The organism is Pseudomonas citronellolis (assembly GCF_900112375.1).
In the GTDB taxonomy this organism is placed as follows: domain Bacteria; phylum Pseudomonadota; class Gammaproteobacteria; order Pseudomonadales; family Pseudomonadaceae; genus Pseudomonas; species Pseudomonas citronellolis.
Window position 1 is genome coordinate 59,155 of the sequence record NZ_FOLS01000007.1, and the last position, 55,801, is coordinate 114,955.

Annotated in this window: 50 protein-coding genes (2 of these 50 running past the window's edge); 27 read left to right on the top strand and 23 right to left on the bottom strand. The window is 70.1% G+C overall.

Annotated elements, in window-relative coordinates:
* Both BM060_RS08590 and BM060_RS08595 read right to left on the bottom strand, forming a co-directional pair.
* Positions 1-1,446: the 5' portion of an ABC transporter ATP-binding protein gene (locus BM060_RS08590; protein WP_074979211.1), read on the bottom strand. Its footprint begins 285 nt before the window's first position; the window shows 1,446 of its 1,731 coding nt (coding positions 1-1,446); its start codon is at positions 1,444-1,446; its stop codon lies beyond the left edge, outside the window.
* Positions 1,439-3,082 carry a (2,3-dihydroxybenzoyl)adenylate synthase gene (locus tag BM060_RS08595; protein WP_074979213.1) on the bottom strand — a complete coding sequence of 548 codons (1,644 nt, stop codon included), beginning with the start codon at positions 3,080-3,082 and terminating at the stop codon, positions 1,439-1,441. Before BM060_RS08595 ends, BM060_RS08590 begins: the two co-directional genes overlap by 8 nt.
* 386 nt (positions 3,083-3,468) lie before the next feature.
* Between BM060_RS08595 and BM060_RS08600 the strand changes: the two genes are divergently transcribed.
* The 7 genes from BM060_RS08600 (at position 3,469) to BM060_RS08630 (ending at position 11,861) form a co-directional block, all read left to right on the top strand.
* Complete coding sequence (locus BM060_RS08600; protein ID WP_082936770.1) at positions 3,469-4,374, top strand: helix-turn-helix domain-containing protein; 906 nt, start codon at positions 3,469-3,471, stop codon at positions 4,372-4,374.
* Positions 4,375-4,518: 144 nt separating this feature from the next.
* A complete protein-coding gene (locus tag BM060_RS08605) occupies positions 4,519-6,741 on the top strand; it encodes a TonB-dependent siderophore receptor (protein WP_245323001.1) in 2,223 nt (740 codons plus the stop codon).
* A 7-nt stretch (positions 6,742-6,748) separates the two neighbouring features.
* The gene (locus BM060_RS08610) at positions 6,749-7,642 is read left to right on the top strand and encodes a PepSY-associated TM helix domain-containing protein (RefSeq protein WP_074979215.1); all 894 of its coding nucleotides are present in this window, start codon (positions 6,749-6,751) and stop codon (positions 7,640-7,642) included.
* A complete protein-coding gene (locus tag BM060_RS08615; RefSeq protein WP_069865107.1) occupies positions 7,635-8,753 on the top strand; it encodes an ABC transporter substrate-binding protein in 1,119 nt (372 codons plus the stop codon). Before BM060_RS08610 ends, BM060_RS08615 begins: the two co-directional genes overlap by 8 nt.
* Complete coding sequence (locus BM060_RS08620; protein WP_069865109.1) at positions 8,750-9,808, top strand: FecCD family ABC transporter permease; 1,059 nt, start codon at positions 8,750-8,752, stop codon at positions 9,806-9,808. The genes BM060_RS08615 and BM060_RS08620 overlap by 4 nt, the downstream gene beginning before the upstream one ends.
* Positions 9,805-10,614 carry an ABC transporter ATP-binding protein gene (locus BM060_RS08625; protein ID WP_245323000.1) on the top strand — a complete coding sequence of 270 codons (810 nt, stop codon included), beginning with the start codon at positions 9,805-9,807 and terminating at the stop codon, positions 10,612-10,614. Before BM060_RS08620 ends, BM060_RS08625 begins: the two co-directional genes overlap by 4 nt.
* 32 nt (positions 10,615-10,646) lie before the next feature.
* Positions 10,647-11,861, top strand: coding sequence for an MFS transporter (locus BM060_RS08630; protein ID WP_074979217.1), 1,215 nt, complete (start codon positions 10,647-10,649; stop codon positions 11,859-11,861).
* On the opposite strand, the gene BM060_RS08635 is transcribed toward BM060_RS08630, so the two are convergent.
* The gene (locus tag BM060_RS08635; protein WP_058489577.1) at positions 11,849-12,808 is read right to left on the bottom strand and encodes an alpha/beta fold hydrolase; all 960 of its coding nucleotides are present in this window, start codon (positions 12,806-12,808) and stop codon (positions 11,849-11,851) included. The two genes, BM060_RS08630 and BM060_RS08635, sit on opposite strands and share 13 nt — an antisense overlap.
* Positions 12,809-13,137: 329 nt before the next feature.
* On the opposite strand from BM060_RS08635, the gene BM060_RS08640 reads away from it, so the two are divergent.
* The 8 genes from BM060_RS08640 (at position 13,138) to BM060_RS08675 (ending at position 20,699) form a co-directional block, all read left to right on the top strand.
* Positions 13,138-13,887: a GntR family transcriptional regulator gene (locus tag BM060_RS08640; RefSeq protein WP_074979219.1), complete on the top strand. Its 750-nt coding sequence runs from the start codon at positions 13,138-13,140 to the stop codon at positions 13,885-13,887.
* On the top strand, positions 13,884-15,626 hold the full coding sequence (locus BM060_RS08645) for a fumarate reductase/succinate dehydrogenase flavoprotein subunit (protein WP_074979221.1): 1,743 nt from the start codon (positions 13,884-13,886) through the stop codon (positions 15,624-15,626). The genes BM060_RS08640 and BM060_RS08645 overlap by 4 nt, the downstream gene beginning before the upstream one ends.
* 227 nt (positions 15,627-15,853) lie before the next feature.
* The gene (locus BM060_RS08650; protein WP_074979223.1) at positions 15,854-16,099 is read left to right on the top strand and encodes a 4Fe-4S dicluster domain-containing protein; all 246 of its coding nucleotides are present in this window, start codon (positions 15,854-15,856) and stop codon (positions 16,097-16,099) included.
* A gap of 268 nt (positions 16,100-16,367) precedes the next feature.
* Positions 16,368-17,774: an ABC transporter substrate-binding protein gene (locus tag BM060_RS08655; RefSeq protein WP_074979225.1), complete on the top strand. Its 1,407-nt coding sequence runs from the start codon at positions 16,368-16,370 to the stop codon at positions 17,772-17,774.
* A 48-nt stretch (positions 17,775-17,822) separates the two neighbouring features.
* On the top strand, positions 17,823-18,611 hold the full coding sequence (locus BM060_RS08660) for an ABC transporter permease (protein ID WP_058489574.1): 789 nt from the start codon (positions 17,823-17,825) through the stop codon (positions 18,609-18,611).
* Positions 18,608-19,462 (top strand): ABC transporter ATP-binding protein, encoded by an 855-nt coding sequence (locus tag BM060_RS08665; RefSeq protein WP_074979227.1) that lies wholly within the window; start codon positions 18,608-18,610, stop codon positions 19,460-19,462. Before BM060_RS08660 ends, BM060_RS08665 begins: the two co-directional genes overlap by 4 nt.
* Entirely contained in the window at positions 19,459-20,424 is a 966-nt protein-coding gene (locus BM060_RS08670; protein ID WP_074979229.1) for a HEAT repeat domain-containing protein, read from the top strand. The genes BM060_RS08665 and BM060_RS08670 overlap by 4 nt, the downstream gene beginning before the upstream one ends.
* The gene (locus tag BM060_RS08675) at positions 20,421-20,699 is read left to right on the top strand and encodes a DUF971 domain-containing protein (protein ID WP_074979231.1); all 279 of its coding nucleotides are present in this window, start codon (positions 20,421-20,423) and stop codon (positions 20,697-20,699) included. Before BM060_RS08670 ends, BM060_RS08675 begins: the two co-directional genes overlap by 4 nt.
* A gap of 4 nt (positions 20,700-20,703) precedes the next feature.
* Here BM060_RS08675 and BM060_RS08680 read toward each other — a convergent pair whose 3' ends face one another.
* Together BM060_RS08680 and BM060_RS08685 are read right to left on the bottom strand one after the other, a co-directional pair.
* Positions 20,704-22,320: an alkaline phosphatase family protein gene (locus tag BM060_RS08680; protein WP_074979233.1), complete on the bottom strand. Its 1,617-nt coding sequence runs from the start codon at positions 22,318-22,320 to the stop codon at positions 20,704-20,706.
* Positions 22,321-22,761: 441 nt separating this feature from the next.
* Positions 22,762-23,667 (bottom strand): LysR family transcriptional regulator, encoded by a 906-nt coding sequence (locus BM060_RS08685; protein WP_074979235.1) that lies wholly within the window; start codon positions 23,665-23,667, stop codon positions 22,762-22,764.
* Between the two features lie 177 nt (positions 23,668-23,844).
* On the opposite strand from BM060_RS08685, the gene BM060_RS08690 reads away from it, so the two are divergent.
* The gene (locus BM060_RS08690) at positions 23,845-26,193 is read left to right on the top strand and encodes a TonB-dependent receptor (protein ID WP_074979237.1); all 2,349 of its coding nucleotides are present in this window, start codon (positions 23,845-23,847) and stop codon (positions 26,191-26,193) included.
* 16 nt (positions 26,194-26,209) lie between these two features.
* Positions 26,210-27,556: an aryl-sulfate sulfotransferase gene (locus BM060_RS08695; RefSeq protein WP_074979239.1), complete on the top strand. Its 1,347-nt coding sequence runs from the start codon at positions 26,210-26,212 to the stop codon at positions 27,554-27,556.
* Between the two features lie 211 nt (positions 27,557-27,767).
* Here the strand turns inward: BM060_RS08695 and BM060_RS08700 are convergent, their stop codons facing one another.
* Entirely contained in the window at positions 27,768-28,559 is a 792-nt protein-coding gene (locus BM060_RS08700; protein ID WP_074979397.1) for an AraC family transcriptional regulator, read from the bottom strand.
* A 94-nt stretch (positions 28,560-28,653) separates the two neighbouring features.
* On the opposite strand from BM060_RS08700, the gene BM060_RS08705 reads away from it, so the two are divergent.
* On the top strand, positions 28,654-29,547 hold the full coding sequence (locus BM060_RS08705) for a DMT family transporter (protein WP_074979241.1): 894 nt from the start codon (positions 28,654-28,656) through the stop codon (positions 29,545-29,547).
* A gap of 153 nt (positions 29,548-29,700) precedes the next feature.
* On the opposite strand, the gene BM060_RS08710 is transcribed toward BM060_RS08705, so the two are convergent.
* Positions 29,701-30,744 carry an NAD(P)H-dependent flavin oxidoreductase gene (locus BM060_RS08710; protein ID WP_074979243.1) on the bottom strand — a complete coding sequence of 348 codons (1,044 nt, stop codon included), beginning with the start codon at positions 30,742-30,744 and terminating at the stop codon, positions 29,701-29,703.
* Between the two features lie 89 nt (positions 30,745-30,833).
* Here BM060_RS08710 and BM060_RS08715 point away from each other — a divergent pair, with 89 nt between their 5' ends.
* Positions 30,834-31,712 carry a LysR family transcriptional regulator gene (locus BM060_RS08715; RefSeq protein ID WP_074979245.1) on the top strand — a complete coding sequence of 293 codons (879 nt, stop codon included), beginning with the start codon at positions 30,834-30,836 and terminating at the stop codon, positions 31,710-31,712.
* Positions 31,709-32,854, top strand: a complete 1,146-nt coding sequence (locus BM060_RS08720; RefSeq protein WP_135499932.1) for a YbfB/YjiJ family MFS transporter — start codon at positions 31,709-31,711, stop codon at positions 32,852-32,854. The genes BM060_RS08715 and BM060_RS08720 overlap by 4 nt, the downstream gene beginning before the upstream one ends.
* Positions 32,855-32,857: 3 nt before the next feature.
* Here BM060_RS08720 and BM060_RS08725 read toward each other — a convergent pair whose 3' ends face one another.
* Positions 32,858-33,445: a CGNR zinc finger domain-containing protein gene (locus BM060_RS08725; protein ID WP_074979247.1), complete on the bottom strand. Its 588-nt coding sequence runs from the start codon at positions 33,443-33,445 to the stop codon at positions 32,858-32,860.
* Between the two features lie 138 nt (positions 33,446-33,583).
* On the opposite strand from BM060_RS08725, the gene BM060_RS08730 reads away from it, so the two are divergent.
* Positions 33,584-34,012: an organic hydroperoxide resistance protein gene (locus BM060_RS08730; RefSeq protein ID WP_009622165.1), complete on the top strand. Its 429-nt coding sequence runs from the start codon at positions 33,584-33,586 to the stop codon at positions 34,010-34,012.
* A 199-nt stretch (positions 34,013-34,211) separates the two neighbouring features.
* Positions 34,212-34,379, top strand: a complete 168-nt coding sequence (locus tag BM060_RS32910) for a hypothetical protein (protein WP_009622166.1) — start codon at positions 34,212-34,214, stop codon at positions 34,377-34,379.
* Here the strand turns inward: BM060_RS32910 and BM060_RS08735 are convergent.
* Positions 34,376-34,816, bottom strand: a complete 441-nt coding sequence (locus BM060_RS08735) for a carboxymuconolactone decarboxylase family protein (protein ID WP_074979250.1) — start codon at positions 34,814-34,816, stop codon at positions 34,376-34,378. The two genes, BM060_RS32910 and BM060_RS08735, sit on opposite strands and share 4 nt — an antisense overlap.
* A 154-nt stretch (positions 34,817-34,970) precedes the next feature.
* Here BM060_RS08735 and pdxR point away from each other — a divergent pair, with 154 nt between their 5' ends.
* Entirely contained in the window at positions 34,971-36,404 is a 1,434-nt protein-coding gene (gene pdxR, locus BM060_RS08740; protein ID WP_074979252.1) for a MocR-like pyridoxine biosynthesis transcription factor PdxR, read from the top strand.
* A gap of 19 nt (positions 36,405-36,423) precedes the next feature.
* On the opposite strand, the gene BM060_RS08745 is transcribed toward pdxR, so the two are convergent.
* Positions 36,424-37,212, bottom strand: a complete 789-nt coding sequence (locus BM060_RS08745; protein ID WP_074979254.1) for an SDR family NAD(P)-dependent oxidoreductase — start codon at positions 37,210-37,212, stop codon at positions 36,424-36,426.
* 262 nt (positions 37,213-37,474) lie between these two features.
* Between BM060_RS08745 and BM060_RS08750 the strand changes: the two genes are divergently transcribed.
* Positions 37,475-38,680: an NAD(P)/FAD-dependent oxidoreductase gene (locus tag BM060_RS08750; RefSeq protein WP_074979256.1), complete on the top strand. Its 1,206-nt coding sequence runs from the start codon at positions 37,475-37,477 to the stop codon at positions 38,678-38,680.
* Between the two features lie 381 nt (positions 38,681-39,061).
* Here the strand turns inward: BM060_RS08750 and BM060_RS08755 are convergent, their stop codons facing one another.
* The 4 genes from BM060_RS08755 to BM060_RS08770 all read right to left on the bottom strand — a co-directional run bounded on the left by BM060_RS08755 (position 39,062) and on the right by BM060_RS08770 (position 43,336).
* Positions 39,062-40,486, bottom strand: coding sequence for a short-chain fatty acid transporter (locus BM060_RS08755; RefSeq protein ID WP_074979259.1), 1,425 nt, complete (start codon positions 40,484-40,486; stop codon positions 39,062-39,064).
* A gap of 98 nt (positions 40,487-40,584) precedes the next feature.
* A complete protein-coding gene (locus tag BM060_RS08760; RefSeq protein WP_074979261.1) occupies positions 40,585-41,766 on the bottom strand; it encodes an acetyl-CoA C-acetyltransferase in 1,182 nt (393 codons plus the stop codon).
* A gap of 188 nt (positions 41,767-41,954) precedes the next feature.
* Positions 41,955-42,611 carry a CoA transferase subunit B gene (locus BM060_RS08765; RefSeq protein ID WP_074979263.1) on the bottom strand — a complete coding sequence of 219 codons (657 nt, stop codon included), beginning with the start codon at positions 42,609-42,611 and terminating at the stop codon, positions 41,955-41,957.
* Positions 42,612-42,637: 26 nt separating this feature from the next.
* The gene (locus tag BM060_RS08770) at positions 42,638-43,336 is read right to left on the bottom strand and encodes a CoA transferase subunit A (protein WP_009622180.1); all 699 of its coding nucleotides are present in this window, start codon (positions 43,334-43,336) and stop codon (positions 42,638-42,640) included.
* 124 nt (positions 43,337-43,460) lie between these two features.
* Here BM060_RS08770 and BM060_RS08775 point away from each other — a divergent pair, with 124 nt between their 5' ends.
* A complete protein-coding gene (locus BM060_RS08775; RefSeq protein WP_043272683.1) occupies positions 43,461-44,387 on the top strand; it encodes a LysR family transcriptional regulator in 927 nt (308 codons plus the stop codon).
* A gap of 55 nt (positions 44,388-44,442) precedes the next feature.
* Here the strand turns inward: BM060_RS08775 and BM060_RS08780 are convergent, their stop codons facing one another.
* On the bottom strand, positions 44,443-44,691 hold the full coding sequence (locus tag BM060_RS08780) for a DUF2790 domain-containing protein (protein WP_009622183.1): 249 nt from the start codon (positions 44,689-44,691) through the stop codon (positions 44,443-44,445).
* Between the two features lie 274 nt (positions 44,692-44,965).
* Between BM060_RS08780 and BM060_RS08785 the strand changes: the two genes are divergently transcribed.
* A complete protein-coding gene (locus BM060_RS08785; protein ID WP_074979265.1) occupies positions 44,966-45,928 on the top strand; it encodes a GlxA family transcriptional regulator in 963 nt (320 codons plus the stop codon).
* A 339-nt stretch (positions 45,929-46,267) separates the two neighbouring features.
* Here the strand turns inward: BM060_RS08785 and BM060_RS08790 are convergent, their stop codons facing one another.
* The 6 genes from BM060_RS08790 to hpaC all read right to left on the bottom strand — a co-directional run bounded on the left by BM060_RS08790 (position 46,268) and on the right by hpaC (position 53,062).
* Positions 46,268-47,395, bottom strand: a complete 1,128-nt coding sequence (locus BM060_RS08790; protein WP_009622187.1) for an acyl-CoA dehydrogenase family protein — start codon at positions 47,393-47,395, stop codon at positions 46,268-46,270.
* Between the two features lie 10 nt (positions 47,396-47,405).
* Complete coding sequence (locus BM060_RS08795; RefSeq protein WP_074979267.1) at positions 47,406-48,587, bottom strand: acetyl-CoA C-acyltransferase; 1,182 nt, start codon at positions 48,585-48,587, stop codon at positions 47,406-47,408.
* 14 nt (positions 48,588-48,601) lie between these two features.
* Positions 48,602-49,372, bottom strand: a complete 771-nt coding sequence (locus BM060_RS08800) for a 3-hydroxyacyl-CoA dehydrogenase (RefSeq protein WP_043314884.1) — start codon at positions 49,370-49,372, stop codon at positions 48,602-48,604.
* Between the two features lie 14 nt (positions 49,373-49,386).
* Positions 49,387-51,048, bottom strand: coding sequence for an acyl-CoA synthetase (locus BM060_RS08805; RefSeq protein WP_074979270.1), 1,662 nt, complete (start codon positions 51,046-51,048; stop codon positions 49,387-49,389).
* 361 nt (positions 51,049-51,409) lie between these two features.
* Positions 51,410-52,408, bottom strand: a complete 999-nt coding sequence (locus tag BM060_RS08810; protein ID WP_074979272.1) for an LLM class flavin-dependent oxidoreductase — start codon at positions 52,406-52,408, stop codon at positions 51,410-51,412.
* A gap of 141 nt (positions 52,409-52,549) precedes the next feature.
* Positions 52,550-53,062 (bottom strand): 4-hydroxyphenylacetate 3-monooxygenase, reductase component, encoded by a 513-nt coding sequence (hpaC, locus tag BM060_RS08815; protein WP_043314882.1) that lies wholly within the window; start codon positions 53,060-53,062, stop codon positions 52,550-52,552.
* A 238-nt stretch (positions 53,063-53,300) separates the two neighbouring features.
* Between hpaC and BM060_RS08820 the strand changes: the two genes are divergently transcribed.
* Positions 53,301-53,915: a response regulator transcription factor gene (locus BM060_RS08820; RefSeq protein ID WP_058489551.1), complete on the top strand. Its 615-nt coding sequence runs from the start codon at positions 53,301-53,303 to the stop codon at positions 53,913-53,915.
* 322 nt (positions 53,916-54,237) lie between these two features.
* Here the strand turns inward: BM060_RS08820 and BM060_RS08825 are convergent, their stop codons facing one another.
* Together BM060_RS08825 and BM060_RS08830 are read right to left on the bottom strand one after the other, a co-directional pair.
* On the bottom strand, positions 54,238-55,191 hold the full coding sequence (locus BM060_RS08825) for a PDR/VanB family oxidoreductase (protein WP_074979273.1): 954 nt from the start codon (positions 55,189-55,191) through the stop codon (positions 54,238-54,240).
* 138 nt (positions 55,192-55,329) lie between these two features.
* Positions 55,330-55,801: the 3' portion of an SDR family NAD(P)-dependent oxidoreductase gene (locus tag BM060_RS08830; protein ID WP_074979275.1), read on the bottom strand. Its footprint extends 269 nt past the window's final position; the window shows 472 of its 741 coding nt (coding positions 270-741); its start codon lies off the right edge, out of view; it ends in the stop codon at positions 55,330-55,332.

Consider the following 55,801-nt stretch of genomic DNA (forward strand, 5'->3'; position numbering starts at 1 on the left):
GGCCAGGCGCTGCCGCTCGCCGCCGGACAACGCCTGGCTGCCGTCCAGCACGGTGGCGTAGCCCTGGGGCAATTGTTCGATGCGCGCGTCGATCTGCGCGGCCCGCGCCGCGGCCCTGACCTCGTCGAGGGTGGCCTCGGGCCGCGCCAGGCGCAGGTTGTCCAGCACGCTGGCGCGCAGCAGGCGGACTTCCTGGAAAACGAAGGCGACCTGCCGGTACAGGGTGGCGGCGTCTATCTCGCGCAGGTCCACGCCGCCGATGCGGATGGCGCCGCCGCTGACGTCGGCGAAGCGCGGCAGCAGGCTGGCCAGCGTCGACTTGCCGGCGCCGGACTCGCCCACCAGGGCGGTCAGCGTGCCCGGCGCCAGCACCAGGTCGATGCCGTCCAGGGCCAGGCTGCCGTCGGCGCGCCTCAGGCTCACCGCATCGAAGCGCACTTCGCTGCCCTCGGGCTGGCGCGGCCGCGCCGGTTGCGGCAAGGGCGCGGTGGCCAGCAATTCGCCAATGCGCCGCGCGGCCTCGCGGCCCTGGACGATGGCGTCGCCGCCGTGCCCCAGCGCCGCCACGGGCGCGGCCAGCGCCGGGCCGAGCAAGGCGAAGGGCAGCAGCTGCACCGGTTGCAGTTCGCCGGCCAGCACCAGGCCGCTGCCGGCCAGCAGCACCAGGGCGATCATCAGCAGCGGCGAGAGCAGTACCTCGACGCTGGCGCCCAGCCCGGCCCAGCGTCCGACCCAGGCGGAGAAGAAGCGGGCGAAGTCTTCCACGGCGGCGAAGAAGGCGCCCTGCACCTGCCCGGAACGGCCGAAGGACTTGACCATGGCGATGCCCTGGACGAAGCCCAGGGTCGCCTGGGACAGGCCGCCGATGGCGGCCCCCAGGGCCTGGCGGTCGGCACGGTAGGCGGCCGAGCGCAGCGCGGCGAGGCGCCACAGCGCCAGCAGCGGCGGCAGCAACACCACCAGGGTCATGCGCCAGTCCTTCAGCGCCAGGTAGGCCAGGCAGGCAGCCGGCGCCACCAGCGCCGCGGCCAGGTTGTTGGGCAGGTGCGCCACCAGGTGATGCAGGGCGCCGACGTCGTCCACCAGCACCCGGTTCAGCCGCGCCAGATTGCGCCCGGCGTACCAGCCCAGGGGCAGGCGCCCGAGATGGGCGGCCAGGCGGCGGCGCAGGTGCAGCTGCAGGTCGCTGTCGGCCAGGTGGGTCATGTGCAGCGCGCAGCTCAGGCCCAGCAGGCGCAGCAGCAGCGCGGCGGCGCCGGCCAGGGCCAGGAGCGGCGCCCGGTCGTCATCGAGGTGCCCGGCGAGCAGCGCCGGCGCCAGTTCGGCCAAGGCCACGAAGGGCAGGATGCCGGCCAGCGCCGACACGGCCTGCAACGCCACCGCCAGCAGCAGGCGGCCGCGCACGGGGCGCAGCAGCGCCGCCAGGGAGAAGCCCGCCTCAGCCACGCGCGCTCGCCTCCCGCGGGGTGAAGTACTGCCGCTGGAGGGTCTCGCGCAGGTGCCGGCGGCTGACCTTGCCGACGCCGGTCTGCGGGAAGGCCTCGAGGAACTCGAAGCGGTCCGGCAGCTTGAACGCCGCCAGCCCGCAGCCGCGCAGGTAGGCCTTGAGTTCGGCGGCGGCGGCCGCCGAGCGGCGGATCACGAAGGCGCAGCTGCGTTCGCCGAGGAAACCGTCGGGCATCGCCACCAGCGCCGCGTCCAGCACCGCGGGGTGCGCCAGCAGCAGGTTCTCCACCTCCTCCGCGGCGATCTTCTCGCCGCCGCGGTTGATCAGGTCCTTGTCGCGCCCTTCCACCACCAGGTAGCCGTCGGCGGTCAGCGCCACGCGGTCGCCGGAGCGGTAGAAGCCGTCGGCCGTGAAGCACTCGGCGTCCTGCCCGGGGTTCCGGTAGTAGCCGCGGATGGTGTAGGGCCCGCGGGTCAGCAGCAGGCCCACCTGCCCGGGCGGCAGGTCGTTGCCCTGCTCGTCCACCACCCGCACCTCGTCCGCCGGCGACAACGGCCGGCCCTGGGTGCGCAGCAGGTGCTCGGCGTCGTCGTCCGGGCGGGTGTAGCAGATCAGCCCTTCGGCCATGCCGAACACCTGCTGCAGGCGGCAGCCCAGGGTCGGCCCGACGCGCCGCGCCGCCGCCTCGCTCAGCCGCGCGCCGCCCACCTGCAGCAGCAGGCCGGGCAGGCCGCGCCCGCGAAGCTCGGCGGCCTCCATCCACACCAGGGCCAGCGGCGGCACCAGGGCGGTATGGCTCACGCCCTCGGCCTCGACCAGCGGGAAGCAGCATTCCGGCGTCGGCTGCGCGGCGGTCACCACCCGCCCGCCGCTGTACAGGGTGCCCATGAACCCCGGGCAGCACATGGGGAAGTTGTGCGCCATGGGCAGCGCCGCCAGGTAGGTGCTGTCCGGCCCCAGGCCGCACAGCTCGGCGCTGGCGCGCAGGTTGTAGAGGTATTCCCGGTGCCGCCGCGGAATCAGCTTGGGCACGCCGGTGGAGCCGCCGGACAGCTGGAAGCAGGCCACCGCCTCCGGCGCCGGCTCGGGCAACGCCAGGGGCTCGGCGCGGTAGAGGTCGGCCAGGGCGACGAACTCCTGCGCCTCGCCGGCCACCAGCACGTGGCGCAGCTGCGGCTGCTCCGCCTGCAGCCGCCGGGCCAGCGCGCGGAAGTCGAAGTCAGCGGCGCGGTCGGCGCAGATGTAGGCGCGGGCCCCGGCGAAGCGGCAGAAGCTGGAAAGCTCCAGCTCGCGGTGCGCCGGCAGGGCGAAGATCGGCCGCGCGCCAAGTCGGTACAGGGCGAAGCAGGCCTCGACGAAGGCGATGCCGTTGGGCAATTGCAGCAGCACGTTGTCCCCGGCGCGCAGGCCCAGGCCGTGCAGGCCGGCGGCCAGGCGGTCGACCCGCGCGTCCAGCTCGCGGTAGCTCAGGCGCCGCGCCCCTTCCACCAGCGCTTCGCGTTCGGCGAAACGCCGGGCGGCCTCGCGCAGCAGGCCGGAGAAGGTCTCCTCGCGCCAGTAGCCGGCATCCCGGTAGCGCTGGACATAGGCCTCGGGCCAATCGGGGCAGTCGATGCGGTCGTCGCGGGTGGTCATCTTGCTTCCTCGCTGGTTGCGGGCATGAGCGGGCCTGCGGCCTTGCGGGGAAGGCCGTACAGGGCGTCTGCGGGGTATGGGTGGCGGCAAGGCGTGCCGCTTCGGTGCGCCGGGCGCACCCGGGCAATGCTGCGGGGGAGGTCCCTCTCCGATTGTTGCGAGTGATTATCAATATCCCGGCGATCCGCCAGCGGCAAGGACCGCCGCCTTCGATCCCGCGCCTTTTTCTTTGGATCGTGGAACCCGCGCCCACCGCCAGGGCGCGCGCAGGGCCCGCGGGCCGGGACATGACGGCCTGGCCCGGCACAAACAATAATAATTCTCATTCATGGATCGACTTCGCCGTGCTAGCCTGGGGCCTCCATCCGCCAGGCAAGGAGAGAAGGATGTCCAGCAGCAAGGCCATGCAGCGCAGCGTGCCCAGCGACTTCACCCTGAGCGTGCCCGGCTGCGGCGCCACTCCGGCGGGCGAGGCCGCGGCGGACATCACCCTGTCCGCCGGCACCGTGGTGGTCCAGACCCAGGGCTGGATGCAGGAGCCGCTATGGAAGGGCCTGAAGCTGATCCTGGTGCTCAGCGGCCGTCTCGACTGCCGCGTCGAGGGCCTGCCCCCGGTGGAGATCCGCGGCCCCACCCTGTGCGCGGTGGCCAACCAGGGCGAGTTCTGCGGCGACCACCTGTTCGCCAGCGGCGTGCCGGTGCGCTACACCACGGTGCAACTGGATTTCCCGGCGATCCGCAGTGTCGGCCTGGAGCCCGAGCGGCTGTTCCGCCAGCGCCACGACGGCGGGCCGGTGCTGTTCTGCCGCCCGGCCTCGCGCTCGCTGCTGGCCCTGGCCCGGCAGATCGCCACCTGCCCGCTGCACGGCCCTTCCCGCGCCTTCTACCTCGGCGGCAAGGCGCTGGAGATGACCGCCCTGGGCCTGGAGGACCTGCTCGCCGACCAGCCCCCGGGCAGCGCCGCCGAGGCGCGCCTGAACTCCGCCGACCTGGAGCGGGTGCAGGCTGCCCGCGAGCTGCTGTGCCGCGACCTGCAGCATTCGCCGCCGCTGGCCACGCTGGCGCGCCAGGTGGGGCTGAACGCGCGCAAGCTCACCGAAGGCTTCCGCCAGCTGTTCGGCAGCAGCGTCTATGCCTACCTGCAGGAGGTCCGCCTGAGCGAGGCCTACCGCCTGCTGGCCAGCGGCGAGAGCAACGTCTCCAGCGCCGCCTACCGCGTCGGCTACAGCCCGGCGCACTTCTCCATCGCTTTCCGCAAGCGCTTCGGGGTGTCGCCCCGGGAGCTGCGCTGAGCCCGTGGCGGAGCGCAGGTTCCGCGGTTTTTCCCGATCGAAAGAAATGGTCGCGCAATCCAATGTTTTCCCCCGGCGCCATGAATGCTTGTTGAGATAAGTTCGCATTCGCATTTTTGAACCCCTCTCAGCATGGAGCGAAACATGGCAACCGGCCCCGGGCAGATCAGCCCCCTACACTTCCCTTCCCACCTGCTGCCGCGCGGCCTGCGCCTGGCCGGGGCGATACACGCCCTGGCCCTGGGCATCGGCCTGGCGAGCCTGCCGGGCCAGGCCCAGGCCGCGGACGACGAGCGCCAGGAGCAGGACGTGCTGTCGCTGGACAGCAGCACCGTGCTCGGCGCCGGCGAGAGCCCGGTGGGCCCGGTGCCCGGCGTGGTGGCCCAGCGCAGCCTCAGCGGCACCAAGACCGACACGCCGATCCGCGAGGTGCCGCAGGCCCTGTCGGTGGTCACGCGCAAGGAGATGGACGAACAGAAGGCGCAGTCGGTGGCCGAGGCGCTGCGCTACACCGCCGGCGTGCAGGACAGCACCGGCGCCGCCTCGCAGCGCTTCGACTCGATCAAGATCCGTGGCTTCGATGTCTCCAGCACCGGCATGCTGCGCGACGGCTTGCGCGGCACCACCACCCAGGCCTGGCCGAAGGTCGAGCCCTACGGCCTGGAGCGGGTCGAGGTGCTCAAGGGCCCGGCCTCGGTGCTCTATGGGCAGAACGCCCCCGGCGGGGTGGTCAACCAGGTCAGCAAGCGCCCGCTGGACCAGCCCTTCCACGAGGTGGAAGTGGTCGGCGGCAACCACGACCGACGCCAGGGCCAGTTCGACTTCAGCGGCCCGCTGGACGACGAAGGCAAGTTCCTCTACCGGCTCACCGGCCTGGGCCGCGACAGCGACACCCAGACCGACCACATCGTCGACCGCAAGACCTTCGTCGCCCCGGCCTTCACCTGGCGCCCCAACGAGGACACCGACCTGACCGTGCTGGCCGAGTACGCCGAGGACGAGTTCGGCGCGCCAAGGGTGTTCGTGCCGCTGCGCGGCAGCCTGCTGTCCAACCCCAACGGCAAGATCAAGCACAACCAGTTCCTCGACGAGCCGGGGCTGGACAACCACCGCACCCAGTACGCCCTCGGCTACCTGCTGGACCACCGCCTGAACGACGTCTGGAGCCTGCACTCCAGCGCGCGCTACAGCCACGTCAACCTGCTCACCAATACCGCCAGCGGCATGGGCCTGGCCGCGGACCAGCGCACCCTGATGCGCAGCGCCTACCGCTTCCGCATCATCGGCGACGTCTATGCCCTGGACAACAACGCCCAGGCGCGCTGGAACATCGGCGACACCGAGATGACCTCGCTGCTGGGCCTGGACTACCGGCGCACCCGCGAGGACTACTACCTGCGCGCCGGCAAGGCCGCCTCCATCGACATCTTCAACCCGGTGTACGGCCAGGGCTTCGGCCCCATCGACCGGCCCATGGCGCAGACCCAGCAACGCGCCGACCAGGTCGGCGTCTACGCCCAGCAGCAGTTCACCTTCGACAAGCACTGGGTGCTCAGCCTCGGCGGCCGCCAGGACAGCTCCAGCGCGCGCACCGACAATCGCCTGGCGGACAGCGGCAGCAAGCAGCGCGACGAGAAGTTCACCTACCGCGCCGGCCTGGTCTACCTGGCGGACAACGGCCTGGCGCCCTACGTCAGCTACTCCACTTCGTTCAACCCCTCCCTGGGCACCGACTTCTACGGCAACGCCTACAAGCCGCTGACCGCCAAGCAGTCGGAGGTCGGCGTGAAATACCAGCCCAAGGGCTACGACGGCTTCGTCACCCTGGCCGCCTACGAACTGACCCAGGAGAACGTGCTGACCACCGACCCCAACAACAACCTCAACCAGGTGCAGACTGGCGAGGTGCGGGTGCGCGGCCTGGAACTGGAGGGCAAGGCCAGCCTGGCCCGGGGCCTGGACCTGATCGGCAGCGCCACCTACAACGACGCCGAGGTGACCAGGAGCAACAACCCCGTGGAGAAGGGCCACCGGCCGACCAACACGCCGCGCAAGATGGCCTCGCTGTGGCTGGACTACACCCAGCCCGACGGCCCCCTCGCCGGCCTGGGCTTCGGCGCCGGGGTGCGCTACCTCGGGCGCACCGAGGCAGACGCGGCCAATACCATCACGGTGCCCTCCTACACCCTGCTGGACGCCGCCGTGCACTATGAGCTGGGCCAGCTGTTCCGCGAGGCCAAGGGGCTGCGCCTGTCGCTCAACGCCAGCAACCTGACCGACAAGCACTACTACAACGGCTGCAGCGCGAGCAGTTGCACCATCGGCGAGGACCGCAGCCTGATCGCCAGCCTGAGCTACCGCTGGTAGGCCGCCGATGACCTGTCGGGTTGCATCGACCTGGGCCGGCCGGCGTCGCGCCTGGCTGGCCCTGCACCGCTGGCTGGCGCTGCTGGTCGGCCTGCCGCTGGCGCTGCTGGGCGCCAGCGGCGCGCTGCTGGAGCTGCGCGGGCCCATCCTGCGCTGGGAGCTGGGCGCCGCCGCGCTCAGCGCCAAGCCCCATGCCGCCGACGCCGTCGCCCTGGACGACGCGGCACTGCGCGAACGCGCCCGGCAAGCCTACCCGCGCTTCGCCCGCATCCTCGGCAGCGCGGGGCCACGCCAGGGCTTCCTGACCAGCGACAACGCCCTGGTCTTCGGCACCCTGGGCGACCGCGCGGGCACCGCGGTGGCCATGCTCGACCCTTACGACGGCGAGCCACGGGCCTTCTTCGTCTTCGACGACCTGTGGCTGGCCAAGGTGGTCGCGCTGCACCGCAGCCTGTTGCTGCCGCCGCCACTCGGCGTGCCTTTGCTGGCGGCGTGTGGCGCGGCGCTCTGCCTGTCGCTGCTCAGCGGCCTGTACCTGTGGTGGCCGGGCCGCCGCAACTGGTGGGCCGCGGCCAGCCTGCGGCGCGGCAGCCAGGGCACGCGACGACTGCGGGAATGGCACAACCTGTGCGCCAGCTGGCTGTACCTGCCGCTGCTGCTGATCGCCCTGACCGGCACCTGGCTGGCGCTGCCGCCCGGGCTCGCCGGCGCCGCGCCAGCCAAGGCGCTGCTTTCGGCCCTGCACGGACGGCTGGGCCTCGGCATCGCGGGCATGGCCGTCGCCTTCCTCGCCGGGCTGGCCCTGCCCGCGCTCTACATCACCGGCCTGCTGCTGTGGTGGCGCCGCCGCCCGGCCCGCCAGGCCCTCCCCTCCACGCAAGGAAACCCGTCCCATGACTAGCCTCCTGAAACAGGCCTGCCGCGGCCTGCTGCTGTTCCTCCTGTGCGCGCCGGCGCTGGCCGCGCCGCTCACCGACCTCGCCGGGCGCAAGGTCGAGGTGCCGGCCCAGGTCAAGCGCGTGCTGCTTGGCGAAGGCCGCATGATCTACTCGCTGTCGCTGCTCGAAGGCGCCGATCCCTTCGCCCGGGTCGCCGGCTGGCAGGGGGACTTCCGCGGCCTCGACGTGCAGGGCTACGCGGCCTACCGGGCGCGCTTCCCGCAGGCCGACCAGGTGCCCCTGGTGGGCGGCACCTCGGCCGACACCTTCAGCGTCGAGAAGGCCCTGGCCGTTCACCCGGACCTGGTGCTGCTGGCGCTCAGCGGCGGCCACGGCCCGGGGCCGGGCAGCGAGGCGCTGCGCCAGCTGGAAGCGGCCGGGGTGGCGGTGCTGTTCGTCGACTTCAGCGAGCACCCGCTGCTCAACACCGTGCCCAGCATGCGCCTGCTCGGCGAGGCCCTGGGGCGCCAGCAGCGCGCCGCCGAGTTCATCGACTTCTACCAGCAGGCCATCGAGGCAGTGCGCGAGCCATTGGCCGGCGCCGAGGCGCGCGGCGAACTGGAGCGCCCGAGGCTGTTCGTCGACATGCTCGCCGGCCTGCAGGACTGCTGCGGCTCGCCCGGGCGCGGCAACTTCGGCGAGCTGATCGAGCTGGCCGGCGGGCAGAACATCGGCGCCGGGCGCATCCCCGGCGCCATCGGCACCCTCAACCCCGAATACATCCTCGCCAGCGACCCGCAGCAATACGTGGCCACCGGCGTCTTCGGCGCCGGCCGCGGCGGCGTCACCCTGGGCTACACGGCCACCCCGCAGCAGGCCCGCGACAGCCTGGCGCAGATCGCCCGACGGGCGCCGCTGAACGAACTGCGCGCGGTGCGCGAAGGCCACGTGCACGCCATGTGGCACATCTTCTACGACTCGCCGGAACACCTGGTCGCCGTCCAGGCCCTGGCCAAGTGGCTGCACCCGGAACTGTTCGCCGACCTCGACCCCGAACGCACCCGCGCCGAGCTGTACCGGCGCTTCATGCCGATCCCCGCCAGCGGCGTGTTCACCGTCAGCCTGCAGCCATGAGCCTGCCGCTTGCCCACGAAGGCGCCGCGGCCGGCTACCGGCGCCGCTTCGCCCGGCGCCGCCTGGCGCTGCTGCTCCTGGGCCTGGCGCTGCTCGCCAGCCTGGCCCTGGACATCGCCAGCGGCCCCTCGGCGCTGCCGCTGTCGCGCCTGCTGCAGATTCTCTGGGCGCCGGAGTCGGTGCCCAGGGTGGAAGCGGTGATCGTCTGGTCGGTGCGCCTGCCCTACGCGCTCATGGCGGTGCTGGTCGGCGCCGGCCTGGCGCTGGCCGGCGCGGAGATGCAGACGGTGCTCGACAACCCGCTGGCCAGCCCCTTCACCCTGGGCGTGTCGGCGGCGGCCTCGTTCGGCGCGGCCCTGGCCATCGTCCTGCAAATGGGCATTCCGGGCGTGCCGGCGCAGTACCTGATCTCCGCCAACGCCTTCGTCTTCGCCCTCGCCTCGGTGGCCCTGCTCTATGCCCTGGCGCGCTGGCGCGGCTTCGGCGTGGAGAGCCTGGTGCTGTTCGGCATTGCGCTGGTGTTCGCCTTCAACGCCCTGGTGGCGCTGCTGCAGTTCGTCGCCAGCCAGGACAGCCTGCAGCAGCTGGTGTTCTGGACCCTCGGCAGCCTGGCCCGGGCCAGTTGGGAGAAGCTCGCCGCCATGGCCCTGGCGCTGCTGCTGTGCCTGCCCTTCGCCCTGCGCCAGAGCTGGGCGCTGACCGCCCTGAGCCTGGGCGAGGAGCGCGCCCGCAGCTTCGGCGTGGACGTCGGCCGCCTGCGCCTGTTCAGCCTGCTGCGCATCAGCCTGCTGGCGGCGCTGGCGGTGTCCTTCGTCGGCACCATCGGCTTCATCGGCCTGGTGGCGCCGCATATCGCGCGCCTGCTGGTGGGCGAGGACCATCGCCTGTTCATCCCCGCCAGCGCCCTGGCCGGCGCGCTGATCCTGTCGTTGTCCTCGGTGGCCAGCAAGACCCTGGTGCCGGGCGTGCTGGTGCCGGTGGGCATAGTCACGGCGCTGGTCGGCATTCCCTTCTTCATGGCCATCGTCCTGCGCCAGCGCGGAGGCCTGCGATGAACGCCCCGCGCATCGACGGACTGGGCATCGAACGGCTGAGCATGGGCTACGGCGCCCGGCGCATCCTGCGCGAGCTGGACCTGCCGGCATTGCCGCCGGGCAGCCTGACCGCCCTGATCGGCCCGAACGGCGCCGGCAAGTCCACCCTGCTGCGGGGCATCGCCGGCCTGCAGCCGATCGCCGGGCGGGTGCTGCTGGATGGCGTCGACCTCGGCCGCCTGCCCCTGGCCGAGCGCGCGCGCCAGGTGGTGTACCTGCCGCAGAGCCTGCCGCAGCGCACCCGCCTGTGCGCATTCGAAGCGGTACTCGCCGCGGCCATGGCCGGGCGCAGCCTGTCGCTGCTGGGCGGAGGCCACCCCGACGCGCAGACCCTGCGCGGCATCGAGCAGGTGCTGGAAGCGCTGGACCTGTCGGCGCTGGCGGACCGTCCCATCGATGCCCTGTCCGGCGGCCAGCGCCAACTGGTCGGCCTGGCCCAGGCGCTGGTGCGCCAGCCGCGGGTGCTGCTGCTCGACGAGCCGACCAGCGCCCTGGACCTGTACCATCAGTGCCAGGTGGCCGAGGCCATAGTCGAAGTCACCCGGGCGCGCGGGCTGATCAGCCTGATGGTGGTGCACGACATCAACCTGGCGCTGGCCTGCGCCGACCAGGTGCTGGTCCTGCACCAGGGCGGCCTGGCCGCCGCCGGGCCGCCCGCCGAGGTGATAGACGTACGCCTGCTGCGCGAGGTGTACGGCGTGCATGGCAGCGTCGAACGGGTACGCGGCCGCAACCTGTTGCTGGTCGAGGGCCGCCTGCGGCCCTGATCCCACTTTCCACCACCCCCAGGAGTCCCCCCATGTCCGAAACCCCCGAAGCCGCCCAGGCCTCCGCCGGCACGCCCTTCGACCTGCGCCCGCTGCTGTTCTCCACCATGGCCGGGACCATGGCGATGATGGCCTTCGTCTCGCTGGTCGGGCCCATCGCCCGGCTGCTCGGCCTGCAGGCCTGGCAGGCCGGCGCGGCGGTCACCGTGTCCGGCGTGCTCTGGCTGCTGCTGGCGCGGCCCTGGGGCAATGCCAGCGACCGCCTGGGGCGACGGCGCATCCTGCTGCTGGGCAGCGCCGGGGTGACCTTGTCCTACGTGCTGTTGGCGGTCTTCGTCGATACCGCGCTGCGCTTGCAGCCTATCGCCGCGCTGTCGTTCCTCGGCCTGCTGCTCGGGCGTGGCGCGGTGGGCGCCTTCTACGCCGCGCTGCCGGCCGCCGGGCAGGCGCTGATCGCCGACAACTACCCGCCGCGCCAGCGCGCCGCCGCCCTGGCCAGCCTGGGCGCGGCCAATGCCGTGGGCATGGTGCTGGGCCCGGCCATCGCCGCCCTGCTCGCCCGGCACAGCCTGAGCCTGCCGCTGTACGCCATGAGCGTGCTGCCGCTACTGGGGTTCCTGGCGCTGCTCACCCGCCTGCAGCGCCAGGAGCACCACCTGCAGCGCGTCGCGCAGAGCATCCGCCTGGGCGATGCGCGCCTGCGCCGGCCGATGCTGGTGGCCTTCGTCGCCATGCTCTGCGTGGCGGTGGCGCAGATCACCGTGGGCTTCTTCGCCCTCGACCGCCTGGGCCTGGCGCCGGGCGCGGCGGCCCAGGCCGCCGGGGTGGCGCTGACCACCGTGGGCGTGGCGCTGATCCTCGCCCAGTTGCTGGTGCGCCGCCTGGACTGGGCGCCGCAACGGCTGATCCGCGTCGGCGCGCTGGTGGCCGGCATCGGCTTCGCCGGCACCAGCCTGGCGCTGCAGCCCTGGCAGCTGTGGCTGGCCTTCTTCGTCGCCGCGGCGGGCATGGGCTGGGTGTTCCCGGCCTTCTCGGCGCTGGCGGCCAACGCGGTGAACGCCGACGAGCAAGGCTCCACCGCCGGCTCCATGGGCGCCGCCCAGGGCCTGGGCGTGGTGCTCGGGCCGCTGGCCGGCAGCCTGCTCTATGGCGTCGAGCCGCGCCTGCCGTACCTGTTGGTCGGCGCCCTGCTGGTGCTGGTGGCGCTGTGGCCGGAGCCCGCCGCCGACACCGTTCAGGCCGGGTAGCGGCGCGCCAGGAAGTCCAGCAGCAAGGCGTTGACCTCGGCCGGGCGCTCGTTCTGGACCCAGTGGCCGCAGCCTTCCAGGCGGTGCTGTTCGAGGTCCGCCACCACCTCGGGCATGCGCTTGAGGGTATAGGCCTCCAGGCTCGCCACCGGGTCGCGGTCGCCCACCAGGAACAGCGTCGGCTGGCCGACCTGGCGGCCGGCCAGGGGCTCGCTGAAGCGCCAGTTGCGCTCGAAGTTGCGGTACCAGTTGAGCGCCCCGCGGAAGCCGCGGCCGGCGAAGGTCTCGATGTAATGCGCCAGGTCCGCCTCGCCGCACCAGGCCGGCAGTTGCCGAGGCGTGGGCTGGCCTTCGAACAGACGGGCGTCGGCGGGCTTGTCCTGGAGGAAGGGGTCGTCGTCGCCGGCATCGCGGAAAAACAGGCGCAGGCTGCGCTCGATGTCGGCGTCCAGCTCGGCCTCGGCCACGCCCGGCTGCTGGAAGTAGAGGATGTAGTTGAAGCGCCCGGCGAAGACCTCGCGGAGGATCTCCGTGGCCGGCCGCTTGGGCCGCCCGGCATAGGGCACCGACAGCGCGGCCAGGGCCGCCACCCGCTCCGGGGCCAGCAGCGCCAGGTGCCAGGCCACCAGGGCGCCCCAGTCATGCCCGAGCACCGCCGCGCGGCCCTGGCCGAGGGCGTCCATGGCGCCGAGGACGTCGCCGCACAGGCTCTGCAGGTCGTAGGCCTCGATGGGCTCGGGGGCGTCGCTGCGGCCGTAGCCGCGCATCTCCGGCACGTGCACGCGGTAGCCGGCCTGCACCAGCGCCGGAATCTGCGCGCGCCAGGAGTGCCAGCATTCGGGGAAACCGTGCAGCAGCCAGACCGGGCGGCCATCGGCGGGGCCGGCGATGTGTACGCACAGGTGGATGCCGTTGACCGGCAGCAGGCGTCGCTCGATGGAGGGCATGGGGAATCTCCGGGGTTTTGTCGGGACGCTAGCAGTACGGGTGTGACGGCGTCATTTCCATTCGTTGGACGAATAGTGGGGCATGGCGCCAAGACGCCCTACTCTCCTGCGCCGAGGCGCTTTTCGTAGGAGCGAGCTTGCTCGCGAACAAGCCCCGCTGCGAAATCCGTTCGCGAGCAAGCTCGCTCCTACGAGAAGCCGTGCCCGCCGGTATGCTGGGAGCGAACTCCCCCATGCCCCGCGCATATCCATATGCAAATCCGGTCTTTCCCACCCGGATTCTTATTCCCCTATAGTCGCCCCACAACTCGTCATAACAAGTCATAGCCATGACCGAACTGCTCCCCCTCTCCCCCGTCCCGCTGTACAGCCAGCTCAAGGAGCTGCTGCGCACGCGCATCCTCGACGGCAGCTACCCGCCGCTCAGCCGCATGCCCTCCGAGGCCGAGCTGGGCAAGGCCCATGGCGTCAGCCGCATCACCGTGCGCCAGGCTCTGGGCGACCTGCAGAAGGAAGGCCTGATCTTCAAGATCCACGGCAAGGGCACCTTCGTCGCCCGGCCCAAGGCGTTCCAGAACGTCAGCACCCTGCAGGGCCTGGCCGAGTCCATGGGCGAGCGCGGTTACGAGGTGATCAACCGCCTGCGCAGCTTCCGCTTCGTGCCGGCCGACGCCCAGGTGGCCGCGCGCCTGCGGGTGGCCGAGGGCGACAGCGTGGCGCAGATCAAGCGCGCGCGCCTGGTCAACCGCGAGCTGGTGTCGCTGGAGGTCACCTACCTGCCCGAGGCCGTCGGCCGCCGGCTGGAGAAGGCCGACCTGGTGAGCCGCGACATCTTCCTGATCCTCGAGAACGACTGCGGCCTGCCCCTGGGGCATGCCGACCTGGCCATCGACGCCATCCTCGCCGACGCCGAGCTGGCCGCCGCCCTGGAGGTGGAGGAAGGCTCGCCGGTGATGCGCATCGAACGCCTCACCCACGGCGCCGACGGCCAGCCGCTGGACTACGAACACCTCTACTACCGCGGCGACGCCTTCCAGTACCGCCTGCGCATCGACCGTCACAAGGGCCCCCGAGCATGAGCCACAGCGACCTCCCCGAAGACAAGCAAAGCGCCTACGACATCGTCGTCATCGGCGGCGGCACCGCCGGCCCCATGGCGGCGATCAAGGCCAAGGAAGCCAACCGCGAGCTGCGCGTGCTGCTGGTGGACAAGGCCAACGTCAAGCGCAGCGGCGCCATCAGCATGGGCATGGACGGCCTGAACAACGCCGTCATCCCCGGCCACGCCACGCCCGAGCAGTACACCAAGGAAATCACCGTGGCCAACGACGGCATCGTCAACCAGGCTGCCGTCTACGCCTACGCCACCCACAGTTTCGAGACCATCGAGCAGCTCGACCGCTGGGGCGTGAAGTTCGAGAAGGACGAGGTGGGCGACTACGCGGTGAAGAAGGTCCACCACATGGGCGCCTACGTGCTGCCGATGCCCGAGGGCCACGACATCAAGAAGGTGCTCTACCGCCAGCTCAAGCGCGCGCGGGTGGAGATCACCAATCGCCTGGTGGCCACCCGGCTGCTCACCGACGCCGAGGGCGCGGTCAACGGCGTGCTCGGCTTCGACTGCCGCACCGCGCAGTTCCAGGTGATCCGCGCCAAGGCGGTGATCCTCGCCTGCGGCGCCGCCGGGCGCCTGGGCTTGCCCGCCTCCGGCTACCTGATGGGCACCTACGAGAACCCGACCAACGCCGGCGACGGCTACGCCATGGCCTACCACGCCGGTGCGGAGCTTTCGAACCTGGAATGCTTCCAGATCAACCCGCTGATCAAGGACTACAACGGCCCGGCCTGCGCCTACGTCACCGGGCCACTGGGCGGCTACACCGCCAACTCCAAGGGCGAGCGCTTCATCGAGTGCGACTACTGGAGCGGGCAGATGATGTGGGAATTCCACCAGGAGCTGGAGGGCGGCAACGGCCCGGTGTTCCTCAAGCTGGACCACCTGGCCGAGGAGACCATCCAGACCATCGAGGAAATCCTCCACGGCAACGAGCGCCCCAGCCGCGGCCAATTCCACGCCAACCGCGGCACCGACTACCGCAGCCAGATGGTCGAGATGCACATCTCCGAGATCGGTTTCTGCTCCGGCCACTCGGCCTCGGGGGTGTGGGTCAACGAGAAGGCCGAGACCAGCGTCAAGGGCCTGTACGCCGCCGGCGACATGGCCGCGGTGCCGCACAACTACATGCTCGGCGCCTTCACCTACGGCTGGTTCGCCGGCAGCAACGCCGCGCAGTACGTGGCCGAGCGGGGCTTCAGCGAAGTCGACCAGGCCCAGGTGGAGCGCGAGCGCGAACGCGTCTTCGCCCCGCTCAGGCGCAAGCACGGCCTGCCGCCGGCCCAGGTGGAGTACAAGCTGCGGCGCATGGTCAACGACTACCTGCAGCCGCCGAAGGTGACGAAGAAGATGGAGATCGGCCTGCAGCGCTTCGCCGAGATCAGCCGCGACCTGGAGCAGCTGAAGGCGAACAACGCCCACGAGCTGATGCGCGCCATGGAGGTCAGCGTGATCCGCGACTGCGCCGAGATGGCCGCCCGCGCCTCGCTGTTCCGCACCGAGAGCCGCTGGGGCCTGTACCACCACCGCGTGGACTATCCGCAGCGCAACGATGCCGAGTGGTTCTGCCATGCGCACCTGAAGAAGGACGGGAACGGCGAGATGACCAGTTTCAAGAAGCCGGTGGAGCCGTACCTGATCGCCCTGGACGACGAGGAGCAGAAGGCCTACGGGCGGTTGCGGGTGAAGAACGAGGCGGCCTGAGAGCCCTAGGAGCCCCTCTCCCCCCGCCCTCTCCCGCAAGCGGGAGAGGGAGCTGTTCGGCGCGAGTCGCGATAACGGAGCCCGCCGGTAGGCACTGGACTCTTCATCGCTCAGGACAGTCCCCTCTCCCTTAAGGGAGAGGGTGCCGAGCCCAGCGCCGAATCCTCCCCGGAACCACCAAACCACCGGCACCAAGACCGGCCAGCAACACCACGAGGAACCGTGCCATGCCCCACCAACCCCAGGAAATCTTCTTCCGCTCCAGCGCCCCGGTCACCGTGGACGAGGACAAGTGCATCGCCGACAAGGGCTGCACCGTCTGCGTCGAGGTCTGCCCGATGAACCTGCTGGCGATCAACCCGGCCACCCGGAAGGCCTACATGGCCTTCGACGAATGCTGGTACTGCATGCCCTGCGAGAAGGACTGCCCGACCGGCGCGGTGAAGGTGGAGATTCCCTACCTGCTGCGTTGAACCGCTGAAGTCGCTGGTTCCCCGCGTTCGCGGGGATGACGATCAACACACCGAATTTCATCCCGTCACTCCCGCGAACGCGGGAGCCCAGTGCCTTGGCTACGACAGCTTCCTGTAGGAGCGGGCCCTGCCCGCGATTCGCGAGCAAGCTCGCTCCTACGAAAAGCCACCGGACACGCCACCGGACGCCTGATGCAACGCCCCTCGTTTCCCACCGCACACCGGCGGCGGAGACGATTCCAACACTCATGATTCGAGGGGAACACCCATGACCTTGCGCACCACCCTGGCCGGCCTCGCGCTGGCCATCGCCAGCCTTTCCGCCCATTCGGAGACCCTCCGCGTGGCCATCGGCACCCAGGACACCACCATCAACTGCGCCGCCGGCGGCCTGCTGGTCCGCGAGCTGAACCTGCTGCCCAAGTACCTGCCCCACGACGGCAAGTACAAGGACGCGCAGTACGACATCCAGTGGAAGAACTTCACCAGCGGCGCGCCGCTGACCAACGAGATGGTCGCCGGCAAGCTGGACTTCGGCGCCATGGCCGACTTCCCCGGCTCGCTCAACGGCGTGGCCCATGAAGCCGCCGGCAAGCGCAGCCTGTTCATCAGCGTGCTCTCCGGCAGCATCGAGGGCAGCGGCAACGGCATCGTGGTGCCGGCCTCTTCCAAGGTGCAGTCGCTGGCCGAGCTGAAGGGCCAGACCATCTCCGTGCCCTTCGCCTCCACCGCCCACGGTCTGCTGCTGCGCGCCATCGCCGCCCAGGGCTGGGACCCGGACAAGGACGTGACCATCATCGCGCAGCCGCCGGAAGTCGCCGGCTCCGCGCTGCAGGCCAACAAGATCGCCGCCCATGCCGACTTCGTGCCCTTCGCCGAGCTGTTCGAGAGCCGCGGCATCGCCCGCAAGATCTACGACGGCTCGCAGGCCAAGGCGCCGACCTTCCACGGCGCGCTGGTGGAGGCGGACTACGCGCAGAAGTACCCGGAGATCGTCGAGGCCTACCTGCGCGCCACCTACGAGGCCAACCAGCTGCTGGCCGCGGAACCGGAGAAGTACAGCGAGCTGATCGAGAAGGTCGCCGGCATCCCCGCCGAGGTGAACTACCTGTTCCACGGCCCGCTCGGCCTGCAGACCCGCGACCTGACCTGGAAGCCGGAGTACCGCCAGGCCGTGACCACCGCCATCGACACCCTGAAGCTGCTGAAGAAGGCCGACCGCGGGCTGAACGTCGAGCAGTTCGTCGACGACCGCTACATCCGCGTCGCCTTCAAGGCCGCCGGCGCCGACTACGACGCCGCGTTGAAGAACTATGCCCAGCAGCCGCTAACGGCCACGGACGCGCTGACCGGCAAGGCCATCGCCGACCCGCGCCACGTGGCGCAGGTCTGGGTGCGCGGCGAACCCAAGGTGCGCAGCTACGCCTCGGCGCGGGAAGCCCTGGGCGAAACGGCCAAGCTGAAGCAGCAGGGCAAGGACATCCGCGCCGTCTACGCCCAGGCCAGCGACAGCGGCATCAAGCTGCTGGCCAGCCAGGCCTGGTTCGTCCAGGGCAAGGACGGCGCGCTGGACGCCTTCCTGCTCAAGGAGCAGGCCGAGCGCTACGCGCAGAGCAACGGCGGCGAAGTGCGCGACTTCGCCGGTGCCAGCCAGCAGGCCGTCGCCAGCCGCTGACGTCCACGCCCGGCGCCCTGCGCGCCGGGCCCTTGCGGAGCCACGAAAATGAACCTCACAACCCTGTCCCGCTGGAGCCTGCGCCTGGCCTCGCTGCTGGCCTGCCTGGCGCTCTGGCAGCTGGCCAGCGCCCGGCACCTGAACCTCGGCCTGGTCACCTTCGCCAACGTCCCCGGCCCCGGCGAGGTGCTGGACGCCGCCGTGCAACTGGCACAGTCCAGCAAGCTCGGCCGGCACCTGGGCGCAAGCCTGGCGCGGGTGCTCGCCGGCTACCTGCTGGCCGCCGTCGCCGGCGTGCTCCTGGGCCTGGCCATCGGCCGCGGCCGCTGGGCCCGCGACGGCCTGCTGCCGCCGCTGGAAGTGCTGCGGCCGATCCCGGCGGTGGCCTGGATACCGCTGGCGATCCTGATGTTCCCCAGCGCCGAGCTGTCGATGATCTTCATCACCTTCACCGGCGCGCTGTTCCCCATCCTGCTCAACACCATCCACGGCGTCGAGGCGGTGGACCCGCGCCTGCTCGCCTCGGCCCGCAGCCTCGGCGCCAGCCGCCTGGCGCTGCTGCGCGAAGTGGTGCTACCCGGCGCCCTGCCGAGCATCGTCACCGGCCTTGCCATCGGCATGGGCACCTCGTGGTTCTGCCTGGTGACCGCCGAGATGATCTCCGGGCAATGGGGCATCGGCTACTACACCTGGGAGTCCTACACCTTGCAGAACTACCCCGACATCGTCGTCGGCATGCTGCTCATCGGCGTGCTCGGCATGGCCAGCAGCCTGCTGGTGCGCCAGCTCGGCGCCCTGGCCACGCCCTGGCAGCGCCAGGCCGGAGGCAAGCCATGAGCCTGCCTGAACAACTGCCCGCCGGGCACGTGCGCGTCGACGGCCTGTCGATCCACCTGGGCAGCGGCCGCGACGCCTTCGAAGCGGTGCACTCGCTGAGCTTCGCCATCGAGCCGGGCGAGTTCGTCTGCGTGCTCGGCCCCTCCGGCTGCGGCAAGTCCACCCTGCTCGGCGCCCTGGCCGGCCACCTGCGCCCCAGCGGCGGGCGCCTGGAAGTGGACGGCCAGCCGGTGGGCGGCCCCTCGCCGCAGCGCGGCATGGTGTTCCAGCAGCACACCCTGCTGCCCTGGCGGCGGGTGCGCGACAACGTCGCCTTCGGCCTGAAGATGCGCGGCGTGCCGCGCGCCGAACGCCACGCCCGGGCCGAGGAAATGCTCCAGCTGGTAGGCCTGCAAGGCTTCGCCCAGCGCTGGCCGTCGCAGCTTTCCGGCGGTATGCAGCAGCGCGTGGAAATCGCCCGGGTGCTGATCAACCAGCCGCGCCTGCTGCTGATGGACGAACCCTTCGGCGCCCTCGACGCGCAGACGCGGATGATGATGCAGGAACTGCTGCTGGACATCTGGACGCGCCTGCGCACCAGCGTGCTGTTCATCACCCACGACATCGACGAGGCGCTGTTCCTCGCCGACCGCATCCTGGTGATGAGCCCGCGGCCGGGGCGCATCCTCGAGGAAATCCGCCTGGACTTCCCGCGCCCGCGCCACGCCGAGTTGCTGACCAGCGCCGGCTTCGCCCGCCTCAAACGCCACTGCCTGGAACTGCTGCGCCACGAGGACGGCCGCCAACTGCCGCGCCTGACGCCCCTGGGCCTGCCGAACGACGAACACAACCGACCGCGATTCGCCATATGACCGAACTCAGCACAGACAACCCCGACATCCTCGACCTGCAACCGCGCCTGCAGCACGCCGACCCCGGCGTGCGCCGCATCGCCCTGATCGACCTGGCCGACCTGGAGGAGCCCGAGGCCCTGCCCTGGCTGGCCCGGGCGCTGACCATTGATCCGGCCGCCGCCGTGCGCGCCGAAGCCGCGCGCCTGCTGGAAGCCTGGGAGGAACCCGAAGTGGTCCAGGCCCTGTGCCAGGCCCTGGCCGACAGCGACGAAAGCGTGCGCGAAGCCGCCGCGCAAAGCCTCAGCGAACTGAAGACCGCCGAGGCCGGACGCCTGCTGCTGCCCTGGGCGGCCCACGCCGACACCTTCGTGCGCCGCAGCGCATTGCGCGCCCTGCGCGAACTGCGCCTGGAAGAAAGCGTGACCCCGGCCCTGGCCGCCCTGGACGACGCCGACGCCGGCGTGCGCCGCGAGGCGGTGGGCATCCTCGGCTGGCTCAAGCGCATCGAGGCCCTGCCGCGCCTGGCCGCCCTGGCCAGCGACGATGCCGACAGCGAAGTGCGCCGCGCCGCCGCCGGCGCCCTCGGCCTGGCCAGCGACGCCAGCGTGCTGCCGGCGCTGGGCGCGGCATTGCGCGACAAGGCCTGGAAGGTCCGCGAGGAAGCCGCCGGCACCCTCGGCAAGCTGGGCCTGCAGGAAGCCGGCGAGGCGTTGCTGCAAGCGCTGGAAGACGACTTCTGGCAGGTGCGCCTGCGCGCCGCGCGGGCCCTCGGCAACCTGCGCTACCAGGCTGCCCGTGAGGCGCTGCAGGGCCTGCTCGGCCATGCCATCAGCAACCTGCGCAAGGAAGCCGCCCTGGCCCTGGGCGAGCTGGGCGACATCCGCGCCCTGCCCGCTCTCCAGGCAGCCCAGGCCGACGGCGACCCGGAAGTGCGCAAGGCCGTGCGCATCGCCCTCACCCAACTCGGCGCGCCGGCATGAACGCGCCCCGCGCCCTGCACCGCTGCAGCGACGAGCGCGAGCTGCGCATCGACTGGGGCGAAGGCGAGGTGCAGCGCATCGCCTTCGCCCGCCTGCGCGGCGCCTGCCCCTGCTCGCAGTGCCGCGCGGCGCGCCTGCAGGGGCGCATCGCGCTGGTCGGCGCCGAGGTCGGGCTGCGTGCCGTGAACCCCCAGGGCTACGGCGTGCAGCTGGTGTTCGACGACGGCCACGAGCGCGGCATCTATCCCTGGAGCTACCTGCGCGAACTGGGTTGAGCCGCTACCACTCGCCGATGCGCACCAGCTTGCCGCCTTCCGGCTCGCCATAGCGGAAGGCCTGGCCGCGCAGGTCGATCTCCTCGTTGCTGATGGTGGTGCGCCGCTTCAGGCCGCGCAGCCAGTCGAACAGGTAGCGCTGGTGCTGCTCGCGCACGTCCGCGTAGGCCGGCTCGGCGCCCAGGTCGCGCAGCTCGCCCGGGTCCGCCTGCAGGTCGAACAGCTGCGGACGGAAGCCGTCGTAGGCCAGGTACTTCCAGCGCTCGCTGCGCACCATGTACATGCGGCAGGCGTCGATGGGCCGACCCAGGCGCTCGCGGGCCGGGGCCTGGAAAGCGTAGTCGTATTCGGCGATGGCGTAGTCGCGCCAGTCCGCCGGCCGTTGCCCATGCAGCAGCGGCTGCAGCGAACGGCCCTCGACGCGGTGCGCCGCCAGCGGTACCGCGAAGGCGTCGAGCAGGGTCGGCAGCACGTCGATGGATTGCACCAGGGCCTGCTCCACCGTGCCGCGGCTGGCGTCGGCCGCCGCGCGCGGGTCGCGGATCAGCAACGGCACGCCCACCGCCGGCTCCAGCAGGAACTCCTTCTCGCCCAGGCCGTGGTCGCCCAGGTAGTCGCCATGGTCGCTGGTGAAGACGATCAGGGTGTCGTCCCAACGGCCGCGGGACTGCATGTGCTCGAACAGCCGGCCGAGCTGGTCGTCGATCTGCCTGATGAGCCCCATGTAGGTGGGAATCACGGTGTTGCGCACGTCCTCGCGGGAGAAGTTCAGGCTCTCCTGGTGCTGCTGGAAGGCCTTGTACACCGGGTGTTCGCTCTCCTCCCCCGGCGCCGCGCGCAGGGCCGGCAGCACCTGCCCGGGGCCATACAGCGCGTGGTACGGCGCGGGCGCGATATAGGGCCAGTGCGGCTTGATGTACGACAGGTGCAGGCACCAGGGCCTGTCGCCCTGCTCGCGCATGAAGTCGATGGCGCGGCTGGTGGCGTAGACCGTCTCGCTGTGCGGCTCCGGCAGGCGCGTGGGCAGCCCGGCGTTGCGCATCTGCCAGCCGCTGAGCACTTCGCCGTTGGCGCCTTCGGCGGCGTTGGCCCAGTCGTGCCAGGGGTTGTCTCCGGTATAGCCGAGGCCGCGCAGGTAATGGGTGTAGGGCGCACTTTCACGCTTGTCGGCGAACGGCTCGCCGTCGGGGTAGATGCCGTCGTTGCGGTCGTAAGGCTCGAAGCCGGCCTCGGCCAGCTGCTGGCCGCGCTCGCTCTGCGGATCCACCCCGAGCGCCTGCATGCCTTCGAGGTTGGCGGTGGCGTGAGTCTTGCCCACCAGCACGGTGCGGATGCCGGCCGGGCGCAGGTAGTCGCCGAGGGTCAGCTCCTCCAGCGGCAACGGCACGGCGTTCCAGCTCACCTGGTGGCTGCTGACGTAGCGCCCGGTGTACGAGGACATGCGCGAGGGCCCGCAGATGGTGCCCTGGGTATAGGCCCGGGCGAAACGCACGCCCTCGGCGGCCAGGCGGTCGATGTTCGGCGTGTGCAGGTGCGGGTGGCCGTAGCAGGACAGGTAATCGCGACGCAGCTGGTCGCACATGATGTAGAGGACGTTGCGGATGGGCTGGGGCTGGCTCATGGGGCGTTCGGAATGACGGATGGAGCGGTCATTTCGCGGGGCGCGGGGGCGTTCTGGCAAACGCATTTGCAGCAAGATTTGCATGCGTGGAATGCATGGGGGGGGTGGTGTGGGGGCGGGCTTGGTCGCGAATGGAGTTCACCGGGAGTTGTGGGGACTGGGGTTGAGAGCGCCCTCTCCCTAACCCTCTCCCTGAAGGGAGAGGGGACCGTTCGGCGCGGTTTGGTTTTCCTGAGTCAGCCGGCTAGCACGGCGGTTTCCAGCTGGAACCATTCCTTATCTCGGCACGGACTAGCCCCCTCTCCCTTCAGGGCGGGGCGCGCAGCCGAGGGCTGGGGAGAGGGGGCGGAGTAAACCCAATACGCCATAGCCGCCGGTAAACTCTGTTCGCGAGCAAGCTCGCTCCTACGAAAAGACGAAAAGCCGCAAAGCCGCAAACCCCTACACCGTCTCCTCATCGATCCGCCGCAACTCCCCGATCATCGCCTCCGCCAGCGGCGACAGGCTGTACCCCGCGCGATGCACGATGCCGTAGCGCGTGTGCAGCTCCTCCAGGTCCTCCGGCAGCTCCGCCACCGTCAGCGCCACCAGCGGCTCGCCGGTGCCCTGCCCCGGGCCGCTGGCGATGCCGATGGCGTTGGAGGCCAGCACCACGGCGTTCAGGCCGTGGCCGTTCTCGCATTCGATGTCCGGGCGGAAGTCGGGGCGGCCGCTGAGGTCCACCAGCACCTTGCGGATGTTCGGCGGGCTGAGGTTGGTGGCGATGGGGTAGCTCAGCAGCTGCGCCGCGCTCACCTGCCCCTGGCCGGCCAGCGGGTGGCCGGGGCGGCAGCAGAAGTGCCACTTGCGCGGCTTCAGGCGCAGGGTGCGGTACTCGGGATTGGCCTCGAAATGGCGGGTGTCGGCGACGAAGAATTCGAAGTCCTCGGCCTGCAGGCGCTTGCCCAGCACCTGCCAGTGCTCCACCTGGAAGGCCACCCGCGCCTTGGGGTAGCGCCCGTTGAACGCGGCGATGGCCCGCGGCACCAGCCAGGCCGCCGGCGCGGGGCCCGCGCCGAAGCGCAGTTCGCCCGCCTCCAGGCCGTTGAACAGGGCGATCTCGTTGGCCAGCTTGTGCGCGCCGCTGACCAGCCGGCGCGCGTGCTCCAGGACGATCAGGCCCTGCTTGGTGGGGTTGAGTTCCTTGCTCGCGCGGTCCACCAGGCGGCAGCCGGCGCTGTGTTCCAGGGCCTGGATGCTGCGGCTGAAGGCCGATTGCGACAGGCACACGGCGTCGGCCGCGGCGACGAAGCTGCGGTGCTCGGCAAGGGCGATGAAATGGCGGAGCTGGCGAAGGTCTATATGCATTTTCTACATAAAAAATATTGGGCAAATGCAATTGTCCGAAGGTGGACGGCCTTCTTATAAAGGCAATCTCTTATTCCGTAAATAAATCGAAATACATAAATAAAGATCGATACGGAATAAAAAGATTGCAGGCCAAACCGGTCCTGCGCGACACGACCTCTTCTCCAGGACCTTTCCATGCACCACCGAGATTCCGCGCCCCGTTTCCGCCGCCGGCTGTTGCCGCTGTCCATCCTGCTGGCCACCGGCGGCCTGGCCATGGGCGCCCTGCACGCCGAGGAAGCCACCCCGCAGGAGGCCGCCGCCCAGGCCCAGGGCGAGGCCAGCACCCTGGGCACCGTCACCGTGACCTCGCGGCGCCGCGAGGAGAACTCCCAGGACGTGCCCACCGCCATGAGCGTGCTCGGCGGCGAGACGCTGGAAAGCCAGCGCATCTACCGCGTGCAGGACCTGCAGCAGCTGGTGCCCAGCACCAACGTCGCCTACGTCCACGCGCGGCAGTCCAGCGTGTCCATCCGCGGCCTGGGCAACAACCCGGCCAGCGACGGCCTGGAAGGCAGCGTCGGGCTGTACCTGGACAACGTCTACCTGGGCCGCCCCGGCATGGCCTCCTTCGACCTGCTGGACATCGAGCAGCTGGAAGTGCTGCGCGGGCCCCAGGGCACGCTGTTCGGCAAGAACACCACCGCCGGGGTGATCAACATCTCCACCCGCCTGCCCAGCTTCACCCCCGAGCGCAGTGTCGAGGTGTCCGGCGGCGAGGACGGCTACTTCCAGGGCAAGGCCACGGTCTCCGGGCCGCTCACCGACGCGCTGGCCGGGCGCTTCTCGGCCTACCGCACCCGCGACGACGGCTACGTGAAGAACGTCTTCGACGGCAACACCCTCAACGGCGGCGCCCGCCAGGGCTTCCGCGGCCAGCTGCTGTACAAGCCCGACGAGGACTTCAGCCTGCGCTGGATCGGCGACTACAACGAGGAGAACTCCAGCAACGGCATCCTCACCCTGTTCAGCACCGGGCCGACTATCAATGGCGTCAACCGCTACGAGCAGCGCGCCCGCGCCGCCGGCGCCACGCTGGTGTACGGCGACGACCGCAAGGTCAACTTCGATGCCGCCCAGCGCGTCACCGTGTTCCAGGGCGGCACTTCGCTGGAGGCCAACTGGAAGCTGGCCAACGACTTCTCGCTGACCTCCATCAGTTCCTACCGCTGGTGGGACTTCACCCCGCGCAACGACGACGGCCTGAACGTGGCGGCGGCCTACAACGCCGGCGTCTCGGTGCGCGACAAGCAGTGGTCGCAGGAACTGCGCCTGGCCTCGCCCACCGGCGGCTTCTTCGACTACGTGCTGGGCGCCTACTACTTCGGCCAGGACCTGGACAACCACTCCTTCAACCTCTACGGCCCCCAGGCGGACATCTGGAACGGCACCGCCAGCGGCGCGCTGGCCAACGTCACCAGCCTGGGCGACGGCCACATCGACACCGACAGCTACGCGCTGTTCGCCCAGGGCACCTGGCACCTCACCGACAGGCTCGACTTCACCGCCGGCCTGCGCGGCACCTACGAGGAGAAATCCGCCTCGGTCAGCCGCGACGCGCCCGTCGGCGGGGCCGCCGTCAGCGGCGCGGCCCTGGCCGCGCGCAACGGCCGGGCCGGCGCCTACGATTCCGGCGACCTCTCGGTGTACAGCTTCTCGCCCTCGGGCCTGCTCAGCCTGAACTACCACTTCAACGACAACCTGATGGGCTACGCCTCGCTGTCCCACGGCGAGAAGTCCGGCGGGGTGAACCTGACCGTGGCCAGCGCCCCCACCGCCGGCGCCGACTCCCTGCTGGTGGGCAGCGAACGGGCCAACGACGCCGAGCTGGGGATCAAGAGCACGCTGTTCGACCACCGCCTGATCCTCAACGCCAACCTGTTCGCCACCGTGGTCCACGGCTACCAGGCCAACGCCTACGACGAGGCCACCCGCACCCAGTACCTGACCAACGCCGGCGACGTGCGCTCGCGCGGGGTGGAATTCGAGGCCACCGCCCTGCCCGTCCGCGGGCTGACGCTGAACCTCAACGGCTCGTACAACGACGTGCGCTACCTGTCGTACAAGAACGCGCCCTGCCCGCCGGAAGTCTCCTTCCAGAGCGGCGCGCCGGCGTCCTGCGACCTCAGCGGGCACCAGGTGGTGGGCGCCTCCAAGTACATCTTCAACGCCAACGGCGAATACAAGTGGCGCCTGGAAGACAACCTGGAGCCCTACGTCACCGCCAGCTACGCCTTCCGCTCCAAGGCGGTGGGCACCATCGACGACTCCGACTACGGGCAGATCCCCAGCTACGCCATCGTCAACACCGCCCTGGGCCTGCGCGGCGACTACGGCGACGGCCGCTGGGACCTGTCGCTGTGGCTGAAGAACGCCTTCGACAAGACCTACTACACCAGCCTGTGGAACTCGGCCAACGGCGGCTACGCCGGCGTGCTGGGCACCCCGCGCACCCTGGGCGTGACCGCCCGCTACGACTTCTGACCCGAGGACCACTGCCATGAAGCATGCCCGCGCCGCCGCCCTGCTCGCCTTCTCCGCCCCGCTGCTGGCCGCCGCCGTCAGCGCCGCGCCCAGCGTCTACCCCACCGGGGTGACGCGCTACGACCCGCAGAAGGCCTTCAACCAGTACGTGATCTTCAGCGGCGCCGACAACAGGACGCACCTGATCGACATGAACGGCAACGAGGTCAAGCGCTGGGACCGCCCCGGCTTCCCCTCGGCCATCCTCGAGCCGAAACTCGCCGGCGGCGAGCGCGGCCACGTGCTGCTGCAGACCGCCGACCTGGCCGAGCCGGGCAAGCTGTCCTCCGCCGGCAACGGCCTGCGCAACCAGGCCGTGGGCGAGCTGGACTGGGCCGGCAAGACCGTCTGGCAATGGGGCGACCAGGCCCCCGGCGGCGCCGCCCGCCAGCACCACGACCTGCGCCGGCTGGCCAACGGCAACACCCTGGTGCTGGCCAACCGCGTGCATGCGGTGAAGGGCTTCCAGGTGCCGGAGGTGATCGACGACGTGATCTACGAGGTCACTCCGCAGGGCCAGGTGGCCTGGCGCTGGACCGCCTCCGAGCACCTGCACGAGTTCGGCTTCGGCGCCGAGCAGCTCAAGCTGGTGCTCGCGACCAAGAACCCGGACTACCTGCACATCAACAACCTGGCGCCGCTGGGCGCGAACCGCTGGCACGCCGCCGGCGACAAGCGCTTCGCCCCGGACAACCTGCTGTTCGATTCGCGCAACGCCAACTTCATCGCCATCATCGACAAGGCCAGCGGCAAGGTGGTCTGGCGCCTGGGCCCGAACCTGCCGCCGATCGACCCGCGCAACGCACAGAAGCTGCCGCGCCCGGTGGACCAGATCAGCGGCCAGCACGATGCGCACATCATCCCCGAGGGCCTGCCCGGCGCCGGCAACCTGCTGGTGTTCGACAACCAGGGCGACGCCGGCTACCCCTCGGTGCAGCGCGGGGTGATCTCCGGCTCGCGGGTGCTGGAGATCGATCCGGTGAAGAAGCAGATCGTCTGGCAGTACACCGCGGAAAGCTCGAAGCAGCCGGGCTGGGCCTTCTTCAGCTCGTTCATCAGCAGCGCCCGGCGCCTGCCCAACGGCAACACCCTGATCGACGAGGGGCAGAACGGCCGCTTCTTCCAGGTCACCCCGGGCGGCGAGATCGTCTGGGAATACGTCAGCCCCTACTTCGGCAAGGCGCCGCTGGGCGATGCCGTGAGCAACTGGGTGTACCGCGCCCTGCCGGTGGACTACAGCTGGGTACCGGAAGGCACCCCGCGCGAGGAAAAGGCCGTGCAGGCCGCGGTGCCGGGCGCGCAACCGGTGACCGCGGCGCGCTGAACCATCGCGCGCCCTGCGCGCGATTCGCGGGCAGGGCCCGCTCCTACAGGGGAATCCTGTGGCGTCACAGAACACCCCGTAGGATGGCGTTGAGCGAAGCGATACCCATCACCCCCGGCTTTTGTAGGAGCGAGCTTGCTCGCGAACAGATTCCGCAGTGGGGCCCGTTCGCGAGCAAGCTCGCTCCTACAAGAGAAGGCAGGCCCTGCTCTCAACCCCGGCTCGCCAGGCGGTACTGCTCCGGCGTGGTGCCGGCCTGGCGGCGGAACATGGCGATGAAGGCAGAGGCGCTGCTGTAGCCCAGGTCGAAGGCGATTTCCTGCACCCCGCGCCCGGCCTCCAGCGCCTCGATGGCGGCGAGGAAGCGCAGGCGCTGGCGCCATTCGCCGAAGCTCATGCCCAGCTCGCGCTGGCACATGCGCGCCAGGGTGCGCTCGGTGCTGTGCACCTGCCTGGCCCAGTCGGCCAGCAAACGGTTGTCGCCGGGCTCGGCCTGCAGCGCGGCGAGCAGTTCGCCCAGCAGCGCGCTCTGGGCGAACGGCAGGTAGTCCTCGTGGCGCGGCGAGGCTTGCAGCTGGTCCAGCACCACCTGGGCCAGGCGCTTGTCGGCCGCGCTCTCGGGGATGTTCACCCCGCGCGCGGCGAAGTCCGAGAGGATGGCCTTGAGGATGTCGCCGATCTGCAGCGTGCAGGGCGCCGCCGGCAGCTGGCGGGCCAACTCGGCGCTGACGTACAGCGAGCGGTAGACGATCGCCTCGCGGTTGTAGCAGCCGTGCTCCACGCCCGGCGGTACCCACACCGCGTACTGCGGCGGCGAGAGGAAGCGCTGGCCGCCGACGTCCAGCTGCATCACCCCGTGGGAGGCATAGTTGAGCTGGCCCCAGGGGTGGCTGTGGGGCGCCGAATGGGTGTCGGCGCCGAACTCGTCGTAGCGGAAGTACAGCGGCGCCGGCAGGGCCGCATGGTCCGGCAGCGGCAGGGGGATGTATTTCTTCGTGGGCATGTCCGGATGGCGTGGCGAGTTGTCCGGAATGAAGTATAAGCGCCATTCCGGACGGCGGGACAATGGCACCCGTCCTTCACAGATGTCCGCTGCAATGACCTATTTCTTCCCGCTCTTCGCCGTGCTCGTCTGGGGCGGCAACACCGTGGTCAACAAGCTCGCCGTGGGCCGCATCGCCCCGGCCGAGATCGGCTTCTTCCGCTGGCTGGCGGTGGCCGTGCTGCTCAGCCCCTTCGTGCTGCGCCCGCTGCTGGCGCGGCGCGCGCAGATCGCCCCGCTGCTGCCGAAGATCGTGGTGCTCGGCCTGCTGGGCATGGCCGTGTACCAGAGCCTGGCCTACTACGCCGCGTCCCTGACCAGCGCCACCAACATGGGCATCATCCTCGCGCTGATGCCGCTGATGTCCCTGGGCCTTGCCAGCGCCCTGCTCGGCCAGCGGCTCAACGCCGGCGGCGTGCTCGGTTCGCTGCTGTCGCTGCTGGGCGTGTTGCTGGTGATCGCCCACGGCGACCTGGCCAGCCTGCTGCACCAGGGCATCGGCCCGGGCGACGGCATGATGCTGGTGGCCACCCTCGCCTACGGCCTCTACGGCGTGCTGCTGAAGAAATGGCAGATACGCCTGCCGGGGCTGCAGCTGCTGTACCTGCAGGTGCTGGTGGCGGTGCTGGCGATGCTGCCGATGTACCTGCTCTCGCCGCACCACGGCCTGGACGCCGGCAACCTGCCGCTGGTGGCCTACGCCGGCCTGCTGGCCTCCATCGCCGCGCCCCTGGCGTGGATGCGCGGGGTGCAGGAGATGGGCCCGAACCGCATGGCGCTGTTCTTCAACCTGCTGCCGCTGGTCACCGCGGCCATCGCCGCCGTGCTGCTGGACGAGCGCCTGGGCGTGCACCACCTATACGGCGGCGCGCTGACCCTCGCCGGGGTGCTTCTTGCCGAACGTTGGCGGCCAGCGGCGGGCCTGACGACGAACCGACAGGGAGCGTAGGGCGTATAACCGTTCGCGGTTATACGCCGATACACCGAACGCATCCTTTGCACCAGGGCTCGGCTGGGCATTTTGAGGGCCCATGTCCAGGTCGACACCGAGCAGACGGTCGGCCAAGGTCAGACGGCGTATAACCGCGAACGGTTATACGCCCTACGCCCGATTCAACTCTTCAACCAACGTGGCCACCAGCTCCGCCGCCGGCAGCTCGCGGGCCAGGGGCGCGCCCTGGCCGGCCCATTGCACGGCGAAGTCGGGATTGCCCTTGGCCGCGGCGACCAGGGCCTTGGTGGCGTCGTAGACCATGGGGTAGTCCGGCAGCGCCGGGGCGTCGGCGCGCTGCAGGTCGCTGAACAGGCGGTTGGGCAGGCCGCGCGCCGGGCGCCCGGAGATGGCCGCGGTCACTTCGGTGTGCCAGGCCCGCTCGCTGCGCAGCGCCGCGCGGTAGGCGGCGTTGGCCGAGGACTCCGGGCAGGCGACGAAGGCCGTGCCCATCTGCACCGCCTGCGCGCCCAGGGCGAAGGCGGCGCGGATGCCGCCGCCGTCCATGATGCCGCCGGCGGCGATCACCGGCACCTTCAGCGCCGGCGCCAGGCTGCCGACCAGGGCCAGGGTGCCGATGCGCTCATCGTGATCACGCTCGAAGATGCCGCGGTGCCCACCCGCCTCGTAGCCCTGGGCGACCACCGCGTGCAGCCCGGCGGCCTCGACGGCGCGGGCCTCCGCCAGGTTGGTGGCGCAGCCGAGCAGGACGATGCCGGCGGCCTTCAGCCGGTCGATCCAGCCCCGCGCGGGCAGGCCGAAGTGAAAGCTGACCACCGCCGGACGCTCCTCCAGCAGCACCTCCAGCATCTGCGGATCATCGACGAAGCTGCGGTAGATCTCCCGCAGCGCCGCCGGCGGCTCGCCGCCCAGTTCCTCGAACAGCGGCCGCAGGTGTTCCACCCAGGCGGCCTCGCGGGCGGCTTCGGCCTGCCCAGGGTGGTGGCAGAACAGGTTGAAGTTCACCGGCCTCGCCGTCAGCGCGCGAACCTGGGCGATCAGCTCGCGGGCCTGAGCCGGGCTGCTCGCGCCCAGGCCGATGGAGCCCAGGGCGCCGGCCTCGGACACGGCGGCGGCCAGCGCCGGGGTGGAGACCCCGACCATGGGCGCCTGGATGATGGGGTGTTCGATGCCGAGCAGTTGGCGAAGGGGCATGGCGGTGATCTCTTGGGCTGATCGATGGTTGACTTAAAATCTCATACAGAGAATATTCTACGCAACACATTCTCCAACAGAGATCATCGATGGACCTGTCCAGCCTGGAAATCTTCCGCTGCGTCGCCGAGGAGCAGAGCGTGACCCGCGCCGCCGCGCGCCTGCAGCGGGTGCAGTCGAACGTCACCACGCGCATCCGCCAATTGGAGGAAGACCTGGGCGTGGCGCTGTTCCTGCGCGACGGCAAACGCATGGCGCTGACCGACCAGGGCCGCGAGTTCCTCGCCTACGCCGAGAAGCTCCTGGCCCTGGCCGCCGAGGCGCGGCAGTCGCTGCACCCCCGCGAGGCCAGCGGCAGCCTGCGCCTGGGCAGCATGGAGAGCACCGCCGCCAGCCGCCTGCCCGGCCCGCTGGCGGCCTACCACCGCGCCTGCCCGCAGGTGCAACTGGAAGTCAGCACCGGCACCAGCCAGGCGCTGGTGGACGGCGTGCTGTCGCGGCGCCTGGATTGCGCGCTGGTCGCCCACCCGGATGCGCTGCGCGCCGAACCCGGCTTCGAGGCGGCCCTGGAGCGCGGCCTGCTGGGCCAGGCGGTGTTCCGCGAGGAACTGCTGCTGGCCCTGCCCGGCGACCACCCGCCGGTGCGCGGGCCGGGCGACGTGCAGGTGCGGACCCTGGCCGGCTTCGCCCGCGGCTGCACCTACCGGCAGATCGCCGAGGACTGGCTGAACGCCGAGGGCCCGCGCGTGCAGGTGCAGGAAGTGGGCTCCTACCACGGCATCCTGGCCTGCGTCGCCGCCGGCGCCTGCGTGGGCATCCTGCCGCGCTCGCTGCTCGACCTGCAGCGCGAGCCGCCGGCGCTGCAACTGCTGCCGATCATGAGCGTGGACATCCTCCTGGTCTGGCGCGAAGGCTACGCCACCGGCGCCTTCGAACGTTTCCGCGAAACCCTGGGGGCCGCCTCGTGAAGCAACGCAGGGAACTCGCGCTGGCGCTGAGCGCCGCGCTCATCCTGGCCATCGGCATGGGCTTCGGCCGCTTCGCCTTCACCGGGCTCTACCCGCTGATGGTCGGCGAAGGCGTGCTCAGCGTGAATAGCGGCTCGCTGGCCGCCTCGGCCAACTACGCCGGCTACCTGCTGGGGGCGCTGGCCCTGGCGCGCTGCCCGGAGCGCCTGGCGGCGAACCTGTGCCGCGTGGCCCTGGTGGGCACCCTGCTGGGGCTGGCGGCCATGGCAGTGCCGGCGCCGGCCGGGTTCGCCATCGGCGTGCGCCTGCTGGCCGGGGTGCTCAGCGCGGTGGCGCTGGTAGGCGCCTCGGTGTGGCTGCTGCACGTGATGCAACGCCACGGCGGCGCGCCGCTGATGTTTTCCGGGGTGGGCCTGGGCATCCTGATTTCCGCCGAGCTGATCGCCGGCGGCCATGGCGCGGGCCTGGGCAGCCCGGCGATCTGGCTGCTGCTGGCCGGCGCCGGGAGCGTTCTCGCCCTGCTGGCCTGGCCGGCGCTGGGTCGCCCCGCACCCGCGCCCGCCAAGACGGCGACGCACGCAGCGCCCGCCGTGCCCATGGCGCCGGCGAGCCTGCTGCTGATCTACGGCCTGGCCGGCTTTGGCTACATCATCACCGCCACCTACCTGCCGCTGCTGATGCGCGGCGGCGCGCTGTCGCCGCTGCAGGCCTGGGCGGTATTCGGCCTGGCGGCGGCGCCGTCGTGCTTCTTCTGGCACTGGCTGCACGGGCGCCTGGGCACGCGCCGGGCGCTGGCGGCGAACCTGCTGGTGCAGGCGCTGGGCGTGATCCTGCCGGTGCTGCAGCACAGCGCCCCGGCCTACCTGGCCAGCGCCCTGCTGGTGGGCGGCACCTTCATGGGCACGCCGACCATCGCCCTGCCCGCCGCGCGCCTGGCGGCGGCGAAAGTGCGCTTCAACATGCTGGCGGCCATGACTGCGGTGTACGGCGTGGGGCAGATCGTCGGGCCGCTGGCCTCCAGCGCGCTCTACCACCTGGATGGCAGCTTCAGCCCGGCGCTGCTGGCGGCCGGCGCCGCCCTGCTGCTGGGGGCGGCCTGCACCTGGCAGCCGGCGCGGGCCGCCGCAAGCTGCCCGCGCTGAGCCTCAGGCGTCGCCCTGGCGCTGACGCTTGCGGTGCTCGGCGACCTTGTGGCGGTTGCCGCACAGGGCCATGCTGCACCAGCGCCGGCGGTGCGACTTGGTGCGGTCGTAGAACCACAGGGTGCAGTCCGGGTGCTCGCACACGCGGACCAGCTCGAAATCCCCCTCGGCGAGCAACTGCGCGCCCTGCTCCGCCAGCGGCGCCAGCAGCCATTCGGCGCCGGGCTTGACGGCCTGGTGGTGCAGATGCGCGCCCTGCCCGTCCCAATCCAGCTGCGGGTAGCTCGCGACCTTGCGCAGGAAGGCGTTGAAGCGCGCCGGGTCGGCCGCCTCGCCACGCTTGCGCTTGCTCACCAGCTCGCGCAGGGTCTCGCGCAATTCGATGGCGGCGGCCAGCAGCTCGCCCTCGGCGAAGTCCGCACCCTCCGCCGGCAAGCCCAGCAGGCGCAGCCAGTGCAGCACGTCGGCGTCGCTGTGCCAGGCATCGGAGACCGACAGGGCCGCGGCATCGGCGCGGCTCAGGCTGTTGAGCAAGTCCAGCACCGGGTGGTCGGCGAGGATGTAGGGCGGCTGGGGGGTGGTTTCGCGCATGCTCGCTCCGGGGTCGTGGGTGTCGAGCCCATGGTAACCCTCGTCCAGGCGTTTTCAAGTTACAGCATCGGGCGACTGGCGAGCCGCGCCAGCCTGGCCAAGACTGTTCAGTCCCCTTCCCTGATCAGGAGCCCTGCCATGTCCATCGACAACGTGCTGTACCGCGCCTACGCCGAAGCCACCGGTGGCCGCGAGGGACGCGCCATTTCCTCCGACGGCGTGCTCGACGTGGAGCTGACCACGCCCAAGGAACTGGGCGGCAACGGCGCCCGCGGCACCAACCCGGAGCAACTGTTCGCCGCCGGCTACTCGGCGTGCTTCCTCGGCGCCATGAAGTTCGTCGCCGCCCGCGACAAGCTGGCGATTCCCAAGGACCCGTCCATCGAGGGCGTGGTCGGCATCGGCCCGGTGCCCACCGGCTTCGCCATCGAGGTGGAGCTGCGCATCTCCCTGCCCGGTCTGCCGCGCGACCAGGCGCAGACCCTGGTGGACCGCGCGCACATCGTCTGCCCGTACTCCAACGCCACCCGCGGCAACATCGACGTCACCCTGACCATCCTCGACTGAGCCCCGCCCCGGCTGCGGCGCCCGCCGCAGCCGCCTTTCCCCTTCCCCGCCAAGGCCTATCCCGGATGCCGGACGGTGTCTGCCCGGACGAATGGCGCAGTAACTCTTTAAACAGTTATTGACAGGTTACAAGGCAGGCGCAAAATACAGCCTTGAGTAACCGTATAAATACACTTAAAGAGTTACAGAGGTGACTGCCATGTTCGCCCGACTGCTGCGTCGACTCTTCCCGCACCCCGCCGAAAAAGACCTGGACCGCTGGGCCGACGACCTCGCCGCCGAACGCCGCTGGCGCGCCAGCCCGGCCGCGCGGGCCCGCTACTACGCCCTGCCCGGCAGCCTGCCGCGGCAACCCCGGCGGCGCTAGAGCGCCGGCAGCTGGCGGAAGCTCACCGCCAGGCGGTTCCAGCAGTTGATGGCGGAAATGGCCACGGTCAGGTCCACCGCCTCGCGCTCGTCGAACTGGCTGCGCAACTGCTGGTAGACCTCGTCGGGCACGTTGGACTGCGACAGCAGCGTGACCGACTCGCACCAGGCCAGCGCGGCCCGCTCGCGGTCGCTGAAGAAGGGCGAGTCGCGCCATACCGCCACGGCGTACAGGCGCCGCTCGGACTCGCCGCTGCGCCGCGCCTCCAGCGCATGCATGTCGGCGCAGAACGCGCAGTTGTTGACCTGCGAGACGCGCACCTTGACCAGCTCCAGCAGCGGCTTCTCGATGGACAGGTCGAAGGTCGCCGCCTCCAGCGCCAGGATCGCCTTGAGCGCTTCCGGCGAGGCCGTGTAGTAGTCCAGGCGTGGTTCCATGGCGAAGTTCCTCGAAGGTAGATGAAGGCCATTCTGCCGGGCGCGCCATCGCGCCAGGGTGGCCAATCCTACGAAAAACCGCTACGCAACTTCGCGCCCGGCCCGGCCGCTGGCTAATCTTCCGCCAATACACAGCGAGCGCGGAGAGGCATTCATGGAGTTGCACATCGTCATCCAGGGCCAGAAGGACCTTGGCGGGCAACTCTACGCGCAGCTGCGCGAGGCCATCGACAGCGGGCGCCTGGCCGCCGGCGCGCGGCTGCCGCCCAGTCGCCTGCTGGCCGAGCAGTTGGGCCTGTCGCGCAAGACGGTGTCGGACATCTACGCCCAGCTCACCTACGAGGGCGTGCTGGTCGGCCGCGTCGGCAGCGGCACCTTCGTCAACGCCCGGGTGCCGCGCCACGAGCAGCGCCCGCAGGCCATCCGCTACGCCGCCCAGGAGGCCATCGACACCTGGGAGGCGCTGCAGACGCGCATCGTCCATCCCCACGCCGGCGTCACCCTGCGCGCCGACTTCCTCGGCGGCGCCAGCAGCCTCGCCACCTTCCCCCACGAGGACTGGCGCCGCTGCGTGCACTTCGCCCTGCGCCAGATGCAGGGCCCGCGGGCGGTCTACGCGCAGCCCGAGGGCCTGCCCAGCCTGCGCGACGCCATTGCCCGGCACATCGCCTACAGCCGCGGCGTGCAGTGCCGCGACGAGGACGTCATCGTCTGCAACGGCGCGCAACAGGCCCTCGACCTGCTGGCCCGGGTGCTGGTGCGCCCCGGCACCCGGGTGGCCATGGAAGACCCCGGCTACCCGCCGGCGCGCCTGCAGTTCGCCATGCAGGGCGCGGAAATCGTCAGCGTGCCGGTGGACGCCGAGGGTCTGTGCGTGGAGCGCATCCCCGACGGCACCCAGCTGATCTACTGCACCCCGGCGCACCAGTTCCCCCTCGGCATGCCGATGAGCGAGGCGCGGCGCCAGGCCCTGCTGGCGCGGGCCGCGGAGCTGGGCGCGGTAATCGTCGAGGACGACTACGACAGCGAATTCCGCTACGAAGGCCGCCCCCACGAGACGCTGCACAGCCTCGACCGCCTGGGCCTCGTGGCTTACGTCGGGACCTTCTCCAAGACGCTGCTGCCGGAACTGCGCCTGGGCTACCTGGTGGTGCCGCCGGGCCCGCGCCCGGCCCTGCTGCGCGCGCGGCAGCTGAACGACTGGCACAGCTCGACCCTGGCGCAGTGGGCGCTGGCCAAGTTCATCGCCGACGGCTGCCTGCTCAAGCACATCCGCCGCTGCCACGGCATCTACGCCACGCGCCGCGAACGCATCCTGGCGCGCGTCGAAGGCGACCTCTCGCCCTGGCTGCAGGCGGTGCCGTCCAACGCCGGCTTCCACCTGGCGCTGCTGTTCAAGGTGCCGGTGAAGCTGCCGCTGCTGGTGGAGCTGGCGCGCAAGCTGGAAGTCGGCATCTATCCGCTGGACGGCTTCTACGACCGCGAGCCGGTGCGCCAGGGGCTGCTGATGGGCTTCGGCGCCATCGAGAAGCTGGATATCGACCCGGCCCTGGACAAGCTGCGCGACCTGCTCCGGCAGATCGCCTGAGGCCGCGCAGCCACGCGTCTCAGAAGGCCGAACGCACCACCCCGCCGTCGGCGCGCAGGGCCGCGCCATTGGTGGCCGAGGACGCCTCGGAGCAGACGTACACCACCAGGTTGGCCACCTCCTCCGGCGTGGTGAAGCGCTTGAGCAGCGAGCTGGGCCGCGCGCTGCGGAAGAACTCCGCCTCGAACTCGGCGAACGGCTGGCCGCCGGAGAGCTTGCCGACGAACTCGTCGACGCCCTCGGAATGCGTCGGCCCCGGCAGCACCGCGTTGACCGTCACCCCGGTGCCCGCGCAATCCTCCGCCAGCCCGCGGGACAGGCCGAGCTGGGCGGTCTTGGTGACGCCGTAGTGGATCATCTCCACCGGAATCTGCACGCCGCTCTCGCTGCTGATGAACACCACCCGCCCCCAGTTGCGCTGCTTCATGCCCGGCAGATAGGCGCGGCTGAGGCGCACGCCGGAGAGCAGGTTGACCTGCAGGAAGCGCTCCCAGTCCTCGTCGGGAATCTCCGCGAAGGGCTTGGGATCGAAGATACCCAGGTTGTTCACCAGCACGTCCACCTGCGGGTAGCGGCCCACCAGTTCGGCGATGGCCGAAGGCTGCGACAGGTCGCCGGCGAAACCCTCGACGCGGGCATCGGGCTGCTGCTCGCGCAGCTTGGCCAGGGCGGCGTCCACCGAAGCCTGGCTGCGGCCGTTGAGGACCACCCGCGCGCCCTCGCGCGCCAGGCCCTGAACGATGGCGAAACCGATGCCCTTGGTGGAACCGCTGACCAGGGCGAGCTTGTCTTGCAGATTGAAATTCATGGCACTGCTCTCGGTTGTTTTCGGTTTTCGATTTTCGTAGGAGCGAGCTTGCTCGCGAACGGATTCCGCTGCGGGGTTACGCGAACAAGGGCTGGACGACGATGTGGTGAGTGGGCCCAAAGCAGCCTAGGCGCTACCGGCAGCCACGTCCAAGCGCCCGGCAGGATTGGACTGCCGGTTTTCGCCCGGATTGTCCGTTATTCCCCTCCCGCCGAACGCCTAGTATCCCCTTCACGAATTTTCCCTTCCCAGGAGTCACGCCATGCAACAACGCATCCTCGTCATCGGTTCCGGTTTCGCCGGCATGTGGGCCGCGCTGGGCGCCGCCCGCGTCCTCGACCAGCACGGCCGCGGCGACGTCGAAGTCGCGCTGGTCGCCCCCGAGCCGCTGCTGCACCTGCGCCCGCGCCTGCACGAGGCCGCCCCGCACGCCATGACCACGCCGCTGCTGCCGCTGTTCGAAGCCGCCGGGGTGCGCTACGTGCAGGGCAGCGTCGAGCGCATCCACACCGGCGAGCGCAGCGTCGAGGCCGTGAACGAGCGCGGCGAACGTTTCAGCCTCGCCTACGACCGCCTGGTGCTGACCGCCGGCAGCCGCCTGTTCCGCCCGGCCATCCCCGGCCTGGCCGAGCACGCCTTCAGCATCGACCAGACCGACGAAGCCAGCGCCCTGGACGTGCACCTGGCGCGCCTGGCCGACCTGCCGCCGGGCGACGCGCGCAACACAGTGGTAGTGGCCGGCGGCGGCTTCACCGGCATCGAGATCGCCTGCGAACTGCCCGCGCGGGTACGCCATGTGCTAGGCGAAGATGCCGAGGTACGGGTGGTGATAGTCGAGCGCAGCCACGTCATCGGCCCCGACCTGGGCCCCGGCCCGCGCCCGCAGATCGAGCAGGCCCTGGACGAACTGGGCGTGGTGCGCTTCCTCGGCGCCGCGGTCAACGCCATCGACGCCGACGGCCTGAGCACCACCACCGGCGAGCGCATCGAGGCGAAGACGGTGATCTGGACCGCCGGCATGCAGGCCAGCCCGCTGACCGCCCAGGTGCCCGGCGAACGCGACGCCCTCGGCCGCCTGCACGTGACGCGCGACCTGCGGGTGAAAGGCGTGGACTCGGTATTCGCCGCCGGCGACGTGGCCCTGGCGCAGGTGGACGATGCGGGCAACCACGCGCTGATGTCCTGCCAGCACGCGATGAACATGGGCCGCAGCGCCGGCTACAACGTCGCCGCCGACCTCCTCGGCCTGCCCACCCAGGCCTACGCCCAGCCGGTCTACGTCACCTGCCTCGACCTGGGCCCCTGGGGCGCGGTCTACACCGAGGGCTGGGAACGCCAGGTCAAGCTGCAGGGCGCCGAGGCCAAGGCCCTCAAGCGCCAGATCAACACCCAGTGGATCTACCCGCCCCAACCCAGCCGCAAGGCCGCCCGCGAAGCCGCCGACCCGCAACGGGTGGTGGTGGCGTAACCGTTCACGGTTCTCCGCCGCTACACCTGTGTCATTCCCCAACGCCATGGTCGAACCGGGCTTTGCCTCCGGCCATGGCGATGGGTATCGCTTCGCTCCACCCATCCTACGGGCTGGCCGTCGCAACGGTGTTCCGGGCCAACGGCGTATAACCGCGAACGGTTATACGCCCTACGCTACTGTCTTACAGGCCGCGCCGGGGCGCTCTTCGTAGGAGCGAGCTTGCTCGCGAATGAGCCCCGCAGCGGAGTCTGTTCGCGAGCAAGCTCGCTCCTACGAGAAGCCATCTCCGCGATTGCCGGAACCTCCGGCGGGCCGCCCATGAAAAAGCCCGGGCACCTCGCGGTGCCCGGGCTCTGCCGTTGGCGGCCGTCTGCGTGGTTACGGCATGACCGGCGGCAGGTACTGCAGGGTGGTGCCCAGGGCCCAGAGCAGGAACAGCACCAGGGGCACGTGGACCAGCAGCTGGACGAAGGAGAAGCCGATCAGGTCGCGGGCCTTCAGGCCCAGCACGCCGAGCAGCGGCAGCATGTAGAAGGGGTTGATCAGGTTCGGCAGCGCCTCGGCGGCGTTGTAGATCTGCACTGCCCAGCCCAGGTGGTACTTCAGCTCGGTCGCCACCTGCATCACGTAGGGCGCCTCGATGATCCACTTGCCGCCGCCGGAGGGGATGAAGAAGCCCAGCACCGCGGAGTACACGCCCATCAGCAGCGCGTAGGTGTCGTGGGAGGCGATCTGCACGAAGAAGGTGGAGATGTGGTGCGCCACGGTAGCGCCGTCGGTGCCTTTCACGGTGGTCATGATGGCGGCGATGGAGCCGTACAGCGGGAACTGGATCAGCACCCCGGTGGTGGTCGGCACCGCGCGGGCCACGGCGTCGAGGAAGTTGCGCGGGCGCCAGTGCAGCAGCGCGCCGACCATCAGGAACAGCAGGTTGTAGGTGTTCAGCCCGGAGATGGCGAGGATCGCCGGCTTGGTGGCGAACTCGTGGAACAGCCAGCCGGCGGCCAGGGCCACCAGCAGCAGGATCAGCAACGGGCTGTGCTCCAGCCATTCGCCGGGGCGGCTGGGCTTGCTCATGTGCGGCGGGGTGAAGCTGACGTCCACGCCGCAGGCATCGGCGTCGCGGGCGCTGGATTCGCCCGGCGCGGTCATGTAGGCGATCACCACCGACACCACCACCAGGGCCAGCAGCATCAGGCCGGACTGCCAGAGGAAGATGGTCTCGGTGAAGGGGATCACCCCGGTGATGGCGAGGATCGACGGCGGCAGGCTGCCGGGGTTGGCCTGCAGCTGCGCGGCGGAGGACGACAGGCCCAGCGCCCAGACGGCGCCCAGGCCCAGGTAGGCCGCGGCGCCGGCGGCGCGGTAGTCCATCTTCAGGTCCGTGCGGCGGGCCAGGGCGCGCACCAGCAGGCCGCCGAAGACCAGGCTCAGGCCCCAGTTGAGCAGCGAGGCGAGCATCGACACCACGGCCACCCAGGCCACCGCCGAGCGACCGTTCTTCGGCACCCGCGCCAGCAGCGCGATCAGCCGCGAGGCCGGGCCGGAACTGGCGACCACGTAGCCGCCGATGACCACGAAGGCCATCTGCATGGTGAAGGGGATCAGGCTCCAGAAGCCGTCGCCGAAGGCCTTGGCGGTGTCGCCGGGGGACGCGCCCATGGCCAGGGTGGCCACGGCCACGATCAGCACCGCCAGGGTGGCGAACACCCAGGAGTCCGGGAACCAGCGCTCGGCCCAGGCCGAGCAGGCCATGGCGAAGCGCGCGGAACGGCTTTCCTGCAGTTGCAGTTTCGCGTTCATTTTTCCTACCTCGATTTTCTTGGAGTTATTTTTCTTTGTAACGCCGAACGCCCCGGAGTTCGTCCGGGGCGTCCGTCACACCGGCACGCGGGGCTCGATCAGTCGCGGACCAGGGCCAGGGCCACGCCCTGGCCACCGCCGATGCACAGGGTGGCAAGGCCCTTCTTCGCATCGCGGCGGAGCATTTCGTGCAGCAGGCTGACCAGCACGCGGCAGCCGGAGGCGCCGATGGGATGGCCCAGGGCGATGGCGCCGCCGTTGACGTTGACCTTGGCGGCGTCCCAGCCCAGTTCCTTGCCCACCGCCAGGGATTGCGCGGCGAAGGCTTCGTTGGCCTCGATCAGGTCCAGCTCGGCCAGTTGCCAGCCGGCCTTGTCCAGGCAGCGGCGGGTGGCGGAAACCGGGCCGATGCCCATGATCGCCGGATCGACGCCGGCGCTGGCATAAGAGGCGATGCGTGCCAGCACCGGCAGGCCCAGTTCCTTGGCCTTGGCGGCACTCATCAGCAGTACGGCGGCGGCGCCGTCGTTGAGGCTGGAGGCGTTGCCGGCGGTGACGCTGCCGTCCTTCTTGAACGCCGGCTTGAGCTTGGCCAGGGCCTCGGCGGTGGTGCCGGCGCGCGGCTGCTCGTCGGTGTCGAAGCTCAGCGCCTCGCCCTTGCGCTGCGGGATGCTCACCGGGACGATCTCGTCACGGAAGCGCCCGGCCTCGATGGCGGCCACGGCCTTCTGCTGCGAGGCGGCGGCGAAGGCGTCCTGCTCCTCGCGGGTGATGCCGTACTTGTCCACCAGATTCTCGGCGGTGATGCCCATGTGGTAGTCGTTGAAGGCGTCCCACAGGCCGTCGACGATCATGCTGTCGACCAGTTGCGCATGGCCCATGCGCAGGCCGGTGCGGGCCTTGGGCAGCACGTAGGGTGACAGGCTCATGTTCTCCTGGCCGCCGGCGATCACCACTTCGGCGTCGCCGCAGCGGATGGCCTGGGCGGCCAGGTGCAGGGCCTTGAGGCCCGAGCCGCAGACCTTGTTCAGCGTCAGCGCCGGCACCGCATGGGGCAGCCCGGCGGCGATGGCGGCCTGGCGCGCCGGGTTCTGCCCGGAGCCGGCGGTGAGCACCTGGCCGAGGATCACCTCGTCCACCTGCTCGGGCTTCACGCCGCTGCGCTGCAGCAGCTCGCGGATGACGATGGCGCCCAGTTCGTGGGCGGGGATGTTCGCCAGGCTGCCCTGGAAGGCGCCGATGGCGGTGCGGGTGGCGGCGACTATCACTACGTCTTGCATGTCTTTCTCCCAAGCGGCTGTTCGTTGGAGCAACTGCCTTGCCGGCTGCGCCGAGGTGCTTTTCGTAGGATGGGTTGAGCTTGCGAAACCCATGCTGTCGGGGTGATGGGTATCGCTTCGCTCAACGCCATCCTACGGGTGCTACTCCTGCGCGTGATCGCGGGCAGGGCCCGCTCCTACAGGGGGTGTCAGAAGGTCATCTCTTTGACGTCATCCGGCACGATCAGCCGCCCGGCGGTCTTCTCGGCGATCTCGGCGACGCTCACTCCCGGCGCGGTCTCGCGCAGGACGAAGGCGCCGTCGATGATTTCCAGGTAGGCCAGGTCGGTGAGCACCTTGCGGATGCAGCCGGCGCCGGTCAGCGGCAGGCTGCAGCGGTCGAGCAGCTTGGACTCGCCGTCCTTGGAGGCGTGGGTCATGGTGACGATGATGTTGTCGGCGCCGGCCACCAGGTCCATCGCGCCGCCCATGCCTTTCACCAGCTTGCCGGGGATCATCCAGGAGGCGATGTTGCCCTGCACGTCCACCTCGAAGGCGCCGAGCACGGTGAGGTCGACGTGGCCGCCGCGGATCATCGCGAAGGATTCGGCGGAAGAGAAGATCGACGCGCCCTTCACGGCGGTCACGGTCTGCTTGCCGGCGTTGATCATGTCGGCGTCGAGGTTTTCCTCGGTGGGGAAGGCGCCCATGCCGAGCAGGCCGTTCTCCGATTGCAGCATCACTTCCATGCCCTCGGGCACGTAGTTGGCCACCAGGGTCGGGATGCCGATGCCGAGGTTCACGTAGTAGCCGTCCTGCAGTTCGCGCGCCACGCGCTGGGCCATCTGTTCGCGGGTCAGTGCCATCTTCTTGTCTCTCTTGTCCGGTGGGCTCAGGAACGCACGGTGCGCTTTTCGATGCGCTTCTCGAAGGTCCCCTGGATGATGCGGTCGACGTAGATGCCGGGGGTGTGGATCTGGGTGGGGTCCAGTTCGCCCGGCTCGACGATCTCTTCCACCTCGACCACGGTGATGCGCCCCGCGGTGGCCACCACCGGGTTGAAGTTCTGCGCGGTGTGGCGGTAGATGACGTTGCCGTAGTGGTCGGCCTTCCAGCCCTTGACGATGGCGAAGTCGCCGGTGATGGCCTGTTCCATGATGTGCGGGCGGCCGTTGAACTCCCGCACTTCCTTGCCCTCGGCGACCGGGGTGCCGTAGCCGGTGGCGGTGAAGAAGGCCGGGATGCCGGCGCCGCCGGCGCGCAGTTTCTCGGCCAGGGTGCCTTGGGGGGTGAGTTCCACTTCCAGTTCGCCGGACAGCAGCTGGCGCTCGAACAGTTCGTTCTCGCCGACGTAGGAGGCGATCATCTTGCGGATCTGCCGGTCCTCCAGCAACACGCCGAGGCCGAAGCCATCGACGCCGCAGTTGTTCGACACCACCGTCAGGCCCTTCACGCCCAGGCGGCGGATCTCGGCGATGAGGTTCTCGGGGATGCCGCACAGGCCGAAGCCGCCCGCCAGTACCGTCATGCCGTCGGTGAGCCCGGCCAGGGCCTCCGCGTAACTGCCAACCCGCTTGTCGAGTCCTGCCATCTGCTGCTGCCTCTCTTGTAGTTTGGGTTTCCGACCGGCCGGTCGGAGAGCGTCTGCAGCTTCACCGCTGGGGACTGATTTGTTAAGTTTGTTTTTCCAATCGATTATTCGGCTTTACTTATCAATGACCGTCAAGCAACTGCGCGCCTTCCTCGCCGTGGCGCAGAGCCTGAGCTTCGCCCAGGCCGGCGAGCGCCTGCACCTGTCGCAGCCGGCCCTGAGCCTGGCGATCAAGAACCTGGAGGAATCCCTCGGCGGGCAGTTGCTGGTGCGCACCACCCGCAGCGTCGCCCTCACCCCCGAGGGCGAGACCCTGCTGCCCATCGCCCGGCGCCTGTTGGCCGACTGGGACAACGCCGAGGAGCTGCTGCGCCAGCACTTCACCCTGCAACTGGGCAAGGTCTCCATCGCCGCTATGCCCTCCTTCGCCGGCAACCTGCTGCCGGGCGCGCTCATGGCCTTCCGCCAGCGCCACCCGAAGGTGAACGTGGCGGTGCACGACGTGATCAACGAACAGGTGCTGGAGATGGTGCGCAACCGCCGCGTCGAGCTGGGCATCGCCTTCGAGCCGGACAGCCTCGACGGCCTGAGCTTCCAGGCCTTCTACAGCGACCGCTTCGTCGCCGTGCTGCCGGCCGGCTCGCCCCTGGCCGGGCAGCGCCGGCTGACCTGGGCGCAGTTGCTGGAGCAGCCCTTCATCACCCTGCAGCGGCCCTCGGCGGTGCGCCTGCTGCTGGAAGACAGCGTGGCGGCCAGCCACGGCAAGCTGGCGGTGGCCTTCGAGAGCCACCAGTTGGTCACGGTGGGGCGCATGGTCGCCCAGGGGCTGGGGGTGAGCGCGGTGCCGCGCCTGTGCGTGAAGCAGATGGAGGAACTGGGCGCGCGCTGCGTGGACCTCTACGAACCCACGGTGGAACGCCGCGTGGGCCTGTTCAGCCTGGCCGAGCACAAGCTTTCCAGCGCCGCCCAGGCGCTGAGCGACGTGCTCTTGCAGATAGCCGACTGGCCGCGGTTGCAGAAGGAAGGTTGCGAGGAAGGTCGAGCAGAATGAGGCAGAGTCGCGCGGCGCGGGCGGCGGAAGAACGCCGCCCGTTGCGCTGGGAGGGTCAGATGTCGCTGCACATCTCGGTCTGGCGCAGGTACTCGAGCACGTGGACCTGGCCCTTGGAGTCGGCGTAGGTCATTTTCGCCGGGGCGACTTCGCAACGGTCGTTGGCTTGCTCGATGCTGATCACCTTGGCCACGTCGAGCTGCATGCCGTAGTGGTAGACCACGGGCGCGGCGTCGGCGGCATTGGCGGCCAGGGCGGCGCCCATCAGGGGGATGGCGAACAGGCTGAACAGGGTGCGTTTCATGGTGGGATTCTCCGGTTTCCGGCGTGCTGGCCATTTGGCCTTGCCGTGTATACAAATTTAGTTGAACGGCCGTTCCGGACACAGAGGCAATACGACAAGGGATTACTGCGCAACACGTAACAATAAGGGCTTGCCAACCTGGCTGAATGGATTGACCGCCCTTTCACCTGCGGTAAAAAGCCCCCGGACTGGCAGGATTCGATTCATTTTCCGCTTTGCTGCCAGCCAACCACGGCGCCACAATGGCAAGCCCATTCGTCGCCAGGAATCCGCCATGAAACGCGTGGCCATGCTGCTGTTCCCCGGCGTGCAGGCGCTGGACGTCGCCGGCCCGCTGGACGTCTTCGCCGAAGCCAATGCCTTCGTCGCGCCGGGCAGCGGCTACCAGGTGCTGACGCTGGCCGAACGCGGCTTCCCCATCCCCGCCTCCAACGGCCAGTTGCTGGGCGCGCAGCACGAACTGGACGGCGCCGTCGGCGGCTTCGACATCCTGCTGGTGCCCGGCGGCCCGCAATTGCCCGCCGAGGAGCCTTCCACCACCCTCCTCGCCTGGCTGCGCCAGGCCTGCGCCGAGACGCCGCGCTACGGCTCGATCTGCACCGGCGCCTTCCTCCTCGGCCATGCCGGGCTGCTGGACGGCAAGCGCGTCACCACCCACTGGGGCGACGCCGCGCGCCTGGCTCAGCTTTTCCCGCAGGCAAGGGTGGAGCCCGACAGCATCCACGTGCGCGACGGTGCGCTGGTGACCTCCGCAGGGGTGACCGCCGGCATCGACCTGGCCCTGGCGCTGCTGGCCGAGGACCACGGCCCGGCGGTGGCATTGAGCGTGGCCAAGCGGCTGCTGGTGGTAGCCCAGCGCCAGGGCGGGCAATCGCAGTTCAGCCCCTACCTGCAGGCGCCAGCGGATGGCGACTCGCCCATAGCCCGGGTGCAGCGCCACGTGCAGGCCCATCTCACCGACGCGTTGTCGGTGGCGGAACTGGCGGCGGTGGCGACCATGAGCGAACGCACCTTCGCCCGGGTGTTCGTCCGCGAGGCGGGCATCACCCCGGCGGAGTTCGTCCAGCGCGCCCGGCTGGACGCGGCGCGGGGGTTGCTGGAGGGTAGCGGGCTGCCGCTGAAGGTGGTGGCCTGGCGCTGCGGCTTCGGCAGCGCGGCGCGGATGCGGCTGGTGTTCGTGCAGAGGCTGGGGGTGACGCCGACGGAGTATCGGGGGCGGTTTCGGGGGGATGGGTAGGGTTCGAGGGTTCGAGGGTTCGAGGGTTCGTAGGAGCGAGCTTGCTCGCGAACGGTGCATCAACTGGGCCTATGGTGTTGGCCCCGAAGAGCGCCCTCTCCCTAACCCTCTCCCTGAAGGGAGAGGGGACCGTTGGGCAGACGCTGATGTTTTGGAGTCAGCCGGCTAGCGCAGAAGCTGCCGGCTGAAGCCAGGCCTTCTCTCGGCACGGACAAGCCCCCTCTCCCTTCAGGGCGGGGCGCGCAGCCGAGGGCTGGGGAGAGGGGACGGAGTCAAGCCAGGGCACCTGTGTTGCCGACGAACTCCATTCGCGAGCAAGCTCGCTCCTACAAGAGCGCTCTACAAACTCCGCGCAATCACCAACCGCTGCACATCACTGGTGCCCTCGTAGATCTGGCACACCCGCACATCCCGATAGATACGCTCCACCGGGTAATCCTGCAGGTAGCCATACCCCCCCAGCGTCTGGATCGCCGCCGAGCACACCCGCTCGGCCATCTCCGAAGCGAACAGCTTGGCCATGGAGGCTTCCGTCAGACACGGCAGGCCCGCTTCGCGCAGGCTGGCGGCGTGGTGGACCATCTGCCGCGCCACGGCTATCTCGGTGGCCATGTCGCTGAGGCGGAAGGCCACCGCCTGGTGCTGGATGATCGGCTTGCCGAAGGTCTCGCGCTCGTGGGCGTAGTCGCGGGCGTATTCGAAGGCGGCGCGGGCCATGCCCACCGCCTGGGAGGCGATGCCGATGCGCCCGCCCTCCAGGTTGGCCAGGGCGATGGCGTAGCCCTGGCCCTCCTCACCCAGGCGGTAGCCGGCCGGAATGCGCAGGTCATCGAAGGCGATCTGGCAGGTGTCCGAGGCGTGCTGGCCGAGCTTGTCTTCCACCCGCACCACGCGGTAGCCGGGGGTGTCGGTGGGCACGATGAAGGCGCTGATGCCCTTCTTGCCGGCCGCCGCGTCGGTGACGGCGAAGACGATCACCAGTCCGGCGTGGCTGCCGGAAGTGATGAACTGCTTGCTGCCGTTCAGCACGTAGTGGTCGCCGTCGCGGCGCGCGCGGGTCTTCAGGAAGCTGGCGTCGGAGCCGGCCTGGGGCTCGGTGAGGGCGAAGGCGCCGATCATCTCGCCACGGGCCAGGGGCACCAGGAACTGGCGCTTCTGCTCTTCGCTGCCGAACTTGGCGATGGGCATGCAGCCCACCGAGTTGTGCACGCTCATGATGGTCGAGCAGGCGCCGTCGCCGGCGGCGATTTCCTCCAGGGCCATGGCGTAGGCCAGGTGCCCGGTCTGCGCGCCGCCCCACTCCTCGGCCACCAGCATGCCGAGGAAGCCGAGGTCGGCCATTTCCTTCAGCGCCTCGGCGGGGAAGCGGTGCTCGCGGTCCCACTCGGCGGCGAAGGGTTTCAGCCGCTCCTGGGCGAACTGGCGGGCGACGTCGCGGATCTGCAGGTCTTCTTCGCTGGGAATCATGCTTCGCTCCTCACAGGCGCTCGACGGCGATGGCCGTGGCTTCGCCGCCGCCGATGCACACCGAGGCGATGCCGCGTTTCAGGTCGTACTGCTGCAGCGCCGAGAGCAGGGTCACCAGGATGCGCGCCGCCGAGGCGCCGATCGGGTGGCCCAGGGCACAGGCGCCGCCGTGGACGTTGAGCTTGGCGTGAGGGATGTCCAGCTCGCGCATGGCCGCCATGGCCACCACGGCGAAGGCTTCGTTGACCTCGAACAGGTCCACCTCGCCCAGGCCCCAGCCGCTGCGCTGCAGCAGGCGCTGGATGGCGCCCACCGGCGCGGTGGGGAACAGGTTCGGCGCGGCGGCGTAGGAGGAATGCCCACGGATCGCCGCCAGCGGCGCCAGGCCGCGTTTCTCGGCCTCGGACAGGCGCATCAGCACCAGCGCGGCGGCGCCGTCGGAGATGGAGCTGGAGTTGGCCGCGGTGACGGTGCCGCCCTCGCGGAACGCCGGTTTCAGCGTCGGAATCTTGTCCAGCTTCGCCTTCGGCGGCTGCTCGTCCTGGCTGACCTCGCGGGTTTCCTTGCCGGCCTTGACCGTCACCGGGACGATCTCGGCGGCGAAGCGGCCGTCGCACATGGCCTGCTGGGCGCGGGTCAGCGAGGCGATGGCGTAGTCGTCCTGCTGCTGGCGGGTGAAGCCGTAGCTCTGCGCGCAGTCCTCGGCGAAGGTGCCCATCAGCCGGCCCTTGTCGTAGGCGTCCTCGAGGCCGTCGAGGAACATGTGGTCGAGCACCTTGCCGTGGCCCATGCGGTAACCCGTGCGGGCGCGCTCCAGCAGGTAGGGCGCGTTGGACATGCTCTCCATGCCGCCGGCCAGCACCACGCCGGCGCTGCCGGCCAGCAGCGCGTCGTGGCCCTGCATCACGGCCTTCATGCCCGAGCCGCACATCTTGTTGATGGTGGTGCAGGGCGTGCCGCGGTCCAGCCCGGCGCCGAGCACCGCCTGGCGCGCCGGGGCCTGGCCCTGGCCGGCGGAGAGCACGCAGCCGAGGATGGCTTCGTCGATCTGGTCGGCGCCCAGCTTGGCGCGCTCGATGGCGGCGCGCACAGCGGCGGCGCCGAGGGTGGCGGCGCTGGCGTCCTTGAAGTCGCCGAGGAAGCCGCCCATGGGGGTGCGGACGGCGCTGACGATGACTACGGGATCGTTCATTTTCGTTACTCCTGTCACTTGGCGGCCATGCGGATGGCGCCGTCGAGGCGGATCACCTCGCCGTTGAGCATGCTGTTCTCGACGATGTGGCGGACCAGCGCGGCGAATTCGTCGGGGCGGCCCAGGCGCGGCGGGAAGGGCACGCTGGCGCCGAGGGAGTCGCGGACTTCCTGGGGCATGCCAGCCATCATCGGCGTCTCGAAGATGCCGGGGGCGATGGTCATCACGCGGATGCCGTGGCGCGCCAGTTCGCGGGCGATGGGCAAGGTCATGCCGACCACCCCGGCCTTGGACGCCGAATACGCGGCCTGGCCGATCTGCCCGTCGAAGGCCGCCACCGAGGCGGTGTTGACGATGACGCCGCGCTCGCCGCCGGCGTCCGGCTCGTTGCGGGCCATGGCCTCGGCGGCCAGGCGCAGCATGTTGAAGCTGCCCACCAGGTTGATGTTGATGGCCCGGGCGAAGCTGTCCAGGCCATGCGGGCCATTGCGCCCGAGGACTTTTTCGGCCGGCGCCACGCCGGCGCAGTTGGCCAGCCCGTGCAGCGCGCCGAAGCTTTCCAGCGCGGCTTCCACGGCGGCGCGGCCGTCGGCCTCGCTGGTCACGTCGGTGCGCACGAAGCGCGCCCTGCCCTCGCCCAGCTCGGCCACGCGGGCGGCGCCGGCCTCGGCGTTGACGTCGGCCAGCAGCACGCGGGCGCCGGCCTCCACCAGGGTCTTCGCGGTGGCCGCGCCGAGCCCGGAGCCGCCGCCGGTGATGAGGAATACCTTGTCCTGGATGTGCATGGAATCTCTCCGAATCAGTGCTGCGCGGCCGCGCGTTCGGCCGCCTCTTGTTGCCGGGCTATCTCCTGGTTGCGCAGGAGGAAGCGCTGGATCTTGCCGCTGGGGGTCTTCGGCAGTTCGGCGATGAACTCCACTTCCCGCGGGTAGCTGTGGGCCGACAGGCGCTTGCGCACGTACTGCTGCAGCTCCTCGGCCAGCTCCGGGCTGGGCTGGTGCTGCGGGCAGAGCACCACGTAGGCCTTGACCAGTTCGGTGCGCTCCGGGTCGGGCTTGCCGATCACCGCCGCTTCCATCACCGCCGGGTGCTCGATCAGCGCGCTCTCCACGTCGAAGGGGCCGACGCGGTAGCCGGAGGTGGTGATGAGGTCGTCGGAGCGGCCGACGAAGCTGATGCTGCCGTCGGCGTTCAGCTCCACGGTGTCGCCACTGAGATAGTAGTCGCCGACGAAGGCCTTGGTTTCCATGCCCTGGTAGCCGGCGAACCACATCAGCGGCGAGCGCTTGCGGTCCATGGCCAGGATGCCGGGCTGGCCGGCGGGCAGTTCCTCGCCGTTCTCGCCCAGCACCACCACGCGGTGGCCGGGGATGGAGTAGCCGGCCGCGCCCAGGTGCACCGGGTGCTGCAGCCCATGGTGGTTGGCCAGGACCATACCCAGTTCGGTCTGCCCGTAGTGGTCGTGGATGGTCGCCCCCAGGCCCTCGGCGAACCAGCGGATCACCTCCGGGGTCAGCGCCTCGCCAGCGCTGCTCACCGCGCGCAGGCGGCCCTTGAGCTCACGCTCCACCTCGGCGGCCGAGGCCTTGAGCATGCGGTAGGCGGTGGGCGAGCCGGCCAGGTTGGTGATGCCGTACTGGCGGATGATCCGGCAGGTGCTCTCCACCGTGAAGGCGCCTTCGTAGAAGGTGGTGGCGTGGCCCAGGGCCAGCGGGCCGGTGACGGCGTAGTAAAGGCCGTAGGCCCAGCCCGGGTCGGCCAGGTTCCAGAAGCGGTCCTCGGGGCGCAGGTCCACGGCGTCGCGCAGGTAGCCGGTGAACGCCAGGATGGCCTTGAGCGGCACGGCCAGCGGCTTGGCCAGGCCGGTGGTGCCGGAGGTGAACATCAGCAGGAAGGGGTCTTCGCCGCTGCGCAGGACCGGTTCGAACTGCTCGGAGCGGCTTTCCAGGGCCTGCCGGAAGTCCAGGTCGCCAGCCGGGATCGCCTGGCCGCCGCTGACGGTGATGATCGGCGGGGCGTTGGGCACTTCGTCGAGCTTGGCGCGGTTGCCGGCGTCGGTGACCAGCACGCGGCTGCCGGCGATGCCCAGGCGGTGCTCGATGGCCTTGGGCCCGAAGGCGGTGAACAGCGGTTGATAGACCGCGCCGAGGCGCCAGGTGCCGAGGATGGTGACCAGCAGCTCGGGGGTGCGCGGCAGCATGCCGGAAACCCGGTCGCCGGGGCGCACGCCCAGGTCGTGGAGCAGGTTGGCGAACTGTGCGGACAGGGCCTGCAACTGGGCGAAGCTGTATTCGGCGCGCTCGCCGTTGCGGCCTTCCCAGTACAGGGCGACGCGCCCGGACGAGGCATGGCGGTCGCAGCATTCGACGCAGGCGTTGAGGGCGTCGAGGCTGCCGGCGAGGGTGTCTCGGGCGGTGGCCGCGTAATCGAATTCGGCAGCGGCGGCGGCATAGGGGCGCATCGCGGAACTCCTGGCTCGTTCTTGTAGGGAGTAGCGGGATGTTCGCGCCGGCCGGTTGCCGCGGCAATGTCGAAAGGGACTTATGTGGATGAGCGGATTGGACAGCGGGGGTGGCTGGGGGTGGGGGTGCTTCGGGTTGGCGCTGGTCCCCTCACCCCAGCCCTCTCCCGGAGGGAGAGGGGGCCAGTTCGGCGCAAGCTGGAAGTTCTATGTCTGCCGGCCACTCTGGCGCTGCCGGCGAACACCATTCTCACCAACGGCACGGACGGCCCCCTCTCCCTCTGGGAGAGGGCTGGGGTGAGGGAAAGGATTCCCCCCCCCAGCGCCAAAGTTACCGACAAACACCAAAGCGCCGTTGGAATCAACGCAACCCAGCAACAATCTCCAACGAACGCAAGCGCAGGTCATGGTCGTAGATGTCGCTGGTGAACATGACCTCATCCGCCCCAGTCTGCTCGACAAGGATCTCCAGGCGGCTGCGCACCTTCTCCGGGCCGCCGATCACCGCCAGGCCGAAGAAGTTGCCCACCGCCTCCTGCTCGTGGGGCAGCCACAGGCCGGCCATGCGCTCCACCGGCGGCTTCTGCTTCAGGCTTTCGCCGCGAATCAGCGCCAGCACGCGCTGGAACGCGGTGGTCGCCAGGTACTCGGCCTCTTCGTCGGTGGGCGCGGCGATCAGCGGCACGCCGATCATCGCGTAGGGCTGTTCGAGGGTGGCCGAGGGCTTGAAGTTCTGCCGGTAGATGCGCAGCGCGTCATGCAGATAGCGCGGCGCGAAGTGCGAGGCGAAGGCGTAGGGCAGGCCCTTCTCCGCCGCCAGGCGGGCGCTGAACAGGCTGGAGCCGAGCAGCCAGATCGGCACCCGCGTGCCCTCGCCGGGGATGGCCAGCAGGCTCTGTTGCGGGCGGCGCGGGCCGAGGAGCATTTCCAGCTCGGCGACCTGCTCGGGGAAGTCTTCGCCGTCGCCGAGCATGCGGTCGCGGCGCAGGGCGCGCATGGTCGCCTGGTCGGCGCCGGGGGCGCGGCCCAGGCCCAGGTCGATGCGTCCCGGGTAGAGGCTGGCGAGGGTGCCGAACTGCTCGGCGATCACCAGCGGCGGGTGGTTGGGCAGCATCACCCCGCCGGAGCCGACGCGGATGCGCGCGGTCTTGCCGGCGATGTGGCCGATCAGCACGGAAGTCGCCGAGCTGGCGATGCCGTCCATGTTGTGGTGCTCGGCCAGCCAGTAGCGGGTGAAACCGAGGCGCTCGACGTGGCGGGCCACCTCGACGGCGTTGTTCAGCGCCTCGCTGACGGTGCCCTGGTCGCGGATGGGCACCAGGTCGAGCATGGAAAAGGCGGTTTCGGACAGGGACTTCATGGAGGCTCCGGTCAGGGCCCGCGCGGCAGGCGCGCGGGCGTGGCTTTGAGCCGGACTCTAACCACATGCCTGGCGCATGACCACGCGTCGGCGTCGATAGTCATCATGCCGCGCAGTGATGAAAGCCCCCTGCCCCGCCCCTCAGGCCGCCGCCGACACGCCGTCCAGGCGGTGGAACAGGCGGTTGAAGTACACCAGGCTGTCGCCCTGCTCGCGCACCGCGGCGCGTTCCAGCTCGACGAACAGCACCGAGTGCGAACCCACTTCCTTGCACTCGCTGATGCGCCCTTCCAGGGTGACCAGGGCGTCGCGCAGCACCGGCACGCCGGCGCAGCCCTCTTCCCACAGGGCCGAGGCGAAGCGTTCCGCCATCGGCACCTGTGTCATGCCGGCGAAGTGCCGGGCCAGTTCTTCCTGCTCGCCGCGCAGCACGTTGATGCACAGGTGGCCGTTGGCGCGGAAGGGTTCGTGGCTGGCGCTGCCGCGGTTGATGCACACCAGCACCGTGGGCGGCGAATCGGTGACCGAGCAGACCGCGCTGGCGGTGATGCCGCAGCGCCCGCCGGGGCCGTCGCTGGTGATGATGTTCACCGCGGCGGGCAGCCGCGCCATGGCGTTGCGGAAGTCGATCTGGGTCTGGCTCAGGTTGTTCATGGCGCGCCCTTGTGGCCGGTTGTCGATGCTTGCCAATCTACGGCCCCGCGGCCAGGCGCGGTATCCAGGCGAATCCCATGGCGGCGGTGGCTGGCCTTTAGTCGACTAGGGGGTTTCTTTATCGCCAGCCCGGCGCCGCCTGGGTATGCTGGCCCCTGGGCGCCTGTGCGCCCGCCCGTGCGTGCCGCAGCGAAGACTGCGAGCCAGACCTAATAAGAAGAACCGTGGCAGTGCCCTGATGGATACCCGCAAACCCGTTGTTTACATCGTCGACGACGACAAGGACCTGCGCACCTCGCTGGCCTGGCTCCTGGAGTCGGTCAGCATCCAGGCGCAGTGCTTCGCCGGCGCCGAGGAATTCCTCGCCCACTACGACCCCGGCAGCCCCGCCTGCCTCGTGCTCGACGTGCGCATGCCGGAAACCAGCGGCTTCCAGCTGCAGGCCATGCTCAACGAGCGCGGCGCGGCGCTGCCGATCATCTTCGTCTCGGCCCACGGCGACATTCCCATGTCGGTGCAGGCGATGAAGAACGGCGCGCTGGATTTCGTCGAGAAGCCCTACAACCCGCAGCAGATGCTGGAGCGCATCCAGGCCGCGCTGAAAGCCGCGGTGCAGGTGCACGCCGGCGCCGAGCAGAAGCGCCAGCTGCAGCAGCGCCTGGACCTGCTCACCGGGCGCGAGCGCGAGGTGCTGGGCATGGTGATCGACGGTAAGGCCAGCAAGGTGATCGCCCGCGAGCTGAACATCAGCGTGAAGACGGTGGATGTGCACCGCACCAAGATCAAGGAGAAGATGGGGGTTTCCAGTATTGCGCTATTGGTGCGGGAGGTTTTGGATCTGGGGGTGCCGTAGGGGGGCTTCGGGGCTTTTCCTGTAGGAGCGAGCTTGCTCGCGAATGGGAGGCTGCCGGCGGCATTGGTGCTTTGGGTTGACTCCGCCCCCTCTCCCCAGCCCTCTCCCTGAAGGGAGAGGGGGCTTGTCCGTGCCGAGAAAGATGATGGTTTCCGGCGGAAATCTCTGCGCTAGCCGGCTAACGCCATAACTTCAAACCCTGCCCAACGGTCCCCTCTCCCTTCAGGGAGAGGGTTAGGGAGAGGGCGCTCTTCGGGGCCAACACCATAAGCCCGGGTGAAGCACCGTTCGCGAGCAAGCTCGCTCCTACGAAGAGCAGGTGTCAGAGGTCCAGCACCAACCGCGCCGACTTCGCCCGCGAAACGCAGGCGCAAATCTGCTTGTTCGAAGCCTTCTCCTTGCTCGACAGGCAGTTGTCCCGATGCTCCGGCTCGCCTTCCAGCACTTCCACGATGCAGGTGCCGCAGATGCCTTCGCGGCATTCGGTGTCGATGTCGCAGCCGTGGGCCTGGAGCACGTCTACCAGGCTGGCGTCGGCCGGCACTTGCAGCACCACTCCGCTGCTGGCCAGCTCCACCTCGAAGCCGCCAGCCGGGGCGGCGTTGGCAGCCGGGTCGGCCTGGAAGTGTTCCAGGTGGATGGCGTCTTCGCTGCGGCTGCGCTTGGCGACGTCCACCACCTTGTTCATGAACGGCGCCGGGCCGCAGGTGTAGACGTGGGCTTCTGCCGGGGCGCGTGCCAGGCTGGCGGCCAGCTCGGCGTCGAGGTCGGCCGGCTCCACGCCGTAGTGGAATTCCACCTTGCCGGCGAACACCGGGCCGGACAGCAGTTCGACGAAGGCCGCGTGCTCCGGCGAGCGGGCGAAATAGTGCAGCACGTAGGGCTCGCCCCGGGCGTTGAGCTTGTAGGCCATGCTCAGCAGCGGCGTCACGCCGATGCCGGCGGCGAACATCACATGCTCGCGGGCTTCCGGAGCCAGGCGGAATAGGTTGCGCGGGGCGCCCATTTCCAGCTCCATGCCCTCTTCCACCTGCTCGTGCAGGGCCGCGGAGCCGCCGCGGGAGGCGGCTTCCTTCTTCACCGCCACCAGGTAGGCGGCGCGGTCTTCCGGCGGGCTGCACAGGGAGTACTGGCGGGTCACCCCGGTGGGGCCGGTTACGTCGACGTGGGCGCCCGGCTCGTAGGCGTCGAACGGCTGGCCGTCGCTGCGCACGAGGCGGAAGGAACGGATGTCCAGGGCTTCGTCGACGATCCTTTGGATTCTTACCTTCATCATGGTCTTACCTTGCAAGGCTTCAGGGCGGGCGGCGCGCTGGCCGCCATCCCGGTTGCGGCGGATAACCGTGCCGGTTATTCGCCCTACGTTGGGGTTCGGCGTAGGGCGAATAACGCTCCGCGTTATCCGCCGGCTTTCTCAGCGCATGAACAGGCCGCCGTTGATGTCCCAGCAGGCTCCGGTCACCGAACTGGCGTTGTCGGCGACCAGTAGCAGCACGCTGTCGGCGACGTAATCCGGGTCGCCCAGGCGGCCCACCGGGATGGTCTTGAGGATCTGCTCCAGGCGCTCCGGGGCCACCGTTTCGCGCACCACCGGCAGGTCCAGCGGGCCCGGGGAGATGCTGTTGACGGTGACGCCGGCCGGCGCCAGCTCGCGGGCGAAGACCTTGGTCAGCGTCGCCACGCCGCCCTTGGCCGCGGCGTAGTGGCCGCCGGTGGCGGTGCCGCCGTTCTGCCCGGCCAGCGAGGCGATGTTGACGATGCGGCCGAAGCCGCGCGCGGCAAAGTGCGCGCCGAACACCTGGCAGGCGACGAAGGTGCCGCGCAGGTTCACCGCCAGCGAGGCGTCGAACTCCTCCGGGGTGATATCCATCAGCGCGGCGACCCTG

Coding starts and splice junctions, on each gene's coding strand:
- BM060_RS08595 (WP_074979213.1), bottom strand. CDS start 3,082: ATGACCACCCGCGACGACCGCATCGACTGCCCCGATTGGCCCGAGGCC.
- BM060_RS08600 (WP_082936770.1), top strand. CDS start 3,469: ATGTCCAGCAGCAAGGCCATGCAGCGCAGCGTGCCCAGCGACTTCACC.
- BM060_RS08605 (WP_245323001.1), top strand. CDS start 4,519: ATGGCAACCGGCCCCGGGCAGATCAGCCCCCTACACTTCCCTTCCCAC.
- BM060_RS08610 (WP_074979215.1), top strand. CDS start 6,749: ATGACCTGTCGGGTTGCATCGACCTGGGCCGGCCGGCGTCGCGCCTGG.
- BM060_RS08615 (WP_069865107.1), top strand. CDS start 7,635: ATGACTAGCCTCCTGAAACAGGCCTGCCGCGGCCTGCTGCTGTTCCTC.
- BM060_RS08620 (WP_069865109.1), top strand. CDS start 8,750: ATGAGCCTGCCGCTTGCCCACGAAGGCGCCGCGGCCGGCTACCGGCGC.
- BM060_RS08625 (WP_245323000.1), top strand. CDS start 9,805: ATGAACGCCCCGCGCATCGACGGACTGGGCATCGAACGGCTGAGCATG.
- BM060_RS08630 (WP_074979217.1), top strand. CDS start 10,647: ATGTCCGAAACCCCCGAAGCCGCCCAGGCCTCCGCCGGCACGCCCTTC.
- BM060_RS08635 (WP_058489577.1), bottom strand. CDS start 12,808: ATGCCCTCCATCGAGCGACGCCTGCTGCCGGTCAACGGCATCCACCTG.
- BM060_RS08640 (WP_074979219.1), top strand. CDS start 13,138: ATGACCGAACTGCTCCCCCTCTCCCCCGTCCCGCTGTACAGCCAGCTC.
- BM060_RS08645 (WP_074979221.1), top strand. CDS start 13,884: ATGAGCCACAGCGACCTCCCCGAAGACAAGCAAAGCGCCTACGACATC.
- BM060_RS08650 (WP_074979223.1), top strand. CDS start 15,854: ATGCCCCACCAACCCCAGGAAATCTTCTTCCGCTCCAGCGCCCCGGTC.
- BM060_RS08655 (WP_074979225.1), top strand. CDS start 16,368: ATGACCTTGCGCACCACCCTGGCCGGCCTCGCGCTGGCCATCGCCAGC.
- BM060_RS08660 (WP_058489574.1), top strand. CDS start 17,823: ATGAACCTCACAACCCTGTCCCGCTGGAGCCTGCGCCTGGCCTCGCTG.
- BM060_RS08665 (WP_074979227.1), top strand. CDS start 18,608: ATGAGCCTGCCTGAACAACTGCCCGCCGGGCACGTGCGCGTCGACGGC.
- BM060_RS08670 (WP_074979229.1), top strand. CDS start 19,459: ATGACCGAACTCAGCACAGACAACCCCGACATCCTCGACCTGCAACCG.
- BM060_RS08675 (WP_074979231.1), top strand. CDS start 20,421: ATGAACGCGCCCCGCGCCCTGCACCGCTGCAGCGACGAGCGCGAGCTG.
- BM060_RS08680 (WP_074979233.1), bottom strand. CDS start 22,320: ATGAGCCAGCCCCAGCCCATCCGCAACGTCCTCTACATCATGTGCGAC.
- BM060_RS08685 (WP_074979235.1), bottom strand. CDS start 23,667: ATGCATATAGACCTTCGCCAGCTCCGCCATTTCATCGCCCTTGCCGAG.
- BM060_RS08690 (WP_074979237.1), top strand. CDS start 23,845: ATGCACCACCGAGATTCCGCGCCCCGTTTCCGCCGCCGGCTGTTGCCG.
- BM060_RS08695 (WP_074979239.1), top strand. CDS start 26,210: ATGAAGCATGCCCGCGCCGCCGCCCTGCTCGCCTTCTCCGCCCCGCTG.
- BM060_RS08700 (WP_074979397.1), bottom strand. CDS start 28,559: ATGCCCACGAAGAAATACATCCCCCTGCCGCTGCCGGACCATGCGGCC.
- BM060_RS08705 (WP_074979241.1), top strand. CDS start 28,654: ATGACCTATTTCTTCCCGCTCTTCGCCGTGCTCGTCTGGGGCGGCAAC.
- BM060_RS08710 (WP_074979243.1), bottom strand. CDS start 30,744: ATGCCCCTTCGCCAACTGCTCGGCATCGAACACCCCATCATCCAGGCG.
- BM060_RS08715 (WP_074979245.1), top strand. CDS start 30,834: ATGGACCTGTCCAGCCTGGAAATCTTCCGCTGCGTCGCCGAGGAGCAG.
- BM060_RS08725 (WP_074979247.1), bottom strand. CDS start 33,445: ATGCGCGAAACCACCCCCCAGCCGCCCTACATCCTCGCCGACCACCCG.
- BM060_RS08730 (WP_009622165.1), top strand. CDS start 33,584: ATGTCCATCGACAACGTGCTGTACCGCGCCTACGCCGAAGCCACCGGT.
- BM060_RS32910 (WP_009622166.1), top strand. CDS start 34,212: ATGTTCGCCCGACTGCTGCGTCGACTCTTCCCGCACCCCGCCGAAAAA.
- BM060_RS08735 (WP_074979250.1), bottom strand. CDS start 34,816: ATGGAACCACGCCTGGACTACTACACGGCCTCGCCGGAAGCGCTCAAG.
- pdxR (WP_074979252.1), top strand. CDS start 34,971: ATGGAGTTGCACATCGTCATCCAGGGCCAGAAGGACCTTGGCGGGCAA.
- BM060_RS08745 (WP_074979254.1), bottom strand. CDS start 37,212: ATGAATTTCAATCTGCAAGACAAGCTCGCCCTGGTCAGCGGTTCCACC.
- BM060_RS08750 (WP_074979256.1), top strand. CDS start 37,475: ATGCAACAACGCATCCTCGTCATCGGTTCCGGTTTCGCCGGCATGTGG.
- BM060_RS08755 (WP_074979259.1), bottom strand. CDS start 40,486: ATGAACGCGAAACTGCAACTGCAGGAAAGCCGTTCCGCGCGCTTCGCC.
- BM060_RS08760 (WP_074979261.1), bottom strand. CDS start 41,766: ATGCAAGACGTAGTGATAGTCGCCGCCACCCGCACCGCCATCGGCGCC.
- BM060_RS08765 (WP_074979263.1), bottom strand. CDS start 42,611: ATGGCACTGACCCGCGAACAGATGGCCCAGCGCGTGGCGCGCGAACTG.
- BM060_RS08770 (WP_009622180.1), bottom strand. CDS start 43,336: ATGGCAGGACTCGACAAGCGGGTTGGCAGTTACGCGGAGGCCCTGGCC.
- BM060_RS08775 (WP_043272683.1), top strand. CDS start 43,461: ATGACCGTCAAGCAACTGCGCGCCTTCCTCGCCGTGGCGCAGAGCCTG.
- BM060_RS08780 (WP_009622183.1), bottom strand. CDS start 44,691: ATGAAACGCACCCTGTTCAGCCTGTTCGCCATCCCCCTGATGGGCGCC.
- BM060_RS08785 (WP_074979265.1), top strand. CDS start 44,966: ATGAAACGCGTGGCCATGCTGCTGTTCCCCGGCGTGCAGGCGCTGGAC.
- BM060_RS08790 (WP_009622187.1), bottom strand. CDS start 47,395: ATGATTCCCAGCGAAGAAGACCTGCAGATCCGCGACGTCGCCCGCCAG.
- BM060_RS08795 (WP_074979267.1), bottom strand. CDS start 48,587: ATGAACGATCCCGTAGTCATCGTCAGCGCCGTCCGCACCCCCATGGGC.
- BM060_RS08800 (WP_043314884.1), bottom strand. CDS start 49,372: ATGCACATCCAGGACAAGGTATTCCTCATCACCGGCGGCGGCTCCGGG.
- BM060_RS08805 (WP_074979270.1), bottom strand. CDS start 51,048: ATGCGCCCCTATGCCGCCGCCGCTGCCGAATTCGATTACGCGGCCACC.
- BM060_RS08810 (WP_074979272.1), bottom strand. CDS start 52,408: ATGAAGTCCCTGTCCGAAACCGCCTTTTCCATGCTCGACCTGGTGCCC.
- hpaC (WP_043314882.1), bottom strand. CDS start 53,062: ATGAACAACCTGAGCCAGACCCAGATCGACTTCCGCAACGCCATGGCG.
- BM060_RS08820 (WP_058489551.1), top strand. CDS start 53,301: ATGGATACCCGCAAACCCGTTGTTTACATCGTCGACGACGACAAGGAC.
- BM060_RS08825 (WP_074979273.1), bottom strand. CDS start 55,191: ATGATGAAGGTAAGAATCCAAAGGATCGTCGACGAAGCCCTGGACATC.